This window comes from Phnomibacter sp. (assembly GCF_036803085.1).
Lineage (GTDB): Bacteria > Bacteroidota > Bacteroidia > Chitinophagales > Chitinophagaceae > Phnomibacter.
In genome coordinates this window covers 173015-230685 of record NZ_DAIRUZ010000003.1, presented here as the reverse complement: position 1 = coordinate 230685, position 57671 = coordinate 173015, and the positions used below count along the sequence as shown (strand labels likewise).

Genomic DNA, 57671 nt, shown 5'->3' with positions numbered 1-57671 from the left:
GGCTATTTTGCACATCAGCGATCGTACCCTGCAGCGATACCTCAAAGATGGCAAGCCGTTTACCGGTTTTCAGGCTGAGTTGCTGCATCAGCTCAAGCGCCTCACAGAAACGGGCCTGCAAATTTTTGACAGCACAGCATCTTTTACAGATTGGCTGCGCAAAACCAAGCAGGTGCTGGGTCAGGAGTTGAGTTTTCAATCTTTACAAACCATCACGGGCATTGGCTTGCTGCAGCAAGAGCTGGGCCGTATGGCCTACGGCGTATACATATGATGCTTGTTCACCGTATTGGTCACGTTGCTTTTATTGATGATACCGAAGGTATTGGTGCCAAAAAATTTGGGGGCCGCTGGAATCCTGTCGGGATAGCCTGTTTGTATTGTAGCGAACATTTGTCGCTGGCCGTGCTGGAAAAATTTGTGCATGCACAGGGCCGCAACGATATGCTGCAATTGGCCACCAGAAGTTTTGTTATTCCTGCTGCTGCTCAATTGTACAAAGTGGATACAGCCCGTTTGACCAAGGGGTGGGAAAATGATTTTACGTACACGCAATGGTTGGGCCAGCAAATACTGGAAGACACTGCCTATGCAGGGTTCATTGTACCATCGGTGATAGTGCCGGGCGAACACAATGTGGTACTCAATCCGCTATCACCGCTTTTTAAGAAAGTGGAACCTCAGCCATCGGCATTGTTTGCCATGGATAGCCGGTTGCTGGCGCATGTGTAATGATTACTGCAAAAGAAAAGCGATGCTTGAAGGGCATCGCTTTTTCATTTAGTTTTCTTCAATGATTTGTTTGCTGTCAGTAGGTGGTTCTTTGGGGGCATCACCTTTCAGATACGTGGGCAGGTTGAGGCCGGCCATGTTGAACAGGTCGTTGAGTGGTGGCACGGTTTTCATCATACCCGATACAAAATTAGCCGTGGATGACTGACCGTTTTCGCTGCTGTTGCCACTGTCCCAAACCGTTATTTTATCAATCTTAATGTTCTTCACGGCTTCTACCTGTGTTTTTACCAGTTCAGGCAGTTTTTCAATGAGCAACAACTGGAAGGCTTTTGTAGGATCGCCACCGGCGGCTTGCACCACCTGGTTGTAACCATCGGCCTGCTTGGTCAAAATTTCCAGCAAACCTTTTGCCTCGGCTTCCATTTTGGCAAAAATGGCATCGGCTTCGCCTTTCGCTTTTTCACGAATGCGTTCGGCTTCGGCTTGTGCTTCTATAATGGCACGTTGCTTGGCAATTTCTGCAGGAATAACAATGTTGGCAATTTGCGTAGATCGTTCTCTTTCCGAACGGGCCAATTCTGCTTTTTGTTCAGCCAGGTATGCTTCTTCCAAAGCCTTGGCTTGCTGTACTTTTTCGGCAGTGATGGCAATGCGCAAAGACTCCGCTTCTTTTTCGCGGCGCAATGCTTCGGAGTTGGCGATGGCTATCTTGGCTTCGTTTTCACCTTTGATGGCAACAGCGTTTGCTTCCGAAGTTTTTACCCGGGTATCTCTGGCCGCTTCGGCTTTACCAATGGCTTCATCTTTTACTGCAGAAGCAATACTGATTTCTTTATCCTTTTGGGTGATGGCAATTTTTACATCACGGTCACGATGCGTTTCTGCTATCTGTGTATCTCTTTCACGGTCGGCCATAGCTTTACCGGTTTCGCCAATCTTCTCTTGTTCGGCCACGCTGATTTTTGCTTCGTTGATGGCTTTGGCTGCAGCTTCTTTACCCAAGGCTTCAATGTAGCCCGATTCGTCTTTGATATCGGTTACGTTTACGTTGATCAGTTTCAAGCCAATTTTCTTGAGTTCGGTATCAACGTTTTTAGAAATGTTGTCGAGAAACTTGTCGCGGTCGCTGTTGATTTCTTCAATGGTCATGGTAGCAATCACCAGGCGCAACTGACCAAACAAAATATCTTTCGACAGCTCCTGAATTTGCTCAGGACTGAGGCCCAGCAAGCGTTCTGCGGCATTGTTCATGCTATCGGGCTCGGTAGAAATAGCAATGGTAAAACGACAAGGCACATCCACCCGGATGTTTTGCCGGCTGAGTGCATTGGTCAAATTGGCTTCAATAGAAATGGGTTTCAGATCGAGGTAGGCATAGTCTTGAATGACAGGCCAAATGAAAGCGCCGCCACCGTGTATACACTTGGCAGAGCTGCCGCCGGTGCGGCCATATACCACGAGAATTTTATCACTCGGGCAACGTTTGTAACGGGAGATAATGGCAGAGATGGTGATGAATGCAACTACTACGAGTATTGCAATCATGTAAACTGGTGTCATAGGTATGTGCGGTTTATAATTTCGTAACTACAAGCAGGTTATCGCCCATGATATCGGTGACTTTAACCATGGCGCCGGTGTCAATTTTTTCGCCCTGCGTAATGGCGTCGAGTTCGTGTACCGAACCATTGACGCTGATTTGTACTTTTCCCTTGCCCATGTTTTGTGCAGGAATGCTGAGGTATACTTCGCCGGTTTTACCCAGCACTTTTTGGATGTTGAACGAATTGTCTTCGGCCAGTTTTTGTACCTGCCGAATGATGACGAAAAACAGCAAAACAAACACAATGCCCACGGCTGCCGCTACTGCCACCAGCAAAGATTTGTTGCTAAAGCTTTGATAACCCGTTACGCCCATCCAGCCAAAGCCCAACAAAAAGTTGGTGAGGTTTCGCAGACTGAAGAGTTGAAATGGCGCATCGCCACCATCGAGGCTGCCGTCAAAATCGGCAGAAAGGCCATCGCTGGCATCGGTGCCGGTAAACGTCATGATGGTTTGCACCAAAAAGACAAGGCTGGCTAAAATAGCCACTACCCAAAATACTTTGAGCATCAGCTCCATGTTGCTAAAATCCATAGAACCAAATATACACAAAATAGCCGTTTGGCAGAAAGGAGTTGCGTAGCATAACTCCGTTTACGATAATGTAATAGAGACAACTATTTTGCCAGAAATGCAGCAACTTGGTGCGCCGCTTGCTGGCGGGCATCAGCCAACACATCGTTTACAATCACGGTATCAAACTTGTGACGAAAACTCATTTCGTATTCGGCTTTGCTGAGGCGGGTATGCAGGCTTTCCGGTGTTTCCGTGCCGCGGCTTTCGAGGCGCTGCCGCAGCGCATCTACCGAAGGTGCCTGAATGAACATACTGAAACACAGACCGGGATATTGCTGTTGCACATGAATGGCGCCTTTTACATCAATATCGAGCACCGGTGTTTTGCCTTCACTCCATATGCGGGTCATTTCCGATTTAAGGGTGCCGTAGTATTTGCCTTCGTACACCATTTCCCATTCCAGAAATTCGTTGGCCTGTATTTTTTGTTTGAAGTCGGCTTCGCTGATGAAGTAGTAGTCTTTGCCATGCACTTCTGCACCACGGGGCTGACGGGTAGCCGCACTAATGCTAAAGGTGAGCGTTGGAAACTGCTCCAAAAGGTACTGCGTAATGCTGGTTTTGCCCGCACCACTGGGTGCTGTAATGATGATGATTTTTCCCTGACTACTCATGATGGCGCAAATATAGCGGGGGAGCAGGTTTGGAGTTGACGAGTTTACAAGTTCACGTGTTCACAAGTTCCATTGTTCTAGAGTTTACCAATTTAAAATCGGCACTGAGTATACACACTCGTCAACCGATCAACTTCTCAACCAGTCAACTATCCCATCAAAACTTATTCCCCAAAAAATACGGCAATGCAGCCCGCCAGGTGGGCCAGTCGTGTTTCCATTCGGGGCCCCAAATGTTGAGGTCGTAGGTAATGCCTTTGTTGTACAGCACATCGGCAAACTCACGGGCTGCCCAAGGTGCTTCGTACGGGCCTTCGCCGCTGAAAAGATGGATGTGGTGGCTCTTGCGAATCTGATCGAAATACCAGGGATCGTTGAGGTTGGGTAGGTAATGGGCCGGGCTATTGAAGTACACCTGCTCGTCGTAGTAGCCGTCGGTGTATTCCATCAGGTTGTACACGCCACTCATGGCAATAACACCGCTGAATAAATCAGGGCGTTTCAAAAACAGGTTCATGCTGTGCAGCGAACCAAAAGAAGCGCCGCAAACAATGATGGGTGTATCGGGCGAAGTATGCGTTTTGATAAACGGCACCACTTCATTAAAAATGTATTCATTCCACTGGTTGTGGCGGATGGCTTTGTGTGCCCCTTCCATGCTCTTGTTCATCCAGCTTTGTTTGTTCATGCTGTTTACGCTGAACACTTTCACCTTGCCACTGTCAACAAAAGGTGCCAAATCATCGGTGAGCTGAAAACGTTCGTACTCCAAAAAATCGGCGCCGGCCGTGGGCACCAGCAGCAGGGCAAAGCCATAATGTCCGTACGTTACAATGGGCATGTCTTCGCCAAGGGCAGGGCTGTACCAGCTGGTTATTTCTCTTTGCATAAATGTATTAAAAGTGATATTGTAAAAAGATTGAAAGTGTATCAATCATCAGGCACTAGTTTTCTTTTTCAGTTCTTTCCACACTTCTCTGAAACATTGTGCGGCGTAGCTGCTGGGCGCAAACCACGCCACCGGTGCCAGCTTGCTGCCCATTTTTTCTACTGTGCTCAGGTAGGGCACGTAGTTGCGCAAAAACTGCTTGTGCTTGTAGTATTTGCCAATCACTTCGTTGTGCAGGTTTTTACGAATGTCGACCATGCTGAAGAAGGCAATGAGCCTGCTGGCATCGAGCTGGTTTTCTTCGAAAAACTGCTGCGCCATTTCGTAGGTACGAATGCTGAGCGTGGTAGGAATGGTGGGCAACACCACATAGTCGGCCGCCGCAAAAATGGCTTCGCTGAGAGGGCCAATGCCCGGCGGACAATCAATAAACAGGTAATCAAATTCGCCCTGCAGAGAACCTACAAGGCTCTTGAATTTTTTCTTGGATTGCTTGGTGCTGTCTACCAGCACATCGAGGTGGCGGTTGCCAAAATCGGCTGGCAGCATCCACAGATTTTCAAACTCGGTGGCTTGAATGCTGGCATCCAACTGGCTTTCGCCGGTCAGCAGTTTTTTGATGCCGCCTTTGAGCTTTGCTTCTACACTAAAATAAAAGGAGGCGGAACCCTGCGGGTCGAGATCCCAAATGAGTACTTTTTTTCCTTCTTCGGCGGCCAGATAAGCCAGATTGACACAGCCGGCTGTTTTTCCTACACCGCCTTTAATGTTGTACAAAGCAATGGTTGTCATATCCCCGATTTTTTTTCTAATGTAAACATTTCGGGGCAATCGGGGATTTTGGCCCTACCATTTGTAGCCGAGGCGCAGCACCATGCGGTTGAGCTGGTAGCGGTTGGTGGTGCGGTCCATATCGGTGGGGTTGCTGGTCATGGTCGCTTCGGTTTCGTACCACTCGGTGGTGGTTTTGCGGCTCCAGCTGAGGCCGAGGGTAAAACCATGCTGCTTTTTCGACAAAAAGGCAATGCCCGTGCCCAGCTCGGCATAGTAGCCGTTTTGATAATGGTTGATGATGGGCGAAGGCATAATGCTACTACGGAATGAGCTCCATGTCCACCACCAGTTGTTTTGAGGTTCTGATTTGTCGGTTACAATGTTGAGGCCACCGCTGGCCAAGGCAAAGAGCTTGAGCTTTCGCTGACCAAAATACCGCCGCCCCTGCAGCACTACCGGTACCGATCTGAATTTGTAATCATCTACGCCGGCACCTAGGCCTACCGACCATAATTTTTTGCTCATGGTAAACTGGGTACGCCAGTCGTAAGAAGGCTCTGCAGTTCCGGCTACAAAACCGGCTTCGGCAATGCCGCCGGGCTTCCAGCCTTTGAACTGTGCCAGCATGTAGAGTGGAATGAGGTTGAGGCAAAACAGCAATAAAAACAAACGCTTTTTCATATCGGATAAAATGTAACGGTAACAAACAGGGGTTATTTGCCAATGGCCATGGAAGAGAGCAGTGTGGGCTTGCTTGGTGTACGATAATCTATGAGGTGCAGTCCGTCTTTGGCTGATACAAGTGCAATACCATCGAGTGCTATCACATCGTAGGTAATGAGGTTTTTGAGTTGCCCCAATTGGTATACGTTGTTGGGTTGCGTGGCATCCATTACTTTCAGGCCATCTGCGCCGTCACAAATCAGCAGCAGGTTACCATCTTTGGCCAAGCCATGCGGGTTAAACAATGAAAATGATTTTACCAGAGAAGGTGCCATTACGTTTTCTACATTCACCACATCCAACTGATTGATAAAGCCGCCGCACTGCGTACCGTTGCGGAGTGTAACGTATGCGTATTTGCCATCAGTTACCACAGGGTCGCATACACGGGCATGGGTAAATGTGCCCTGCTTCACGGGGTTGTCTTTATTGCTGATGTCTACAATGTGCATGCCTGTAGAAGCACCCAAAAACAATTTGTTTTGAAAGGGATAAATGGTTTCAATATCCCATGCATTTAGCGCTACTTCTTTGATGTAAGATGGCGTTTCCGGAATGGCGGTATTGAATATTTTGAGGTCGTCGTAACTAACGGTGTACAGCCGGTCGTTGCTTAGTGCAAAGCGGGCCATGCTGCCACCTACGCCATTGCTTACAGAGCGGCCACCACTGCTGTTGCTTACACTGGCAAAGGTCATAAAGTCGGCAGCCTTCATGCCCCAGCCCAGGTTGTCAACGTTTTGAACGGTGGTATCTACCCGCAGCCAGTCTACAATCACCCGGCTGCTATCGGCTACAAAACTGCCATAGTAACGGTGCGGAAAAACACCTTCCAATAGCTTGGTGATTTTGGTATTCAATGGGTCGCTGATATCAATAGCTACGAGGTCTACATCCAGATCGGCGTAAAGGGTGTTGCCTCTCACGGCCAAATCCACGCAACCGGGAATGGCCACGAAACTTACGAGTTTGGGTTTGGTCACGTCCTTTATATCTATGATGTGAACGCCCTTGTCGAGTTCGTTGAGAAATACATAGCCATCTTTGTAAAACAACTTGCCGGGGTTTTGGATGGAACGGGGTGTACTGCTTTTGACTTCACTACGAACGGCAGCTTTTGTTTTATACACAGGCCGGTAGTACACGTAGGTACTCGATACTTTGTCTTTTACACAACCTGTAAGCAGCAGCACAGCAGCCATTCCAGCCAGCAATATTTCTCTCAGCATCATGGTAGTGGTTTTTGTATAAGTATGAAACGGCATTGTGATGAAGCGTTGCATGGTTATAAATTTTTTTTGAACCAAGAAGACGCAAGGGATTCAATCAATTTGCAGTTAGCAGTTAGCAGGACTTGTGTTTGCTTTTTTGAACCACCAACAAAGGATGCACAAAGGAACTTTATCAATTAACCAATTAACTAATCAACCAATCAACTTCCCCCTACTTCCGTAGCCACAGCATGTTGTACTGCAGCTGAATGTTGAGCAGACCACGATTGTCGGTTTTGAAGACGGACCGCAAGGGCAGTTGCACCGCCGGCACCATTTGATGAATGAATCTTTTGCTCTGCCATTGGTACACCAGTCCCAGCCGTAGCTGTGGTTGCCAACCATAGGCTTTGCTGGTCACGTCGTTTGTATTGCTGGTGCTGGCAAAATTTTGCGATAGTGTGGCCACGCTTTGTTTTTCCCGCAGTTGCAGCAGCCACTGATGGTTGAGCCCGCCTTGCAGCCAAATACCTTCTTGTTTGCCCAACAATTTCCACTCCAGCAGCATGGGTACTTGCAGGGTAAGCATACGGTATTGTTGGTCGCTGGTGGCGGTAAGTGCCCGGTTGTACAAGCTACCGGTAGGTAAAATACTGTCGGCAAAAACGGAAGTACTCACCTGCCAGCTTTGCAGCCCTGCACCAAGGCCGGTGCTGAAAGCCCAGCGCTTGCCCATGGGTTTGCGTAGCACCCATCCGGCACTAAAATATTGTCCGTTTTTTTCGGTGCGGCTGCTCACATACCGCACATTGCCGGGGTTGTTGCTACTGAAATCTGCCGCTGCTTTTGCAGTGCCAAAAAAGCTGGCGGTTTGGCTCAGGCGGGTGCTGCCCAAAGCAGCCCACCAACCTGTTTGCCATTTGCGGGGTGTGTTGTTGCGTGGTTTGGGTGTAAAAAATTTTTCATTCACCCATGGCCATGGGGCATGGCTCTCGGGAAGCAGCTTCATGGTTGTGCTATGAATGCTTTCTGTCAATCGATGTTCGGCTTCTTCATCTGCTTGTTCGGTTACAACATTGCTTTTGGGCGATGCGGTATCTGCGGGAATGCTGCTGATTCGTGCAACATCCTGCGGTGTAGTTTTTTCAGCTGCTGTTATAAAAGCCGACTTGAAATTCAATTTTTTCCCCTCTGCAGTTGCAGTGTTTGCCTCTACATCAATACCTGATGGTTGTTTTTCTTTGATTGCCTGTCCGGTTGGAAGCTGTCTCTTCAAAATCAATCCATTTCTATTTTGATTGCCTCCTTTCCGCTCTTTATTATTGCCTATTGCTTCCTTCGTTATTGCCTTTCTATCATTGCCCATTATTTCATTGCTTGCACCCTCCTCATTCTTGCCTATTGCCTTCTCTGATTTCGCCTTTCCATCATTGCCTGTATTATCATTGCCCGTTACTTCATTGCCTACTACCTTCTCTGTTATTGCCTTTTCATTATTGCCTCGCTTTTCATTGCCCATTGCCCTAACCATCGGTTCTCTTCCTTCTCTTGCTGCGCCGCTGGGTTCTTTGGCCAGGTAAATGGCCCCGCTAATGAGCAAAGCCGCCAGTGGCAACCACCACCAAATGATGCGGCGGCGTTTGGCCGGGTGTAGGGCAGCATGTATCTGCTGCCAGTCGCTGGCGGGTGGTTGTATGCGCAGCGCATCCAGCTGTTGCTGCATGTGTTCCTCAAAGGTGTTATCGGCTGGCATAGCTCTGTTTTTTTGGGGTGATAGAATCGTTGATCATGCCGGCCAGCTGTCGGCGGGCCCGTAGGTACTGGCTGCGGCTGGTGCCCTCGCTAATGCCCAGCAGTTGTGCTATTTCCACATGGCTGTAGCCCTCAATGGCATGCAGGTTGAAAATGGTTTGATAGCCGGCGGGCAGTTGGCGAATGAGATCGGCCAGTTGCCTGGCCTCCAGTTTGTGTACCGGTGTGTGCACGGTATCGCTGGCAAAATCTTCTGCAATGGCTTCTTCCTGCACCCACTGCATGTGGCGGCGGTCGCGGAGCCAGTTCAGGGCCGTGTTCACCATAATGCGGCGAATCCATGCCCCGAGGTCACCATCGCCTTTCCATTGCTGCAGGTTGGTAAATACCTTGATGAAACCCTCCTGCAACACATCGCTGGCTTCATCGGCCTGGCGGGTATAGCGATAGCACACCCCCATCATTTGGGGCGCATAGGTATCGTACAGCTGCTTTTGAGCAGCAGCACGGTTGCGCAGGCAGTCGGCCACCAGTTGTGCAGTAGGGGTGAGGTGCATGATGTGCTGGGTTGACACCAGGGCGGCAAAGGTCGTTGCATGGAAGGGAAAAAAGTCGGAAAGACCGAAAGTCGGGAGACGGGAGACCGAAAGTCGGGAAGACCGGAAGACGGAAAGAACTAAGTCAAATTACAGATATCAGCACACTAAAAAATATCATCCACTTTCCGCACATAGCGTCGGTTACACAGGGGGAGGCGTGGGCTAGGCCATCCCGATAACTATCGGGAGCCCGGAGGGTTTGTGTTGGCCTTGATTTTTTTGTTTCTTTTTGCATCAAGGCAAATAGAAAAATATAGTCGCAGGAAGAGTGAATGGGTTTTTCTAAAAGCTGCAAAAGTCAGGTAGGACACGGCTATTTATGTGTCTTTGGCTTGTCTTCAATTTTACGCTCATGACATAGATTGCCGCCAATTTGTACGGCATTCCTTATTTTGCCGCCACAGGAAATATGAAACTGCTCAGCCCGGCCATATCCCGACTGGCACGATTGCGCCAAAATGCGATTCAACACTGGATGGACGATCCCGTGGGGGCGCAGCGTGATGTGCTGCAACACCTCGTGACCGACGGGCAGTATACCGAGTTTGGCAAACGCTACAAACTCAGCACCACCTTCCGTATCCGCGACTTTAAAGCGGCCGTGCCCATTCACGAATACGACGACCTGAAACCCTACATCGAACGCATGATGGCGGGTGAAGACAATGTGCTCTGGAACACGCCGGTAGAGTGGTTTGCCAAAAGCAGCGGCACCACCAGCGACCGCAGCAAGTTCATTCCTGTGAGTCAGGAAAGCCTCGATACCAATCATTTTCAGTGCAATAAAGACGTACTCTGGCAGTACTATTTTCACTATCCCGAAAGCGACCTGCTCACCGGCAAAGGACTGGTGATTGGTGGCAGTCATCAGATTGCTTCCGTCAACGAAAACATACATTACGGCGATCTGAGTGCCGTGCTGCTGCAAAATGCTCCCGTGTGGAGCCAGTGGATTAAAACCCCGGAGCTTAGCATAGCCCTCATGGACGAATGGGAAACGAAAATTGAACAGCTGGCACAAAGCACCATCGTTGAAAATGTAACCAGTGTGAGTGGTGTACCCACCTGGACGCTGGTACTCTTCAAACGCATTTTAGCAATAACGGGGAAAAGCCGCATGCTCGATGTGTGGCCCAACCTTGAACTATATCTGCATGGCGGCGTATCGTTTACGCCTTATCGTCAGCAGTTTGAGCAACTCATTGGCGGCCCCATCCGCTACCTCGAAGTGTACAATGCCAGCGAAGGTTTTTTTGCGGCGCAAAGTCATGAAGACGAAGACGGCATGCTGCTCTATCTGGACCATGGCATTTTTTATGAGTTCATGCCCATTGAAGAATACGGCAAAGACAACCCGCAAACCGTGGGGCTGAAAGATGTGGAAGTGGGCAAAAATTATGCACCGGTCATTACCACCACCGGTGGCCTCTGGCGCTACCTCATTGGCGATACTATTCAGTTTACTTCTACATTTCCATTCAGGGTAAAAGTGAGTGGCCGCCTTAAGCATTTCATCAATGCTTTTGGTGAAGAAGTCATCATTGAAAACACCGATCAGGCCATTGCTGCTGCCTGTGCTGCAACCGGTGCAGTTGTTACTGATTACACCGCTGCACCACTCTATTTTAGTGCCGATAGCAATGGTGCACATGAATGGGCCGTAGAGTTTGCACAATCTCCCGCCGATACCGAGCAATTTGCCAATGTGCTGGACGATGCCCTGCGCCACATCAACAGCGATTACGATGCGAAGCGGCATAAAAACATTGCCCTGCGCCGGTTGGTATTGCATGCTGTACCTGCAGGTACTTTTGCTGCATGGCTGCGCAGCAAAGGCAAGCTTGGTGGCCAACACAAAGTGCCAAGGCTGAGTAATGACAGGAACACGCTGGAGGAGATTCTCATTATTTTTAACCAGCATGAAAAATAAAACATCCACACACATTTGTAAGGCTTGCAACAATTCCTTTACAGGAAAATACTGTAACCAATGCGGCGAAAAGTTTTTTGATGAACACAGTAAATCAGTATCGCATCTTGGCGAAGAAGCCTTTCATTTTCTTACACACTTCGAAGGCAGTTTTTTCACAACATTAAAAACAGTCTTCTTCAAACCGGGCAAGCTTTCGATTGATTATTGCAACGGCATTCGAAAAAAGTATTTCAAGCCAGTCCCCTTTTTTTTATTCATCGTAGTGCTGTATTTGTTGTTTCCTCGTTTTCAGGGGCTTAACATGCGGCTGGATACTTATGTAAGTAAAGATTACAATTATCATCATCTGGCACTTGCTGTAGCTAAAAAAAAGTTGATTCAATACAACGGAGATTATGCTGCCATGGCCGTTGCCTATGATACTAAGTCGGCCAAGCTGGCCAAGCCGTTAATTTTTATCATGATTCCTGTAACTGGCTTACTGCTTTTCGGATTTTTCTATAAAAAGCGTGGCTACTATTTCGATCATCTCATTTATGCCACCGAGTTTAATGCACTTTATATTGGTTTTTCTTACCTGATAATGCCACTATTAATGGTTGCGATAAGCAGCGCTTACCCTTCAACCGTTTCATTTTTTGCCGACGATGGACCTGGCTGGCTGCTTTCCAATTGTATCATGTGTGTTTATCTGGTTGTAGCCTTTCGGCGGTTTTATAGTTTGAAATGGATGGTGGCCTTGCCTTTGGCATTGCTCTTCTTTGCATGCTACCTGCTTCTGCTAGGATATTTTTATAAAATGGTATTGTATTATTGCGTGATGTTCTTAATCTGATAAATCAACCTACTCGTATGAAACTACTCGACAATAAAGTGGCCATTGTAACCGGCGCCGCCCGGGGCATTGGCGAAGGCATCGCCATCAAATTTGCAGAACAAGGTGCACATGTTGCCTTTACCTACGTAAGCGACAGCAGTGCCGAAAAAGCCGCAGCCCTCGAAGCAAAGCTGCAGGCCATGGGTGTAAAAGCAAAAGCCTACCAAAGTAATGCCGGCGATTTTGCTGCCTGCGAAAAACTGGTGAATGATGTGCTGGCTGAATTTGGCACCGTTGATATTTTGGTGAACAATGCCGGCATTAGCAAAGACAACCTGCTGATGCGCATGACGCCAGAGCAGTGGGAGCAGGTGATTCAGACCAACCTGAATAGCGTGTTTTACATGACCAAGCAAGTGATTAAGCCGATGATGAAAGCCCGCAGTGGCAGCATCATCAACATGAGCAGTGTGATTGGTGAAATGGGCAATGCCGGACAAGGCAGCTATGCCGCTTCAAAAGCCGGCGTGATTGGTTTTACCAAAAGCGTAGCCAAAGAACTGGGCAGCCGAAACATTCGTTGCAATGCCATTGCCCCGGGCTTTGTAGAAACCGATATGACCAGCTACCTCAAAGAAGGAGAAGCTGCTGACAAATACAAAGCCGGTATTCCTCTGGGCCGCTTTGGTACGGCAGAAGACATTGCCAATGTAACGGTGTTTCTGGCCAGCGACATGGGCAGCTATGTAACCGGTCAGGTGATTAGTGCCTGCGGCGGATTGAACATTTAGCGACGACGTTTTTTTAATATATCCATCAGCATATCAGGCACCCGAACCTTGGTGAATGATATGCTGATTTTTTTACCCCCAAGCAAAACAACTATGAAGCGAAAGATGATGCGGATGACAAGCCTGTGGAGCATGCTGCTGTGCCTGCTGGCAACAACAGCAATGGCACAAAACAGTGGTAGTACTGTTGTGCATACGTTCAGTAAAAAAACGATTATAACCGATCCTTCCAAAGGAGAGAACAACTATAAAACATGGGGCGTATTTCCCAAAGCATCAGCTGCTGTACGCCGCATGACCTTACAGCTCACACTGGGTTCTCCTGACGAAATGCCCACAGCCCATTGGGATTATTGTGATGTTATCAGCATTCGCAGAAAAGGCGGTGTGCATGGCGAAGACAAACACATAGAAATAGGCAGAATGCTTACTCCCTATGGCAGCATCTTTGGCAAGGGCTGGCAATGGATGTGGGAAGTTGATGTGACCGATTTTCAGCACTTACTTCGGGATAGTGTAGAGATTGAATACCTGCACACGGGCTATGAGCCCAATACTGTTGGCTGGGCATTGACGCTGGATGTAGCCGTGCAATTTGGGCCTTCTATTGCACCACTGCTGGGTATGCAACCCTTGTGGAATGGCAAGTTTAAATATGGTGATAGCACAGCGCCATTTGCTGCTGCTGTAATGCCTGTACGTTATACTGCTCCGGCACAAACTGCTTTCAGCCGTGTACGCATTCAGCATACCGGGCATGGGGCCGACAAACCCCGCAACTGCAGTGAGTTTTGTAGCCGCTGGCGGCAAATTTTGCACGATGGAAAACTGGCAGACAAACGTGACATGTGGAAGGAGTGCAGCGATAATGCCTTGTACCCGCAAGGCGGTACCTGGATATATGACCGTGCCTACTGGTGTCCCGGCGATTTGCAACGTCCTGACGTGATTGATATGCCTGCTAAAGCAGGAACACATCAGGTGGACTTACAAATGGAACCGTACACAGCTACGGGCAATGTGCAAGCGTATGAGCACATTGGTTCATACCTGTTTTATTATGGCCAGCCTACGCATCAGCAAGATGTATTGCTGGAAGACATTGTAGCACCATCCAACAAGCAGGCATTTACCCGCTACAATCCTGCTATCAACAATGCTACCATCATTGTACGCAATGTGGGTAGCCAGGCATTGAAGTCTTTGACCATTGTATATGGTACGGTTGGCGCTGCCCAAAAAACCTATCAGTGGAAAGGCTTGCTGCCGTTTAACCAAACAGTGATGATAGCATTGCCTGGCGCAGTGGATATGTTGGCGAAGGATAACCAGTTTACAGTTATGCTGAGCCAGCCCAATGGCAAAGCCGATGCATGGCCTGCCGATAACAGCCTTACCACTACCTACAAAGCACCCATTACATTACCCAATGTGTTTGTATTGAAATACAAAACGAACAACCGGCCTGCTGATAATTTTATTGCACTGCACAATGCTGCCGGAGAAAAGCAGTTTGAAAAACTGCCAACCAGCACGGTAGCCAATACAGAGCACAACGATACCATTTCGCTGGCAGCTGGTTATCATCGGTTGCAATTGACAGATACCTCGGGCAATGGATTGCAGTTTTGGGCACAGCCGCAACAGGGCGATGGTTTCCTGCGGTTGTACGATACCACTGGTCGTTTGCTGTACGTGTTTGAAAGCGATTGTGGTGCCGGCGAAGCGTTGAGCTTTTATGCATCGCCCCAATACAAGCCCGATACGGTAAATATTCAGGCCGCATTTTCTATGTTCCCCCGCCGCACCAAAGACAATATTCAACTGGACATAGAACTCAGTACTTCCGCTAAAGTTGAGGTGAAGATTACCGTAGATGGCATTTTGCATCAACTGCATGAATACCGCTCCATTCGCAATGGCAAGTTTACGTACAGCCTGCTTTCATTGCCACAAGGAAGGTTTGTAGTAGACGTGTATGTAAACGATGTACGCAAGTTTACCGGCCGTGTCAACCGGGATTGAGTTATTTAACGACAACAAAAAAGCGCCAGCAATTGCCGGCGCTTTTTTGTTGATGTATCAGCGAATGCTTATTTCGATCTTACTGCAAAATCTCTCAGGTAACTACAACGGGTGTAGGCGAATTGGTAAAACTTCGTGCTGCCAAATTCCTTTTTGAAATTGGCAAACATGGCATTGTTCGCAAACTTTCGTAGAAACACTTTCATGTTGGCTTCGTACGCATCATAGTTATTCCAGTCGTAGTCGGGCCGGGCTATCTGGCGCTGGGCACATTTGGCTGCCAGGAAATATGCCGCTGCTTTAAACTCTTTGTCGGGGCTGAGTTCGTAAGCCTTCAGGTAATAATTTTTCGCAGTGTGTACGGCATAATATTCCTTCTCCCAGGCGGCATCATATTTTCCGCTGTTCCAATTACTATTAGGACGGTTGTATGCCATCAGCATCCAGCTATTGCCATAGTAGCTCATGTTGTACAAGCCATTGGCTAACTGATAATACAGTTTACTCTTAACAGCATTGCTGCTGGCAGTGTCAATGGCTTGTTGCAGACGCAGCATTTTTTCTGCAAAAGCCAGTTTGCTCATGGGCTTGGCCAATGGTTTTTCGTATCGCTGCCAATCGTTCAGGTAATCATGAAATGGGTTGACATTGAGCAATGTCGTTTTATACGTTTTGTAGTTATACTGTTCGCTGGTAAGCAAGCTGGGTTTATGTTGTTTTTTGAGCCAGTCAATGGCTTTGGCAAAATCAAACTCCCGCAAATACGTAGTGCCCAGCATATCCGTTACTGCATCTTTTGTAACTGAGTTATTGCTCATTAAAAATGCATCGTAGGCCGTAGCAGGTGTATTGTTGAGATAATCGTACAAAGCAATGATATCGGGTGTGTTGAGTTTGTTTTGCAAAAACTCGATGGCATTGGCAGTGTAACCGTAATAGGTGTAGCCGCTGCTATCGGGCTTCAACGCTTTGTCTGCAAGGCCGTATGCCAGCACGGTTTTGTATAAGTCTCCTTGCTGATAATAAGCCGGCGCAATCACCTGCGCCATCAGGTTGCGGTAAAACATACCGAACTCAGCACTTTGTTCTGCCTGCTGTTGTAACCATTTTAATTGTGGCAGCAATGCGTTTTCGTTACTGCTATTCATTGCTTGCAAAGAAGCCGTTTGAATCAACAGGCCTACCATTTGTTGTTGGTCTTTCACTGCATTGCTGGCAGGCATTGCTTTGGCTTTGGCCAGCCAGTTGTTGGCAGCAGTTACATCTTTGCGCATATAGTGCAAATACGCTGTTGCAGTGGCAAATGCACTTTGATGATTGGTTGGAGGATTACTACCCATTTTTTCTAGCAAAGCAATCAGGTCTTGCACATGTGTATCGCTGAGTGCCGCAGTGTCCTTTTCGTTCCAGCTGTAGTAAAATGCTTTGCTGCCGGGTTGCTTGTCGAGCATGGGAGTGAGAAAGCGTTCTTCCACTTTGTTGATTTCACGCAGCACCAACAGGGGTAGTAGTTCACACTGCGGGTCTAGCTGGTATACTTTTTCAATTACGGGCAAATGATAATCGTATCCCCACAAGCCAAACATGGCAGCCATCATGGCTTGCTCTTTGGGAGTGCGGGCAACGCTGCAATAGCTATTCAGCAAACTGATGTTGCACTGATCTGTTGCCCACAAAAAACCGAGGAACACGGCTTTGCGGTGCTTGGGTGCTGTTTGTGCAAATGTTTTGCTGAACGCATACGCCGCTTCTTTGCCCTTACCAGTTTTAAACTGTGCACCGGCACTGTAACTAAGCGCCATGGTTTTTACCGCAGTTGTATTGTTATCGTCAAAACCTTCGGCATACCAACGGGTACAATCATTGAAACGATTGTTGTAAAACGCCAATTTGCAACGTAAAAAAGCATACTTGTTTTTCAGGAATGCATCTGTTGTTTTTTGCCAGGCGGCAGTTGCCTGATTGATGTATTGATTGATGCCTGCACTGTCTCTTTTTGGTCCATCACTCCATGGGTCGGGCGATACACATATCGGCTCTACCGCTTTTGCCAACAACAGGTATTGTACTGCTTCCGTTTTCTTTTGCTGCAGTAGTTGCATGGCCATGCTGTTGCGTTTGAGTGCCGGTGCAATAGTGGCCGCTGGTTGACGCATAGCAGCTTGCAATTGCTTCACTTCGTTTACACTGCGGTTGTACACAAAATCAACCACATCTTTTTTGCTGGCACCGGGTACATAGGTTTGCCATTCTGCTATCAATGCATCATTGATAAAAGCAGTGGAATCTTCGGTGTAATCCCAATCGTCGTAGAACGTGAGCAGATTGGTGTAGAAGTACGGTTTACTGGGGCCGATGTCTACCAAAGCTTTGCTGTAAAAGCTGGTGAAGTAATCATAGGGGTCCATCATGGGGCCACAGCCAATGATGTTTTGCGGAAAACTAATGAGGCCGCTAATGAAGGAAGCGAGTATAAAAACTTTCAAGCGTGGGTATTGCATATTGCTGAAGCGATTTGGCATCTAAATGATAGAGAATAATATTGCGGTTGTCGGGTTTCAGTTGCGATTGCAGGTGGCTGATGACTTGCTCAATACTTTCCTGAGGAGAGCTTTCGTAGCGTAACCAATCCCCTTGTTTAAAGGTATAGCCATTGATGGTTGTATCGCGGCTGCAGCGCCATTTTTTTTCAGCATCTAAGGGCAGTTGTAACGCATGGGCATGTATGAGCCCTTTGTATTGGTTGCCTTCAAACCACACCCACCAACTGAATATAGGCAGGGCAATATCCAATGGCAATGGGTACTCATTTAAACGGCTGGTGTATTGTTTCAGCGTAGCCGGATCGATAATGGAATTTTGCGTAGCGGGTTGTTGCAGGTTGCCCATGTTGTAGCACATCAGCAGGCCACGGTCGGCGGGTGGTATGCCGGCTTCCTGCGTGTATTTTACCTGATGCAAACGAATGGTGACGGACAATCTTTTTCCCTGAAAGAAACTGGTTTTGCGGAGCTGTTTCAGCAGCAAAAAATACCGGTCTTTGGTGCTGGCGGTCCAGTCACAATCCAGCTGAATTTCTGCAGGCATTGGCAGCTTATTGTTTTCCGTAATGCTGCTGATGAGTTTGGGAATATTCCTGCCCAAATTGTCAATGTCTTTTGGGGTGGCTTTTTGCAATGTTTCATTGGTGATGAATACCACGGGCACATATTGCTGCTGCGTTGGAAAAGCTGCTGCAAAATTTATTTTGGCCACTGGAAGCGGTTGATGCGTCGGCTCGTCCCAAGCCACATCAAACAGTTTGATGTACAGCTTTTCCGTCCGCAATCGTTGCAGCGCATTGCGTTCAGTGCTGTCCAATGCAAACCGACTTTTCCAATAATAAAACCCACGATGCACGGTAGGTGCGTCGTGGGTGCTGCATGAAAGCACGGTCAATGCTATGGCTATCAAAAAGAAATATCGCTGTATCACAAAGGCTAAGTAAATCAGCAATCAGATATCATACTTCAGAAATTTTATGCTGGTTCTACCCAAGCCTCATTTTCTTTCAGCAAATCAATCAACTCATCTACAGCTACTTCGCTGTCTACATTGCGTTTCACTACTTCTTTGCCTTTGTACAAGGTAATCTTGCCGGGGCCGCTGCCTACATAGCCAAAATCGGCATCGGCCATTTCGCCGGGGCCATTTACAATGCAACCCATAATGGCAATTTTCACGCCTTTCAAATGGTTGGTACGGCTGCGAATTTTGGCGGTGGTTTCCTGCAAATCAAACAGCGTACGGCCACAGCTCGGGCAGCTGATGTATTCTGTTTTGCTGATGCGGGTACGGGTGGCCTGCAGTATACCAAAAGCCGTGTTGTTGATGAATTGTTCGGCCGTGGCATTGCTGAGATAATTGCGGCCGCTGGCATTCATGGCTGCAGCGTTTTGATAGCTGGCGCTACTCATGCCCAGGCATAGGCCATCACCAAAACCTTCAAGCAACAATGCTCCGGTTTCGGTAGCGTAGTGTATCAAATGTTCGTCGGCGGTTTGCCAGTTGCTGTCGGTAATAAGCACCACGGGGTTTTTAATGTCACGGGCCTGTAGTTCCATCATCATGCGGCGCACCGCCTGCATGGCGTTGCTGCGTTGGCTGCTCAGGCAAAGCACCACCGTAGGGTCGTTGGCCACTTCATCCAGGTAGGTAAAATCGTTTACCTCGGTATCATCGTTGAAGCAATCAATCATCACAAAATTCAGCTGGTCACTTTCCAGCTCAGCATCTACAAAACCGTGGATGTCGAAGATGGGGAAGACAGCCCCCTCATGTCTCCCGGTGGGGGAAGCAACGTGATTGGCAAACGTGGCCGGATACACAATCACTTTCAATGTGCCGGGCAGTGCAAAGGCTGGTATTTGATGGCCGGTAAAAATGTAATCGGCCGCCATATCGCCAATGCTCCACTTATCAGTAATGGCATCGTAGGTATAGCCAATGCTAATGAGTGCTTCTGGCGTAATGTTGTCGAGCTTACTCAGGTCGGCAATCACCACGGGCACTTGCTTGCCACCAATATTGCCTACTTCAAATGTGGGGCGGCGTTTGTACTCGAAAGGGGAGTAGCGCAGTCCGGAAGTCTGCAAGTCCGGAAGTCCGCTTTCCGACTTTCCGTCTTTCGGACTTTCTGACTGATATCTCTTCACTAAGTCACGACACACCGGTATCTCAAACTCCGGATCTTCTGTCAACGACACCCGAATGGTATCGCCAATGCCATCTTCCAGCAGGGTGCCAATGCCAATGGCGCTTTTAATGCGACCGTCTTCGCCATCGCCGGCTTCGGTTACACCCAGGTGCAGCGGATAGCATTCGCCAAATTCTTCCTGCATGTGCTGTATCAGCAAGCGGTAGGCCTGCACCATTACCTGCGGGTTGCTGGCCTTCATGCTCAGCACAATGTTGTGGTAGTCGAGGCTGCGGGCAATGCGCAAAAATTCCATGGCACTTTCCACCATACCAATCGGTGTATCGCCATAGCGGCTCATGATGCGGTCGCTCAGGCTGCCGTGGTTGGTGCCAATGCGCATGGCCGTGCCGTGCTCCTTGCATATTTCTATCAGTGGTGTAAACCGTTCGCGGATGCGTTCAATTTCTTCCAGGTATTCGGCATCGGTGTATTCAATCTGCTCAAACTTCTTCTTGTCTACATAGTTGCCTGGGTTCACCCGCACTTTTTCTACAATGCGGGCCGCAATTTCTGCGGCATTGGGGGTGAAATGGATATCAGCCACCAGCGGCGTGTTGTAGCCGCGTTTGCGCAGTTCGTCTTTGATGTTTTGCAGGTTTTCGGCTTCCTTTTTCGAAGGCGCCGTAATGCGGACCAGCTCGGCACCGGCTTCAATGCAGCGGATGGCCTGCGCTACCGTAGCTTCGGTATCCATGGTATCGGTGGTGGTCATGGTTTGCACCCGTATGGGGTGGCTATTGCCGAGTAGCAATCCGCCAATGTTTACTTCCCGGGTTTTCAGTCGTTGGTAGCTGGTGAGGCTTTCGGTATATAGTTGCATGTGAAGTATTAGTGAATTGGTGAATAGGTCAATAAGTGAATTGGTGAATAGGTGAGTGTGGGTTGTTGTTTTTTGGGGATTCAGCAGCTTCAAATAACTCAACTGTGTTGTGTCTCCCGATAGCTATCGGGACACTGCAGCTGCATTGCAGGTGGCATCTGCCTCCTGTGCGGCCTCTCGCCGGCGGGGCAAATGTCCGCTAATTTTCTTAATGGTTACATGGAATCACCATAACAAGGTTTTTAACCAGCGGTTTAATCTTAGTGCGGAAACTACATACTTTCCTCCAATCAATGATGCTAAAGCAGTATTCATCGTAGGGTGCCAAGTTGCTTTGTAAACCCTGAAGCAAAAACTATAAATAGCTAAATATTTGGGAGGATAGTAAAATCACCATCCGCTTCAATACATTAGCAGACCGATAAAAAGTACTACCCAAATGTTCGAACAAACCTTTAAAAATATTGACGATATATTGCACAAAGACGCTGGTTGCGGCAGTGAATTGGACTATGTGGAGCAAACCTCTTGGATTTTGTTCCTCAAATACTTGGACGACTTGGAGAAAGACCGTGCCACAGCAGCCGAACTGACAGGCAAGACTTATACGCCTATCATTGATAAAGATTACCAATGGACAGTTTGGGCAATGCCGAAAGGCAAAGACGGAAAACTCGACCACCACAAAGCCCTGACGGGTGACGACCTCACTGACTTTGTAAACAACCAACTCTTTCCTTACCTCAAAAAGTTTAAGCTGAGTGCCGAAAGTGCCGATACCATTGAGTACAAGATTGGCGAGATTTTCAGCGAACTGAAAAACCGCATACAAAGTGGCTACAACTTGCGTGAAGTGATTAACCGCATTGACGAATTGCGTTTCCGCACCCACGCAGAGAAGCACGAAATGAGCCACTTGTATGAAGACAAAATAAAAAATATGGGCAACGCAGGGCGAAACGGTGGCGAATATTACACACCCCGACCGCTCATTACAACTATTGTAAAAGTGGTTGCCCCAAAAATTGGCGACAAAATTTATGACGGTGCAGTAGGCAGTGCAGGCTTCCTTTGCGAAGCGTTTGACTATTTGCGAAACAGTAAATCACTTTCTACCAAAGAAACCGAGATACTGCAAAAACGCACCTTTTACGGCAAAGAGAAAAAATCATTGGCGTATATCATTGGCATTATGAATATGATTTTGCACGGTGTGGAAGCTCCCAACATTATACACACCAACACGCTTGCCGAAAACCTTGCCGACATACAAGAAAAAGACCGCTATGATGTGGTGCTTGCCAATCCGCCTTTTGGTGGAAAGGAACGAGCCGAAGTGCAACAAAACTTCCCCATTAAAACAGGCGAAACCGCTTCCCTTTTTTTGCAGCACTTTATTAAAATACTGAAAGCAGGCGGCAAAGCAGGTGTGGTAATTAAAAACACTTTTTTGAGCAATACCGACAATGCCACGGTTGCCATACGCAAAACCTTGTTGGAAAACTGCAACCTGCACACCGTGTTGGATTTGCCCGGTGGCACTTTTACCGGTGCAGGGGTAAAAACTGTTGTATTGTTTTTTGAAAAAGGTAAATCCACGCAAAAGGTTTGGTTTTACCAATTGAACCTTGACCGCAATTTAGGCAAAACCAACCCACTCAACGAAAACGACTTGGCAGAATTTGTTGAACTGCAAAAGACCTTTGCCGATAGCGAAAACTCCTGGACGGTAAATTTAAAAGACATTGACCAAAGCACATTTGATTTAAGCGTAAAGAACCCGAACAAAAAAGAAGAAGTAACGCTACGCCAACCGCAAGTCATTTTGGAAGAAATGAAAGCATTGGATGAAGAAAGTGCCGAAATCCTTAACTCAATTTTGGAACTGATATGAAGCAAGGTTGGGAAATAAAGAAGTTGGGAGAAATTGGTAAGGTATCAATGTGTAAAAGAATATTTAAAGAAGATACTACACCTGAAGGAGATATCCCATTTTACAAAATTGGAACTTTCGGAAAAACACCTGATGCATTTATCAGCAAGGAACGATACAATGAGTTTCGTAGTAAATTCTCATTCCCCAAAAAAGGCGACATTCTTATCTCTGCATCAGGGACAATAGGTAGAAGAGTAAGATATGATGGACAGCCAGCGTATTTTCAAGACTCTAATATTGTCTGGATTGACAACAATGAAAAACTTGTTCTAAATGATTACCTCTACCGCTTTTATGAAATATGTAATTGGGGAGCATCAAAAGGAGCAACAATTTCAAGACTTTACAATGATAATCTTAAACAAATTGAAATTCCTTTTCCAAAATCAATTCAAGAACAACATCGCATTGTTTCCATATTAGATGAAGCCTTTGCCACCATAGAAAAGGCAAAAGCCAATGCCGAACAAAACCTCAAAAACGCCAAAGAACTTTTTGAAAGCTATTTAAAGGGGGTGTTTGAGAATAAAGGAGATAATTGGGCTGAAAAAACTTTGAAGGAAGTTTGTGCAAAAATTACAGATGGAACTCATCAAACACCTAAATATTTTGATGATGGGATTATATTTCTTTCATCTAAAAATGTAACCAGTGGCAAAATAGATTGGGAAAACATCAAATACATTGATGCAAAGCAACATATTGAAATGCACAAACGAGTAGCTCCAAGAATTGGGGATATTCTATTAGCAAAAAATGGCACAACAGGTGTAGCGGCAATGGTTGATAGAGATGTTGTGTTTGATATTTATGTTAGTCTCGCTCATATCAGAGTTTTAGATGAAATTATTCCTGATTTTATGTTGTATTTCATAAATTCTCCTATCGCAAAAAAACAATTTAATAAGCGACTTAAAGGGTCAGGCGTTCCAAATCTACATTTAGAAGAAATTAGGGAAGTAATAATACCATTTCCCAAATCAAAAGAAGCCCAACAAACCATCGTCCGCCAATTAGATGCCCTGCGAGCCGAAACACAAAAGTTAGAAGCGGTGTATCAAAAGAAAATAGCTGATTTGGAAGAACTGAAAAAATCCATCTTGCAAAAGGCGTTTGCGGGAGAATTGAGAACTGAAAAAGCATTAGCGATATGAGTAAAGATTTAACAAATTCCAGTATTGACAGAAAAAACATTCTGAATAATAATATTGCCATACAAGAAGTGTATGAGCAAGTGGGTTTTTATGGTATTAAACACGATGGTAAATACCGATTTACAAAGCAGCAAGTAGCCCAATATTATGAAGTTGATATTCGAACCATTGATCGGCTTTTAGAAAATCATAAGACTGAATTAGAGCAAAGCGGTTATGAGTTATATACCGGACAAAAACTTAAATCATACAAAGAGCAAGTAGTTGATTTTGTGAAACTTGCAAAAGAAAAAGGGGATGTTCACGACATTAATGTCGTGAACATCCTTCAACTCTCTGAAAATGAATTAGATAGCCTATCAAAATCCCCCCAATTATCCATTTTTACATACAAGGCGTTTTTGAATGTAGGCATGTTGCTAACTGGTTCTGAAAAAGCTCAAAAGCTTCGGTCCGCAATTTTAGATATTGTAATTGATGTGCTTAACAAAAAGTTAGGGGGTAAAACAAAGTACATCAACCAACGAGAAGAAGAATTTTTGCCAAGTGCAATTCGTGAGTATAACTATCGTCAAGAATTTACAAATGCCTTAGATTTTTACATAGTAGAAAACAAATTCAAGTATGGTCAATTAACCGATAAAATTTATAAAAGCATTTTTAAAGAGAATGCCAAAGAGTATAGACAGATTTTAAAACTCAACTCAAAAGAAAGTGTAAGAAGCACCATGTATTCAGAAGTGTTGGACTTGATAGCAGGTTATGAAAATGGATATGCTAATTCACTTAAAACTGAATTTGAAAAATCAGGAAGAAAATTAAGTCTTTCTGAGGCTCATACATTATTTACTACTTATGAAAAACTGACTGAAGCTACATTGATTCCACTACGTGAAAAGGCACGAAGTCTAATGGCAAGCCGTGATTTGGCTTTCAGAGAGGCACTGCACGAAAAACTGAAAGACTACATCAATGAAGTAAGCACAGAGGATTATGATAAGTTTTTGGGCGAACGAAGTATGGATTTGGAAAAGAGACTGGAAGATAATAAAGATGTTTTCAAACGATTAAAAGACCGATAAAGATGGAGTACAATTATTTTACATCGGAGTACTCCATCAAAATTCACGACAAAATTATTGAAATTTCGGGTGGCATTGAGGGAGTAAAAGTTTATGGAAATTTAGATAGCCCACTTACTCATATTCAAAACGATGACTACTATCCAACTTTTGAAAAAAAGCTAACGCATCTTGTTTTCTCATTCAATAAATTTCATGCCTTTAATGATGGGAACAAAAGAACATCCATAGCAATGGGGGCTTTCTTTTTAGAAGTAAATGGGCTTGATGTGTTTGTCGATAAATTTATTATTGAAATGGAGAATATTGCAGTAACCATTGCCGATAATCTAATCGAAAAAGAATTATTGAAAGAAATAATAACATCAATTATTAATGACGAGGATTACAGCGAAGAATTGAAACTAAAAATTATCAATGCGCTAAGCCAAGTAAAACCAGAAACCGAGCCATTAAACATAGGAGTTGAATTTTATAAAGATTTATTTTAATTATGAACGAAGCAGAAACAAGAGCAGAACTCATAGACCCAAAGCTAAAGGCTTGTGGTTGGGGCGTTGTGGAAGGCTCTAAAGTCCTTCGTGAATACAACATAACGGCAGGTAAAATTCAAACAGGCGGTGGCAGGGGCAAAAGAGAAATTGCCGATTATGTGTTGGTTTACAAAGGCATCAAGTTGGCAGTAGAAGAAGCCAAAAGTGACGAATTGGAAGTGAGTGAAGGCGTAATGCAAGCCAAAAAGTATGCAGACAAACTAAAATTAGAAACCACCTACAGTAGCAATGGTAAAGCCATTTACCAAATCTGCATGAAATCAGGCGAAGAAGGTTTGGTAACAGATTTTCTAAGCCCCGAAGAACTCTGGAATAAAACATTCCCGAAAAACACTGACACTGAGCTTGCCGAAGTGTGGCGAGAAAAATTTGCCAATATTCCATTTGAAGACAAAAGCGGAAGTTGGCAGTTAAGATACTATCAGGAAATAGCTGTACAACGCACCGTTGAAGCCATTGCACAAAACAAAGAAAGAATTTTGCTGACCCTTGCCACAGGAACAGGAAAAACGGCAATCGCTTTTCAAATTGCGTGGAAACTATACCAAACCCGTTGGAACTTACAACGAGACGGCAACCGCAGACCGAGAATTTTATTTTTAGCCGACAGAAACATTTTAGCAGACCAAGCCTACAATTCGTTTTCGGCATTTCCCGAAGATGCTTTGGTGCGGATAAAGCCCAATGAAATAAAGAAAAGCGGAAAAGTGCCCACCAACGGCACCATTTTCTTTACCATTTTTCAAACCTTTATGAGTGGCACTGATGCAGCAGGAAAACCTGCACCCTACTTTGGCGAATATCCAGCTGACTATTTTGATTTTATCATCATTGACGAGTGCCACCGAGGTGGAGCCAATGACGAAAGCAATTGGCGAAGAATTTTGGAATATTTCAGTCCGGCAGTGCAATTGGGTTTAACCGCCACGCCCAAACGAAAAGACAATGTGGACACATACAAATACTTTGGTGAACCTGTTTACATCTATTCGCTGAAAGAAGGCATCAATGACGGCTTTTTAACGCCATTCAAAGTAAAACGCATCAAAACTACGTTGGATGATTACCGCTACACTTCAGACGACACGATTGTTGAAGGAGAAATTGAAGAAGGTAAATTGTATGAAGAAAAAGACTTTAACCGCACTATTGAAATTGTAGAACGGGAAGCCAAGCGGGTAAATATATTTTTAGATGAAGCTAACCAAAACGAGAAAGCAATAATCTTTTGTGCCAACCAAGGGCACGCAGCATTGATAAGAGATTTGGTAAACCAAAACGCCAAAAACAAAGACCCTTTTTATTGTGTTCGTGTTACCGCCAATGACGGTGAAGAAGGCGAAAGACTGTTACGAGAATTTCAAGACAACGAAAAAACAATTCCAACCATTTTAACTACTTCGCAAAAACTCTCCACAGGAGTTGATGCACGTAACATTCGCAATATCGTTTTGCTTCGCCCAGTAAATTCAATGATTGAGTTTAAACAAATTGTAGGCCGTGGCACACGATTGTTTGACGGTAAAGAGTTTTTTACTATTTACGATTTTGTGGATGCCTACAAACACTTTTCAGATCCGGAATGGGACGGTGAGCCATTAGAACCAGTAATTACAAGCGGGGTCCCTCCCATACCCAAACTTCCCACTGAACCTCAAGAGCCAAACGAGCCAGGGGAACCCAAACCTTTCAAACAAAAAATAAAAGTAAAACTGGCAAAAGGGAAAGACCGTCAAATTCAATTCACTTCGCAAACATCATTCTGGAGTGCAGATGGACGTCCAATATCAGCTGAAGAATTTCTAAGCAATCTATTTGGTGAATTACCCAAGTTATTCAAAGACGAAGAAGAATTGCGGAAACTTTGGAGTAATCCCATTACCCGAAAAGTTTTGTTGGAGAATTTAGAATCTGCGGGTTTCCCGAAAGACGATTTACTGACCTTGCAAAAGTTGGTAGATATGGAAAATAGTGACCTGTATGATGTTTTGGAATACGTATTCAATGGCGATTACATCGCAATGACAAGAGAGGATAGAGCAAAAGCAGCAGAAGCAACAATATTTGCTTTGCTCAACGACAAGCAGAAAGAGTTTATCACTTTCGTTTTGAGTAAGTACATTGAGACAGGAGTGGATGAACTCGATCAGGAAAAACTACCCATCTTACTTACTAACAAGTATCAATCATTAGAAGACGCTAAAGAAATTTTGGGAGACGTGGCAAATATCAGCCGTTTGTTCATTGAGTTTCAAGAACATCTCTATAAGCAGAAAGCTGCATAATTTAAAAATATTTGTTCTTACCAACTCTTCCTCCCAGGCAACTTCGCCGATTTCTTTTGCTGCTGCATTTGCTGGCGAATGCGTTTTTCTTCTTGCTGTAGCGCCTTCAACTGATCATCGGCTTTTTGCTGTTGCTTCTTGTTGTCGGGGTTTGGCTGCGGTTGCTGTTGCTGCTGTTGTTTTTTCAGTTCATCCAGCGCTATGTTCAGGTTGCGGCTTATTTCTGCATCATCGGGTTGGTATTTCAGCGCCTGCTTAAATGAGCCCACGGCTTCTTTCAGTTGCTTGTGATGTGCTTGCGCCAATCCGGCGTTGTTGTGCAGCATGGCTTTGGCACGGGCATCGCTGCCGGCCTTTTGCAGCATGGCTTGATATTGGCTGGCTGCTTTTTCGTAATCGCCTTTTTTGTAGGCAATATTGCCCAAATGCATGCCTGCCATCCAGGCATTGGGGTTGGCTTTCAGCACTTCGGCATACAGCGCAGCGGCTTCATCCAGCTTGCCCTGCTGGTATAGCGCATCGGCCTGTTGGAGTTGGCTGTTGGTATTGGTTTGTGCTGAAGTGGCAATGGGTAGTATCAACACCAAAAAACAAGCAGCTACGGCGGCTATTTTTTTCTTGCTTCTTTTTTCGGTGAGGGCAGTGGCTACAATAATCAGCAACAAGGCCAACGCTATCAGCCAGTGGCTGTAGCTGTAATAATTCACCAGGTAGCTGTTGAGCATGGGCGATTTGGGCAGCTCCCGCAATATGGCCAGCACCGCATTGGCATGTTCTTGTGTAGTGGCTGGTGGCAGGTAACGGCCACCAGTTTGTGCAGCCAGTTGCTGCAGTATTTTTTCGTTCAGTTTGCTTACCACGGGTTCGCCATTCTCATCCCGTACGGGCAGGCCCGTGCCATCTTTCAGCACAATGCCATTGGGCGTTCCAATGCCCACAGTTATGAGCATCACGCCTGCTTTTTGCAGGGCTTCGGCGGCAGCCATGGCATCGCCTTCCAGCTCTTCGCCATCTGTGAGCAGCACCACCGCTTTGTGTGCCGGGTCGGCTATGGGCAGGCTTTCGGCGGCGGTTTGCAGGGCCAGTTGCAGATCGGTGCCTTCGAGCGGTACGGCCTTGCCATCGAGCCCGCTGATGAGCAATCGGGCGGCTTGTAAATCGGTGGTGAGGGGCAGTTGCAACCAGGCTTCGCCGGCAAAAGCTACTACTGCCACTTTGCTGCCTTGCAGGGTATCGGTAAGCTTGGTAGCAATGAGGCGTGCCTGCTCCAGCCGGCTGGGGCTGGCATCGGCAGATAGCATGCTGTTGCTTACATCAATAGCCAGCACCACTTCCATGCCTTCTACCTGTGCGCCGCCCTTTTCAAGGGGTTGTTGCAGGCTCAGCATACCCAGTGCCAGCAGGGTTACAGCTACCAGCATCAGCAATTGCTGCAGCCGCCATTTACGCGGCGAATAAGTTGCGGTAATGGCCGCCAGCAGCGGTTGATCGGCTAGTTTGGTGAGTGTCTTTTTTTTCCAACGGGCATAGGCCCACCAACCCAGCGCCATGGGTACCAATGCCAGCAACCACCATCCGTTTTGCGGATGGGCAAGGCTGTATGCGGCTTGGTGTAATATCATGTGGGTGCTGTTGGAAAAGATAGCTGCAAAACGCAGCTGCGGGTAGATTATTTCCTGCCTTCAAAAAATCCTTTCTCTTTCAAAATGCTTTTCACAATATTGAGGCGAATGGTTTTGAAATCCACCTTCGGATCGGGGCTTTCTACATTGAGCACAAAAAAGTAGGGGTGCTTGTTTTCTTCAATCCATCCAACCAGCCATCCGAGTTGGTTGCCTTTTTCGGTAGTGCCCCAGCCGGTTTTGTAGGCCAGCGTGTATTTGTCGGTCTTTTCCCGAATCATGAGGTCTTTTACAATTTCCTGCTCCCGGTTTTGAAAAGGCAGCTGCTTAAAGTACAGGCGCTTTACCAGACCCAGCTCTTCATCGGGTGTTATTTTCAATGAATTGTCGAGCCAGAAACGATCGATGGTGGCGCCAATTTTTTTATTGCCATAGCCCACGCTGTCCAGCATCTTTTGCATGGTGTCGCGGCCAATGCGGCGGGCCATTTCCTGATAAAAACCCACATTGCTCACGGCAAAAGCTTCCCGCATGTTCATGTCTTTGTTCCAGTCGGTCATGGTATCGCCGCTTGGGCTGGTGCGTACCACGCCATCCCAGGGTACTACCACGGTATCGCTGAAAATACGGCCGGTACCCAAGGCTACCAGCGAGTTGAAAATTTTAAACGTAGAAGCCGGTGTGTAAGCACTATCGCGGTAGCGAGGCATGTTGTAAATGGTAAACTGGCCCTGCCCGTTGTCGAACATGCCGAAGCAGCCCTCCACCTTGGCCGAGTCGAAATACTTTTTCAGCTCATTCTCCTGCGTAATATTATTGGTACTGCAAGCAGTCATCCACAAACTGGCCACTATTGCCATGGCCGGAAATACACGTTTCATCATATCGTTGCAAATGTCTGCCTAAGAACGGTGCAAGGCAAAGATTTGTTGGAAAATGAAAATATCGGGTAAATGATTTTGAAGACCAACCGATATTTATATCTTTGTGGCATGTGGAAAGAACAGGTAACCGATATTTTGAGAGCAGACATGCCGCTGCAAAGGCTCGATGAAAAGAAGGCCGGCATTGTGGCTGTCCGGCCCATTCCTCATGCCGCCATGCTGCGGATTCAGGAGGCACTTTCCATAGAGTGGACCTACAATAGCAACAGCATTGAAGGCAACACCCTCAGCCTGGCCGAAACCCGTGCCGTGCTGCAAGATGGCATTACCATTAAGGGCAAAAGTCTGCGGGAGCATTTTGAAGCGGTGAACCATCAGGAAGCTATTGAGCTGATTGAGGTATTGGCACAGCCGGGAGCGGTCATTCAAGAAAGCATGGTGCTGGATGTGCATGCGCTGGTGCTCGATAAAATTGAAAAAGATTTTGCCGGTCGCTACCGCAATGCAGGGGTAAGAATTACCGGTGCCAATTTCATTCCACCGAATGCAGTGAAAGTACCCGATTTGATGGCGGAGCTGATGGATTGGGTGCAAGAAAACCCGCTGGGCATGCACCCGCTGCAACTGGCTACGGCTTTTCATCACCGCTTTGTGCATATCCATCCGTTTTTTGATGGGAATGGCCGAACGGTACGGTTGCTGTTTAACCTGCTGCTGATGCGGGAAGGCTATCCGCCGGCCATTATTTTGCGCAACGACCGGCGTAAATATTATGATGCCCTCAACCAGGCCAACGATGGCCGTTATGAAAAGCTGTGCCTGCTGATGAGTCAGGCGTTGGAGCGGTCGTTGGATATATACCTGAGCAACATTACTGATACTGCTGAGGCGTATAAGCCCATCAACAATGTGCTGGAAGATGAAGGGCTGCCGTACGGGCAGGAGTACATCAGCCTGCTGGCCCGGCAGGGCAAAATTGCAGCTTACAAAGAGGGCAGGGTTTGGTACACCAGTGCCGAGGCGATTGAGCAATATTTAAACAAAAGAAAACGCAAGCACAAGCAACAATCCTGATGTGGTGCTATAAAAAAGCCCGACCATTTGGCCGGGCTTTTTTTATGAAATAGCGTTGATTATCGGGCTACGTTCACCGCACGTTTTTCACGAATCACAGTTACTTTGATTTGACCGGGATAGGTCATTTCTGTTTGAATTTTCTGTGCAATTTCAAAGCTGAGTTTGTCGCTTTCGGCGTCGGTTACTTTTTCGGCTTCTACTATTACCCGCAGCTCACGACCGGCCTGAATGGCGTAGGCTTTTTCTACACCGCCATAGCCAAGGGCCAGGTTTTCGAGGTCTTTGATGCGCTGCAAATATTGCTGCATGATTTCGCGGCGGGCACCGGGGCGTGCACCACTGATGGCATCGCAAGCCTGAATGATGGGGGAAATCACGTAGGCCATTTCCATTTCATCGTGGTGGGCGCCAATGGCGTTCACCACGCTGGGGTGTTCACCATATTTTTCGGCCAGCTTGGCACCCAGCAGGGCGTGGCTCAGTTCAGTTTCTTCATCGGGCACTTTACCAATATCGTGCAGCAAACCGGCACGTTTGGCCAGCTTGGGGTTGAGGCCCAATTCGGCAGCCATAATACCGCAAAGGTTGGCGGTTTCGCGGCTGTGCATCAGCAGGTTTTGACCGTAAGAAGAACGGAAACGCATCCGGCCTACCATGCGTACCAGCTCTTTGTGCAGGCCGTGTATGCCCAATTCAATTACGGTACGTTCACCAATTTCCATTACCTGCTCTTCAATTTGCTTGCGGGTTTTTTCTACCACTTCTTCAATACGGGCAGGGTGAATACGGCCATCTGTAACAAGACGCTGCAAGCTGAGGCGGGCAATTTCGCGGCGCAGCGGATCGAAACTGCTGAGAATGATGGCTTCGGGGGTATCGTCTACAATCAGATCGACACCTGTGGCAGCTTCGATCGCCCGGATGTTTCGGCCTTCGCGGCCAATGATTTGACCTTTGATTTCGTCTGTTTCAAGGTTGAAAACCGTTACGGCGTTTTCAATGGCTTGCTCGGCAGCCGTACGCTGTATGGTTTGGATGATGATTTTACGGGCTTCTTTGGTAGCCTTTTGTTTGGCATCATCAATTATTTCTTGCTGAATAACAAGGGCACGGGTTTGTGCTTCCTGCTTCAGGCTTTCGATGAGTTGGGCACGGGCTTCATCTGCAGTAAGGGTGGCAATCTTTTCGAGGCGACGCACATGTTCCTCCTGATTGCGGTCCAGCTCTGCTTTTTTCTGGCTTACTACTTCCAGCTGACGGGTGAGGTTTTCTTTGATGGCCTCATTTTCCTTCATCTGCTTGTCGAGGTTGCCGCTTTTTGAATTCAGGCTTTGCTCCTGGCTACGGATGCGGCTTTCTGCTTCGGCTACTTTTTTGTTGCGTTCCAGAATTTCTTTGTCGTGCTCGGCTTTGAGTTGAACAAACTTTTCTTTGGCTTCCAGCAGTTTTTCTTTTTTCAGGGCTTCGGCAGAGGTTTGTGCATCGACCAGCATTTTTTTCGCCTCAATTTCTGCTTCTTCCAGTTTCTTTTTGGTGTTTCCTGCAAAGAGGAATTTGCCCGCCACCAAGCCTACAATGAGACAGATGACACCAATTATAATTGCTATAGGATCCATTGTGTTAGATGTTTTAATCCGACGACAGGCGCAGCGGGTTGCCGGCATGCCAATCGTTGTTGTTGAATAGAATGCGTCTGTTAGCGGGCGAAAATACGGAAAACGGGCCGAGCTTACCGCAAGGTTTTGCTAATGCCATAGCTGAAATGGTGAAAGCCCCGAATGCGGGGGCTTTTTGGTTGTAAATAATTGCAAATCAACGCAGCAGGCGTTTAAAAAGGGACTGCCAAAACTGGCGGGATGTACGCCCCGCATTGGCCTGCCAGTGTACTGATTCCTGTTCTATTTCGGCTTTGGCCAAGGATGCAAACCGCTCATGCATTTGTGAGATGCTGGCGGCTTCGGTGGCTTGCCGTAGTTGCAGATCATGGTCGGCGGCGGCTTTTTTGGCCGTCAAATCCTTGCGAATCTGGTCGATATCAAACTGCTCGGTTTCCATCGCAGCCACTGCATAAGGGCCGGCAGGCATCAGGCTTTTCACAATCACCGGCATCAGTTCTATGAGCATGAGCAGGGCCATTATAAGATAATAACGAAACGCTACGGCATCGTTTTGGGCCACCAGGTGTTGCATAGCCTCGATACGGGTGAGAAAACCGTGGTTGAGCAATTGAGCAAATGCCGCCTCGTCTTTGCGAATGGTTGTTTCAATTTTGGCCAGCTCACGGCGAAGGCTATCCATGGTAGGTTGGTGTTGGGCCTGCCACTGGTTGTATGCCGAGGTTCTTTCAGCATACGCTTGTTGCTTGGCTTTGGCAATAACACTGATGCCTTTGGTGCCGGAGCCTCCCGTACCATCGGCTTCGGCCAGATAGGCTTGCTGAGCCTGCAGCAGCTCAGTGTAACGGGCTTGGGCTTGTGTTTCGAATTGTACCAGTTGTTGAGTAATGGCTGTTTTTTGCCCAGCATAAATACTATCCAGTTGTTGCCGCTTTTGTTGTACCCGCACTCCGTTGTCAATCGATGCTTGTGTTTTTACTTCCTGATCGAATAAATACAAAACGGCTGGTTGGGCCATAAACAAACCAATGACTAACGCCAGTAACAAACGCAACAACAGGGGCAGCCATTGTTTCTTAAACGGGTTCATGGTTTTGATGAGTGCCCGGTCGATGTTTACAATAACAAAGCCCATAAAAATGCCGAGCGGCAGAAACGACCAGGCTGGAGCAGTGGTGGTGCTGAAAAAATATGTCCAGGCCATAACGGCAAATACACCCGTACAGCCTACCGTTAGGCCAATAATACGAAACCGGTTTCTATCGACCGTGTATTGCTGCAAGAGCGTTGGTTCAACAGCAGCCAGCCACCACAGTGTTTTATCAATGGTTGAAATGGAGGGAGGATTGTTGCCTTCCGTTGATGCGTCGTGTTGTTGCATAGTCATGTTGTCCAATAGCTTGATAGTTGATGAAATCAGGCGTCATTGGTTCTCGGTTGGCATATCAAAGAACGCTGACAGCAGTAATTTTATTGGTTGCATAAATGCTCAATGCGATATTTTAATGATAGCAGGCATACTAATTGCATAAATGGTTAGATAATTAGAAAATAACGCTATATTTGGGATGCGTGATGAATTGTTCGAACTAAATAAAAGTGGCAGAACAATATTGTAAACTCTTAACATCCTCCATCAATTGAAAAAGTTTAAATCGTTACCCGGCGAAGAATGGGTAGACCTCAAGCTCAAGGAGCGACTCGGCAGAAGAAAATATGCTGTTTCGAGTTTTGGTCGAGTGGCCAGCTATGTAAAAGGATTGGAAGAAGACGGCAAGTTTTTGTCGTTGTATGCACCCAGTTTCCGATTACAGAAAGTAAACATTTTATTTAAAGATGGGAAGCGTGGCTTTCCGGTGCATAAATTGGTAGCCGAGTGTTTTTTAACACCGCCAACCAAAGACCATTACTATGTGCTGCACCTGGATAAAGACTTGCACAACAACAAAGTATCGAATTTGCGCTACGCAACCATCGATGAAGCAACACGTCATTTCAGTGGTAAAGACATAACTATGAGTCAACAAATCAAATTCGCCGCAGGCGAAGAGTACAAACCCGTAAAAATTACCGGTTTGAAAAAGAAATATGCCATCACCAACACTGGTCGGTTGATTAGCTATTCCAAAAAAATTGAAGACGGCAGTGAGCTGTCGCTCAACATTCACCCACAGGGCTATCGCATTTGGCGCTTCCGGGTAAATGGCGAGTCTACCCACTACCTCATTCATCGTTTGGTGGCTGAGTATTTCCTCAAAAAGCCAGGTAAGAACTACGATTATGTAGTGCATATCGACCATTCAAAAACAAACAACAACGTAAAGAACCTGAAATGGGTTACTTATGAAGAACAACGTGCACACTCTGCACAAAGTGATGCTTCTAAAGCCAATGCCATTCGTTTGTCTCAATGGTCACGCATTACTGGTAAGGGTAAAAAACTAACTGAGGCCAAAGTACGGGCTATTAAAAAGCAGTTGGAAGACCCTAAGAAGAAAGTAAAAATGAAGCAACTGGCAGATCAGTTTGAAATAACCCCCATGCAGTTGTACCGCATAAAGAGCGGCGAAAACTGGGGCTGGGTAAAGGCAGACAAATCTAAAGAAGGGCCAATGCCAACTGCTTTGGTAAAAGCCGTAGCTGCTGCGCCTAAAAAAGCTGCTCCCAAAGCTGCCAAGAAAGCTGCCCCTAAAGCCGCTAAAAAAGCTGCTCCTGCACCCAAGAAAGCTGCAGTTGCCCCCAAAAAAGCCGCTGCAAAAGCTGCCCCAAAAAAGGCTGCTAAGAAGGTTGCTAAGAAAAAGTAACGGGTAGACTTATCCACTACTGATATTCTGAATGCCGTTTGAACGGAAATTGCTTTCTGTTCAAACGGCCTTTTCATGTCAGCAACCAACCGTTCCTCTTTCGATATTTATAAAGCCAGCGCTGGTAGCGGCAAAACTTTTTCGCTTACCCTGCACTATTTGCAGTTGGTACTGCAGCAGCCGCATCTTTACAAGCGGATACTGGCTGTAACCTTCACCAACAAGGCTACCGCAGAAATGAAGGAACGCATTCTGCATGTGCTCCGTTGGCTGGCAACTGGCCATGACAAGGCCAAGTCCTATGAGCAAGCATTGCTGACACAACTGCCCGAAATGAATGCAGCTGCAATAGCTGCTCAGGCTACCAAAGTGTACCAGCTCATTTTACACGATTACTCTCGTTTTTCCATCACCACGATTGACGCATTTGTGCAACGCATCATCCGCTCCTTTGCATGGGAGTTGGGTATTGATGGTGGGTTCAAATTGCAACTGAGTCAAGATTTAGTAAAAGAAGATCTGGCAGAGCGTTTGTACCTGCGATTGGATGATGACAAAGACCTGCAAAACTGGGTAATTGATTTTGCCAAAGAAAGATTGGAAGATGGACGGCGTTGGGATTTTCGGCAAGACATGCTGCGATTGGCTAATGAACTCTTCAAAGAAAAATTCAAAAGCTTTGAAGAAGCCATGGAACAGTTTGATGATGCAGCAGTGCAAGCTGCATTTGCAGGGCTGAACAAACAAGTGCAGACCACTATTCATGGCATTGAAAAGAAGTGGGCAGATGCAGGCAAAGCTATTGTTGATGCAGTTGCTCAAGCCGGATTAGACAGGGAAGATTTTCATTATGGTAAAGCTGGCTTCATCAATTATTTTTTTAAGGCAGCAGAAGGACAAGTAACAGCTCCGAATTCGAGGGTGCAGGAAATTGCCGATGCCCCTGATAAGATGGCCCCCAAAAAAGCCGACGCATCTACCCGCCAACGTATAGCTGAATTACAGCCGGTTATCGAACGTCGACTGTATCAACTCATGACTTGGTATGACGATGATATTGTGCCTTACAGTACCGCAAAAGCCATTCGGCAAAATCTGGGCATGCTGCGGTTGATGCGGGTGTTTGCAGAAGAATTGGCGGCCTATCGCAAAGACAATAATGCATTGCTCATCAGCGATACACACCACCTGCTGCGGGAGCTCACAAAAGATACAAACGCATCTTTTATTTATGAAAAAACGGGCCATCGTTATCAGCATTACCTCATCGATGAGTTTCAGGATACCAGTAGTTTTCAGTGGGATAATTTTTTGCCCTTGCTTACCGAAACTTTGGCGCAGGGCAATTACAACCTGATAGTGGGGGATGTAAAACAAGCCATTTACCGCTGGCGCAATGGTGACTGGCGGTTGCTGCTCAGCACCGTGCAGCAACAGCTGCAAGCCTTCAGGCCACAGGTAAAAACCTTGCAGGATAACTATCGGAGCACCTCTCAAATTATCCATTTCAACAACTTGTTGTTTCATGTGGCGCCGCAGTTGCTGCAAGCAAGTTTGTCAGCAGAAATAACAGCTGCACCTGCTGCTACCCGGCAATTACTTTCTGCCAAAGGCTACGATAGCATTTTTAATGATGCCTATGCTGACAGCTTTCAGCAAATACCAGCATCGGCCGCCGACAATGGTTATGTATCCATGCAGTATGTAGTGCTGCAAGAAGACATGAACTACACCGATGAAGTATTGCCACTGTTGTACAATCAAATACAAGAACTGCTGAAAGAAGGATACCGGCCTTCAGATTTGAGCATCCTTACCAGAACCAATAGCGAAGCAAGAACGATTGTGGAATTTCTGGTGGCCATGCAGGATGCGAATGCTATTCCATTTGGTGTCATTTCAGGTGATGCCCTGATGCTGAAAAACAATCAGGCCATACAAATGCTGCTCTGTACCTTGCGCTGGTTGAATAATCCGAAGCATACCATTGCATTGGCTCAGCTACGACAGCTAATCTATTTGCAAAATGGTGCAGCCACCAACCGGCTGGAAGTATTTGCCAGCAATGGCGATAATGCTGTATTGCCATATGAGTTACAACATAACGCATCTGCATTGAAGCAGTTGCCTTTGCTCGAACTCATCAATCAACTCATCATTTTATTTGAATTGTCAACAGTGCCTAAGCATGCTGCTTATCTACTGGCATTTACTGATAAAGTGCAGGAATGGCTTCGCTATGGCGATGCCGGCCTGCAAGAATTTTTACTGTATTGGGATGAAGACGGACACAAGTCTTCCTTGCCAGCCACAGCTACTGAAAATGCGGTAGAAGTAGTAACGATTCACAAATCGAAAGGGCTGGCCTACAATATTGTGCTCATGCCTTTTTTGGATTGGGATATTTTACCAAAGGGTGGCCCCATGGCCCCAACCTTGTGGACGGACAATAGCCAAACGGATTTCAACAGCATCAGCATGGTGCCGGTGCAATACAAAAAGGAACTGGCACTGAGTGCCTTTGCTGAAGCCTATTACGAAGAATTGGTACTGACGGCCATGGATAATCTCAATGTGTTGTACGTGGCATTTACACGTGCTAAACAACGCTTATACGGATGGGCGCCAGCGAAAGAAAAAGCGACCAAATCGAAAGAAAGTTTTCCTTACAAACATGTAGGCGAATTGATGCATGCTGTGGCAGAAAGCCAAACACCATTACCCACTGTTCATTATCTGGACATTCGTAATGGATGGAGCAAGGATGTACAGCAATGGACGGTGGGTAAAATAGTTGCAGTAAAAGAAAAGAAGGAGCCGGCAACGCCGACACAACAAGACCCACTCTTGTTTACCAACTGGCGAAATGTATTATCCGTTCGTAGTGCAGGAATTGATGTGAAAGATGGCGATGAGCAAAGCCTGCCCCGAAAGCAAGGCGTATTACTGCATGAGTTGCTGAGTAAATTATCTCATCCCCAAGAGCTGCCCGATGCATTACAACGTTTGCGCCGCGAAGGTTGGGTAGATGATTATCAGCAAGTAAAACTCGAACAAACTTTGACCGATCTGCTCAACATGGATGCGTTGCAACCTTGGCACAGCGGACAGTACAAGCGATTGGCCGAACGCAATATGCTGACTGCCGACCGACAACTGCGCCGCCCAGATTTGGTGTTGTACAATCAGGATAGCTGCCTGGTGTATGATTTTAAATTTACTGCAGCCGATGATCAAAAAGAAAAGCATCAGCAGCAAGTACAGGCATACATGGAGCAATTATCGGCCATGGGTTTTAAGCAGGTGAGTGGTTTTGTGATTTATGGTTTGGAAAAGAAATCGGTGAACGTAAATGCAAGAGCGTAACATGAGTATGCAACCTTTTTTACAGATAGTAGCCACGCAATTGCTGGAGCGTTTCAAAGGCCAATTGCATGAGCTGGCAGTGGTATTTCCCAACCGTCGGCAGGCAGTATTTTTCTCCAGCTATTTACAGCAACTGGCAGCGCCGCCTTGCTTTTTGCCTGAGCTGCTTACCATCGAAGAGTTGGTAGCAAAGTCGGGCAGCATGCAAGTAGCCGACAACCTAACACAGGGTTTTGCTTTGTACGAAGCCTATCTACAAATAGCCAAAGAAAAAGGCGATACAGATATTCCGCCTTTTGATGTCTTCTTTTCCATTGGCGAAACCATCCTCAAAGATTTTCGGGAGATAGACAGCTATCTGGTGAACGTGGAAGACATCTGCCAGATTTTATATGATATCGAAAGCATTGACAAACGATTCGATCAACTCACAGAAGAGCAGCGGGCCTTTTTGAAATCTTTTTGGAAGGGCACCATTGACAAAGGAAATATTCAGGAAAAATTTCTCCGCTTGTGGGAGCGGCTGCCTGCTATTTATATTGTATTTCAGCAATTGCTTTCCGATAGTCACTACACTACCATGGGTAGGTTGTACCGTCAGATGGCTACAGATGCCGACACGTTGCAACAATTGTCAACACATTGGGCGCATGTGGCATTTGTGGGGTTCAATGCGTTCAACAAAGCCGAGGAAACTTTCATCAAAGCATGGAACGACGCAGGCTATGCCAGCTGCTGGTTTGATGCCGATACCTGGTATGTGCAGCAAGCACATCAGGAAGCCGGCGATTTTTTGCGCCGCAATTTTGAAGTAGTGGGCTTGCGCAATGAGCTGCACTTGCTCAGCAGTATTGCAGAGCGAAGCCTGCCCATACTGGTGACGGCCACCGAAGGGCAAATGGCACAGGCCAAACAAATTGAGCATTGGTGGCAACACATTTCGCAACAACAACATGACAACAAACGCATTGGTATTTTACTGGCCGATGAAAGTTTGCTCATACCAGTGTTGCAATCGTTGCCGGCGAGTATGCAGCAGGTCAATATTACCATGGGCTATCCGCTACAGCAAAGCCATGTCTACAGTGTGCTGAAATTATTTTTTGATGTGCAGCAGGAAATGCTGCAGCATCAATACAAAAGCGTTCATCATACCATTGCTCGCCGCTGGCTCGAGCATCCGCTCTGCGATGCTGGCAGAGAAGACCTTGCCAAACTGCAGGAAAAAATATTGAGGGAAAACCTGATTCGGGTACCTGTTGCTGCATTAGCATCATTATCTAAAGCGAGTGCTTTATTGTTTGGCCGTATGATGGCCGATATGGAAGCCTTTCAGCGACTGCGGGAGATGATGGAGTTGTTGATACAGTTGCCAGTAGCGAAGACCGATCACATGACGAAAGGATTGTGTACCACTGTTTGGAAAACCCTGCAACAGTTGGAGCCATTGTTTGCAGCCTTGCGGCCCCAACCCGATTTGTATTTCATGGGCAGCTTGCTCATGAAACAACTTGGTAGCCTGAGCGTACCTTTTGAAGGCGAACCGCTGCAAGGGGTACAGCTCATGGGTTTGCTGGAAAGCCGTGGCCTCGATTTTGACGAACTCATTGTGCTCGGTGCCAATGAAGGAAGCCTGCCCCGCATTAAACCACCCGATTCTTTTTTGCCCGACAATGTGCGACGTGCTTTTGGCCTGCCGGTGCCCGAGCATCAGGATTCCATTTTTGCGTATGTGTTTTATCGGTTGCTGCATCGTACTCAACAGCTGCAGCTGGTGTACAATGCATTAGTAACGGACAACAGCACGGGAGAAGTGAGCCGCTTTGTGCAGCAGTTGGAATTTGAATCGAAAATTCCGGTGCATCACTCCAAAGTAAGTTATCAGGTGGCGCCAGATGCGTGGCCCGAAATAACGGTAGCAAAAGATGATGCTGTGATGCGGCTACTCTCTATATACCACATGCAAGAGTCGCCTAAAACCATCTCGCCATCGGCTATTAATACGTACCTCAATTGCCGGCTGCAATTTTTCTTTAAACACCTGGCCCGTATTGAAGCGCCGGAAGAATTGGAAGAAGCCGTAGAAGCATCTGCAGTGGGTAGCGTGGTGCACAAACTCATGGAGCTGCTCTACACCGAATGCGGCTCAACATTCAACAACGCCATTAGCAAAGAAGCGGTGCACTGGATGCAAGAGCACAAGGAACGATTGGTAAACGAAGCGTTTCGGTTGGCATGGCGGCGCAAAGAAATCAAAGGCACGTTTGAGATTACGGGAGAGCTGCATATTGTGCGGGCCATTGTGTTGCAGTATGTCGATTTGTTGTTGCGGGTGGATGAGGATTATGCTCCATTTACTTTGAAAAGTTTAGAAGTAAAACTCGCTGAATCTTTTACTGTACCCATTAAAGGCAGCATGAAAAGAGTAGTGCTGAGTGGTTACGTTGACCGTGTGGATGAAAAAGATGGCGTAGTGCGGATGGTAGATTACAAAACAGGTAGCGATAACCCATCGTTTCATTCGCTGGAAGCCCTTTTTGAACGTGATGGCAACAAACAAAACAAAGCTGCTGCGCAGACGCTGCTCTACAGTTGGATGTTTCGGCAGAAGTTTCCTGCCCAACGCAATTTTGAACCTGCACTCATTGCAGTGCGGCATTTACAGCATAACAGCAATCAGGTGCAGCTGATACACAAAGCGGCAGATGAAGTGGTGTCGTATCAAAACATTCACACGGTACTCGATGCTTTTGAAACGCAGGTACGTACCGTGTTGGAAGAACTGTTCGACCCTGCCGTAGCCTTTGATCAAACACCCGATGCCAGCCATTGCCAGTATTGCGATTTTGTCGGCATCTGCGGCAGGGCATAGCCCCGGATTTCAATCCGTGGAAAAGGATTTCAACCCCGGGGGGAAATAAAAGACAACAAAAAACCAAAGCTTTCGGCTTTGGTCATCCAGTGTCGGCTTCAGGTACCAAGATGCCCGGATACTTCAACGGTGCATCTTGTCCTTACTGCCTATTTATAAAAATCCAGCAGGTGGCGCTTCATGCTCTTCAAGTTCACTTTGCCTTGCACCTGGCCAGATGTTTGTTGATCGTTTGTTGAACAATCTTCAGATTGGGCGCCGCTACGGTTGCTGAGCATTCCGTAGGTAATCAGGGCTACCACCAACATGATGGTGAGCAGTATTCCCGATTTGGCAGTTACAGTTTTCATAGCAGGGGGTGGTGTGTTTGCAGTATGAGACGAAGATAAATCGCAAACGTTACAGGTTTGCCTAAATTTATTTCCCGCAGCTATTTTTAACGAAACTTAACCTGCCAAAGGCCATTCACGCAACACACGGTACCAACAAGTTTAAGGGTTCAGGGGGTGCGGTAGGTGGGCGTGAATGGTTGACGCTGCGAAGCTATCGGTATCAAACCGCTGTTGCATGCACCATTGAACAAACGGTGTCTTTCATTGATTAAAAGGCGGTTTTCACTTTACAAAAGCAGGCCGTGGCAAACTATGTCGCTCCGCATTACCTTCGCTTCGCTTAAAAATTGCCTGAAACATGAACGAAAAATTTGTTGCCCGTATAAAAGCCGAATTGGCCGAAATAGAATCAGCCGGCCTTTTCAAAAGAGAACGCATTATTACCAGTGAGCAAGGTCCTGAGATAACCGTGAACGGCAAGCAAGTGCTCAACTTTTGTGCCAACAACTACCTTGGTCTCAGCAGCCATCCCAAAGTCATCGAAGCGGCTCACAAAGCCATTGATACCCATGGTTATGGCATGAGCTCCGTGCGTTTCATTTGCGGTACGCAGGACATTCACAAAGAGCTGGAGCAGAAGCTTGCTCAATTCCTCGGTACGGAAGACACTATTTTATACGCCGCAGCTTTCGATGCCAATGGTGGCGTCTTCGAGCCCCTGTTCAATGAGCAGGATGCCATCATCAGCGATGCGCTGAACCATGCCAGCATTATCGATGGCGTTCGATTGTGCAAGGCGCAGCGCTACCGCTACGAGCACAACAATATGGCCGACCTCGAAGCCAAGCTCAAAGAAAGCCAACATCTGCGCAGCCGCATCATTGTTACCGACGGTAGCTTCAGCATGGATGGCACCATTGCGCAGCTCGATAAAATTTGCGACCTCGCCGATCAGTACGATGCCATTGTAATGATTGATGAATGCCACAGCAGCGGCTTCCTCGGCAAAACCGGCCGTGGCACCCACGAATACCGTGGGGTGATGGGGCGCATCGATATCATTACCGGCACACTCGGCAAAGCCCTCGGCGGCGCCAGCGGCGGCTTCACCAGCGGCCGCAAAGAAATCATTGAAATGCTGCGCCAGCGCAGCCGGCCCTACCTGTTCAGCAATACCGTAGCCCCGAGCATTGTGGGTGCCAGCATTGCCGTGCTCGACATGCTCACCGAAACCACCGAGCTCCGCGACAAACTCGAGTACAACACCAAATACTTCCGCAGCAAAATGACCGAAGCCGGCTTCGACATCAAGCCCGGCGACCACCCCATTGTACCGGTAATGCTGTACGATGCCGTGCTGGCACAAAACTTTGCAGCCCGCATCCTCGACGAAGGCATTTACGTCATCGGCTTCTTCTTCCCCGTGGTGCCCAAGGGCCAGGCCCGCATACGGGTGCAAATGTGTGCTGCTCACACCCAAGAGCACCTCGACCGGGCCATTGCCGCCTTTACCAAAGTAGGCAAGGAGTTGGGAGTGATTCAGTAATTGTTATTAGTAATTTGGAATAAGGAATTAGGGAGGCTCGTTCAACTTGAACGGGCCTTTTCTGTACCACCTTTAGGAGGCAAAGGGTAAGGCAAGGCGGGGGCTGTCAGCAGCAGTGCAAATCCCAGCTTCAGTTCGCTCCCCTTTGGGCTCACTTCGTTCGGTGCTGCGCACCCAGCCCGCCGGGCAGCGCAGCCCTTCAGCAGTCGCACTTCGCTAAGCCATCCACCCCTTTCGCTGATTGGTTGAGGTCAACTTGCGCATGGCAGATGAATTTTCCGAGGTAAATCCCTCAGTAATGAAACAGGTATGGTTGTTTGTTTTTTGCATGGCTGCAACAGCCGGCATGGCACAAAACGTAGGCATTGGCACCAGCAGCCCACAAAAAAAACTGCATGTGGTAAGTGCAGATAGCATTGCCCTGCAAATAGAAGGGGCTGATTTGAGCAGCAGCACGGCTGCCGTAGGCATTTCCCTCAGGCCTACCAACAATGTGAGTTTTGAATGGATGGCACTCAGAGGCAGAGATGATGCTTTTGTAATAAATTCAGCTCGTCTGTATCTCAATCGTAAATACAATAATGACATACGTACGGTAATGTTTGTAGACGAACTTGGACAAGTGGGCATTGGCGGTACAGAAGCCAATCTGGCTAATCCGGTGCTGGCAAAACTGAATATTCTTCAAAATGGGTTCTCAGGAAATGGCATTTATCTGGAAGCGCCATACCCTTACAACGGACTGCTTATCAGGGGCCTTTCTTCAAGCCTTTACCCTAATCCTTCAGCACAAAGTATTTCTGCCATCCGGTTTGATTATAATCAATCACCCAACAGCAGAATCACAATGGAAAATACGTTTCAACCCACTACTCCGCGAATGAATATCGAAATATATAACCCCGCCACGTACGATTATGAAAAGGCGTTCACGATATCCACTACTTATGCAAGTGTGACTAAAACCCTGTATGTTGATAAGAGCCTTACTGTGACCGGGCCCATATATGCCAATGGTTCTATATTCGCCGGTGTAACAAGGCCTTTTGTAGATGTGGACATGCCCACCAATTATATTGCAGAAATATTTTGTGCCTGCCCCAATGGTTTGAAAGCCATTGGCGGTGGAGGCGGCCACAGAGATTACAATACGGCTGCACAAGACATCAAAATCAATTACTCCGGCCCCGACCCAGGCAATGACAGCCGATGGAAAGTGATAGCTACCAATACCAACACCACTCAATTGCGGGCCGTAAGGGTGTACGCCATTTGCGCCGCAATACAGTAAATGAATAAATCACCTTTTATGCGATTAACACTATTGCTGTTGTGTGCAATTGGCGTAGCAATAACGAATGCGCAGCCCGCCAAAAAACTGCCCATCATCGACATGCATTTACATGCATTAGCTGCCAATGATCAGGGCCCGGCACCCTTGAATGTCGGTGCGCCTTTTGCACACTGGGGCTGTCACGATCCGAAGCAGCCCTACATGCAAACCATCATGCAAGTGTTCAAGAATGGCGATTGGACCAGCCATCCGCTTACTTCTCCCCTTACAGATTCTGCATTGATGGTGCAAACCATTGCCGTGCTTAACCAATACAATGTGTATGGTGTAACCAGCGGCGAGCCACACATGGTGCGGCGTTGGAAAGCTGCAGCGCCAAAGCGCATCATCAATGCCGTGATGTGGAATTACTACGATGTGCAAATGGTTGGGCTGTCGGTTGATTCGTTGCAACAGTTGTTTCAATCCGGTGAGTTCAAAGTGTTTGGCGAGTTGGGCCTTCAGTACGAAGGCATTTCTTTTAGTGACAGTCTGGTGGAGCCATTTTTAGCCATGGCAGAAAAACTGGATATACCCGTGGGCGTACATGTGGGTCCTGGCCCGCCCGGCGTTATTTACATGGGTGCAAATAATTACAGAGCCAGATTGCACAGCGCTACACAACTGGAAGAAGCGTTGGTGCGGCATCCCAACCTTCGGGTGTATGCCATGCATGCCGGCTGGCCCATGCTCGATGATATGCTGGCTACTTTATACGTACATCCGCAACTACATGTTGATTTGGGCATTATTGCTTTTGCCATGCCTAAAAAAGAGTTTTATTTCTACTTGGAAAGATTAGTGAATGCAGGTTTTGAAAAGCGCATCCTGTTTGGCAGCGACAATATGGTATGGCCACAGAGCATTGGCGTTGCTATCGATAATATCAACAATGCGCCTTTTCTTTCGCCATCACAAAAAAGAGATATCCTGTTCAACAACGCAGCCCGTTTTTTACGCTTGTCCAAAGAACAAATTCAACAGATGCATGAGTAAAGCGTTGGATGCAGGCGGCTTCGGATTATATTAGGCACTTGGATATTCATTTGGCATCATTGGGACGATATCTTTTTTTACTCTTGCTGGCAGCAATGTTGCAGCAAGTGGCGGCGCAGCCTTTTCCATGGCCGGTATTTACCAGCTATACCCAAAGCAGCGGGTTGCCATCGGCTACCGTACAGGGTTTGGCAAGAGATGAGAGGGGCTACTTGTGGGCTGCTACACCTGCTGGTTTGGCTCGCTTTAATGGCCGTCGTTTTGAACCCATTTTACTTACAGACAGCAGCGGCCGTCCGGTAGAGCAAGAAATAAAAAACATCGTACTGGATCATCAGCAACGGCTCTGGGTATTGCTACCCAATGAGCTGGGTTGGGTCAATCATCGTACACTTCGGTACACCCGTGTTAGCAGTTGTGTGTACAGGGCTATCAGTAAAGATGCAAAAGGGAACGTACATGCATTTACGCAAGACAGTGTATTTGTTTTTACCAATAATGCAAAGCAGGCAAAACGAACGGGCATAGCCATGGATGGCATGAAGCCTTTTGATAAAATCCGCCATCTGTATTGGTCGGCCAATACACTGATGGTGGTAGATCGCCAATGGCATTTTCAACAAATCTTGACCATTGCACAAGACAGTCAACCGGAGCCAGTTACCATTCGGGATATATTGGTGTATACGCCTGATAAAGTTTTTATAGCCAGCTATGGCAAAGGCGTTTTGTACTTCAATCCGCAAACCAGACACTTGCAAACGCTGCCGGGTTTTACCGGACGAAGCACTTGTAAAAGCCTGACGTTGTGGAAAGACATTCACGGCAAACAATGGCTGCTGGCAGCGGCAGACAGGCAGTGGTGGATGGTAGATCCGCAAACCCTTGCTTACCGCATATTGACCTATCACCCCGGCGATGTACATGGGTTTCCTTTTGCCAACCAGAGTTTGCTGGTGTATACCGATGCGCAGGGCATTGTTTGGACAGGCAATGAAGATGGCATTGCCGCTATCGAGCCATTTCGACAACAGATGCACAGGTTGAATTTTAGCAGTGCAGTACGATGGGGTGGCCAACCTGTATTTGATGGCTTGGCTATGAGCCTGTCAATTGTACCCAGTGGCTTTCGCATAGGTGGTTGGTACAGCAAGGGCTGGCATTGGTTTGATGCCGCATGGGCGCATCAGCAATCGGTGCAGCAATTGCATGGTTCACATCAACTGTTGTGGCAAGGAGTATACGGCCAGTATTGGCAACAGCCTGATAGTTGGTGGTTGTCATCCGATAGTGGCTTGCTGTGCAAAAGCAATGGACAAACAACGGTGTATTTTCCACCGGGTGCCAAGCATGCAGATGATTTTATTTTGCGCAATATCAGTCGGTATAATGATTCACTATTGAATGTTTGTGGCAGAAAGGGCATTTTCATATTTAATACAGCATCTCAACAGTTTCAGCAAAGCTATTGGGCAAATGGCAGTGGCGAAAGTGGACTGCCTGACGCCAATGTTGTGGCCAGTTACTTGTCGTCATCGGGCCATCTCTACGCCAGTACCAGTAAGGGTTGGTTTAGAAAAGAAAGAAACAGCAACCGGTTTCAGCTACTGCTAAATACAGCAACCGGTGCTGCCACCAATGGTTTTGCTGGCATGGCCGAATCGCCAAGTGGAGAAGTGTACGTGGGGTCAAAAAATGGCATCTATGTTGTACAAGAAGGTACCGATGCAGTGAAAGCCTTATCGGATGTGCCTGCTACCAACATTTTCAAATTGCAGTTTGATAAAAACGGCCAGTTATGGGCAACCACAGCCACTGGTATATGGTGCCGCTTAGCTGCAGGCGATTGGTGGCAGCTGAACACCGCCAATAGCGCTGTGCCCAATGACTATTTGGATGGCTATTTTGAAAAAGATAGTTTGGGTAACCTGTATGCAGGTGCCAATAAGTGGCATGTTGATTTCAATCCTTCAGCCCTGATTGCCGCCAGGCCCATCCCCATCATTGATGTGGATGCAGCCATGGTGAATGGTGAAATCTTTTTACCTGAAGCACAAATGCTGTCGCTGCCGGCTGGCACAACTACCTTTACGTTATTGGTCAACAACCTCAATTTCGATGGCTCGCCAGGCAGTGAATTGTGGTATCGCTTGCAGCATGAATCTGATACGGGCTGGCACAGAGTGGGTGAGGGAAAAATATTGTTTGCCAACCTGGGCCCCGGTCGTTACACACTCGATATTCGTGGCCCCATCGATCTGGTTACAATCCCATACAGTTGTACTGTTGAGATTGCCGCTTTCTGGTATCAAGAGTGGTGGTTTTATGCATGCTGTGTAATATTGGCAGCCTTGTTGTTGTGGTGGTTGGTTCGGAGGCAAATGCGCCAGCAACGTATGGCAGCCTTGCACGAAAAGCAATTGAAAGAAGCGCAGATGCAGGCATTGCGTACGCAAATGAATCCACACTTTATTTTTAATAGTTTGAATAGCATCAACAGTTTTATACTCGATCAAAAAACTGATGAAGCCAGTGAGTACCTGACTACGTTTAGCAAACTGCTCCGCAATACGTTAGAACTAACCCGAAACAATACAGTTAAACTGGACCGGGAGTTGGCTGCATTACAACTGTATATTGACTTGGAAAAAACGAGAGTGCCGCACTTTGATTATCACATTAGCATTGGCGCAGCTGTACAGCCCGACATGATAGAAGTGCCTCCGCTGGTATTGCAGCCCTTTGTAGAAAATGCGATTTGGCATGGATTAGGCAACAAAAAGGAAACTGGACATTTACACATCAATGTTCAGCTGTATGACTCCAATGTTGTATTAATAACCATTGCAGATGATGGCATTGGAAGAGCAGCCACACAGCAAATACAGAAATCACATACCTCGCTGGGCATCGAGATTACAGTACATCGATTGAAGATGCTGAACGCAGCAAACGAAGTGCTGTATGAAGATTTGTACAACAACGGGCAAGCTGCAGGCACCATGGTAAAACTCTGTTTACACCTACACTAAAACTGCTACATGATTAACGCAGCTATTATTGACGACGAATTTCATGGTATCAATGCTTTGTCACATTTGCTGCAAAAGCATTGTCCTGAAATAAACCTGTTGTTTTCCACACAACAACCTGAAGACGCTGTTCATTTACTACAGTTACATGAACCCGACTTGGTGTTTTTGGACATAGATATGCCCAGGCTGAATGGCATTGCTTTATTGCAGCACCTGAGCAGCATCCCCTTCAAAGTTATTTTTACCACGGCCTACGATCAGTATGCCATTCAGGCCATCCGCATGAATGCTTTGGATTATCTGCTCAAGCCCATTGACAAAAAAGAATTGCGCAATGCTGTGGATCAGTACCTGCAGTTTCAGCAGCATACCAGTCCTGTGCAAGTGGCTTCGTTGCAGCGCATGCAGCAAGGGCACACTATTGATACGCTGGCTGTAACCACCGGCCAGGGCCTGAGTTTTGTGAAGCTGGAAGAAATAGTAGTGCTGGAAGCAATTAGTTGCTACACCCAAATTGTACTGCAGGATGGGAAGAAATTATTAGTGAGTAAAACACTGGCTTTATTTGAGGAAACCCTGCAGCATCAGCCACAGTTTTTTAGGGCACACAAATCGTACATGGTGAACGTAAAGGCCGTGGTTCAATACATTCGAGGTGAAGGTGGCGAATTGCTGTTACGCAATGGAATGCGCATAGCACTGAGCAGGCAAAAAAAGCAGGAGTTTCTGGCACTGTTTACTAAAATTTAGGACGTTGATGCCAGTCGATGAGAAAGAGTAAAAACTTCCTCGTTATTTTGATAGAAACAGTGCTATGTAAGTTTGATGCAGCGCAATACCTTCCTTGTTTGTATAAATAAGTCATTACTATGATCATTCATCACGTTTTCTTTTGGCTCAAAGAGCCCGATAATGCTGCCCATATTGCCCAGTTGAAAAATGGATTACATACGCTTGCCGCCATTCCTCAAGTCAAACAATTACTGGTGGGCGGGCCAGCTTCAACCGAAAAGCGATCCGTAGTAGACAATAGCTATCAGGTATCAGAACTCATGTATTTCAACAGTCTCGAAGACCAGGCTGCTTATCAGGAGCATCCTATCCATCAGGCATTTGTGCAAGCGTGCAGCCAATTGTGGAGCAATGTGCTGGTGTACGATATGGCTGTCGATCAATAGCCGTTTACTCAATCATGCTGTAAATCCACTATTTTGGTGAGTGCTATCAGCTATTTTTCTCTTTAGTTCGCCACTCATTGTAAACTGCCCCTCCTTTATGAAAAAAAATATCCTCCTTGCCTTTGTATTGCTTACAACTGCGCAGGCATTTGCACAAACAAAAACGGATAGTACTCAACAACAACAAGCATACATGAATATGTACCGCCGGTCGCTGGAGTACGACGATATGAGCAGTGCCGCCTATGCCCTCACCGGCTACCTGATGCATGGTGGTGCGGCGCAGTTTAAAGACACACTGGCCGTTGTCTATTATCGCTTAGGTAATCTCAATGGCGCTTATAAAATGGCCAATGAAATCAATCAGGCTAACCCCAAAGACATCACGGCACTCACTTTGCTGGCCGACATTACCGGCCGTGCCGGTGATACTAAGGCCAGCCTCGATTGGTACGAAAAACTGTGTGCCCTTTCGCCGGAGCCGTACAACTTTTATCAGCTGGCTACCCGCCAGTTTTTGCTGGAACGCATTGGTGAGTGCAAAGCCTCGTTGAATAAAGTGGTTGCCGATTCGGCCAAAGCCCGACAAGAAAAAGTATCACTGGAAATAAGCGCCGGCAATAATGAGGCGGTGCCTGTATTGGCTGCAGCGTACAACATGCTCGGGGCGCTGGCTTTCAGAGAAAAGCAAAATGCTGAGGCAAAAAAGTTTTATGAACTGGCGGTGAAAGAGTTTCCTGAGTTTGTAATAGCCCGGCAAAACTTGCAAAGTATGCAGCCTGCAGCTCCAAAACCGGCAGCTGGTAAGCCTGCAGCTAAGCCAAAAAATCATTGATAATCAATGTTTTCGAACATTGCCATCAAAAAAAAGCGTTGAAATCCTTGATTTGTTTGGTTTTTATTTTGCAGAAAAGATGCTCACCCCTACCTTTGCCGTCCTAAAAAATGCGCCATGAACCAGGATGCAATCAAGTTTATACACGAACAACTGACTACCGCCAACGATCTTCCAAAGTTTAAGGCTGGAGATAATATTACCGTTAACTACAAGGTAGTTGAAGGTGCTAAAACACGTATCCAGAGCTTCAAAGGCGATGTGATTAAGCGTCAGGGCACTGGTGCTACTGCAAGCTTCACTGTTCGCAAGGTAAGCGACGGCGTAGGTGTAGAACGTACCTTCCCTGTAGTAAGTCCTCACATTGATAGTGTTGTGCTCAACAAAGTTGGTAAAGTGCGTCGTGCCCGTTTGTTCTACCTGCGTGAACGCAGCGGTAAGAGTGCACGTATCAAAGAAAAACGCTACACTGCAGAATAATCTGCAGCTCTACAATACGAAGAGGAACGCTATGCGTTCCTTTTTTTATGGCATTGGGTGCTAGAAATGCAAAACCTGTACTTTTAGCCACGCAACACTTACCTTTACAATCCAAAAAAATAGAATCATGTTGTCAACTTTGCTGTTAAGCATGCCCGGCGGAAGTGAGTGGATCCTTATTGTGCTGGCTGTACTCATCCTTTTTGGTGGCCGTAAGATCCCCGAGTTTATGCGTGGTTTGGGTCGCGGCATCCGTGAGTTCAACGATGCCAAATCAAACGTGAAAAAAGAAATTGAAGATGGCATGAATGAAAAAGAGAAAAAAGCTGAAGCTTAATTTTTTCATTCCTTTCCTTCCATAAAGTACAGTCAAAAAGCAGATGCTTGCTAGCCGTAGCAGCTTCTGCTTTTTGTATTATTCCCCCAGCGTATGTCGTTTCAGTTTTCAGGCATTAGCCAATACCATCAGCAATTACAGACCGGTACTGCTACTTGTGTAGCTACTGTGCAGCATTATTTACAGCAAATAGCCAATGCCAAACCGCTCAATGCCATCCTGCATGTTTTTGAGCAAGAGGCCATGGCGCAGGCCTCAGAACTGGATGCTGCTGTAGCTGCAGGTAAACCTCTACTGCCACTGCACGGCGTGGTGGTTACTATCAAAGATGTGCTCAATTACGAAGGTCAGCCTGTAACGGCTGGCTCTCACATGCTTGAAGGGTATAAGGCAGTGTATTCTGCCACTGCCGTCAAACGGTTGTTGGATGCTGGCGCCATCATTATTGGTTCTACCAATTGCGATGAATTTGCCATGGGCAGTACCAATGAAAACTGTGCTCATGGAGTGGTGCGGAATGCTGCCGATCCTAACAGGGTACCCGGTGGTTCATCGGGCGGTGCTGCGGTTGCCGTGCAGGCAGGCTTGTGTATGATAGCCATTGGCAGCGATACGGGCGGTTCGGTAAGGCAGCCAGCCGATTATTGCGGTGTAGTGGGCCTCAAGCCCAGTTATGGCCGCATTAGCCGCTATGGCCTCATTGCATACGCCAGTTCTTTTGATTGTGTAGGGGTGTTGGGCACGAATGTAGCCGATGTAGCCACAGTATACGATGTACTGGCTGGCCCCGATGGATTGGACAGTACGGCTATGCAGGATGAACCAACTCCTGCTGCTACGCAATTAGCAACACCACAAAAGCCATTGCGATTTGCCTGGCTGCAGCCCACTTTGGGCGAAACGAGCCCTGATGCCGAAATACAAACCGCAATCCGCAACACTTTTGCGCAGCTGGAAGCAGCAGGACATACCGTGACCGCCGTGCCGTTTGATTTGATGGAATACATTGTGCCTACCTATTATGTACTTACCACGGCGGAAGCCAGTAGCAACCTGGGCCGTTTTGATGGCATTCGCTACGGGCATGCCGCCAACGGCAATGCGGATGATTTAACAGCCTTTTACAAGCAGAACAGAAGTGAAGGTTTTGGTACCGAAGTGAAGCGCCGCATTATGCTCGGCACTTTTGTACTGAGTGCCGGTTATTTCGATGCCTATTTTACCAAGGCCCAGCAGGTACGTGCCAAAATTGTGGCTGAAACATCGCTGATTTTCAGTGAGTTTGATGCCATACTGATGCCAGTAAGCCCAACAACAGCACCATTATTGGGAGAGCTCAATCAAGATCCGGTGAGCATGTATCTGGCAGATATTTATACAGTTTTCGCTAATCTGGCGGGCATTCCGGGCCTGGCTTTGCCGCTCTACAAACACAGCAATGGCATGCCCTTTGGCCTGCAAGTGTTGTGCAACCGGGGCGAAGAAGTACTTTTGCACCGCATTGGCGCTTACCTTGAAGCCAGCTTCAAAGTCAACTAAGCCATTGTTCAAACCATTTTCGCATGCAGCAGCGTCGTTCATATTTCAGCACTTTGTTTTTCAGCATAGCCATGCTGATGACAGTTGCTGCTACTGCCACTGACCCTAAAGTGAAGCCTGCGGAAAAGAAAGACACAACTGCAGGAAAGGGTTTGGAAGAAAAGGGATTTCGCAATTTGTTTGTGAACACACCCGGCACAAATGGTGTAGCGGCTGCACCTCAGCTCAATCCGCAGGTGCTGCCTTTTGTAGAAGATTACCTGAAAAAGCACGAAAAGCATTTGCAATCAATGAAGGGTTGGGTTGGTCCCTACTTTTCCATGATGGATGCCATTTTGCAGAGCTATGGTTTGCCAAAAGAACTGAAATACCTGGCCGTTATAGAAAGTAATTTGCAGTCGTATGCGCAAAGCTGGGCAGGTGCTGTTGGGCCTTGGCAGTTTATGCCAGAAACTGGTCGTAGAATGGGCTTGCGCATTACTTACCGTTACGACGAACGCACCGACTATTACAAAAGTACTCATGCCGCAGCCAAATACCTGCGGGAACTACACGGCCAATTAGGCGATTGGCTGCTGGTGATTGCTGCCTACAATGGTGGCCCCGGCAATGTACAATCTGCCATTCGTAAAAGTGGCAGCCGCGATTTCTGGAAGTTGCAGTTTTACCTGCCACAAGAAAGTCGCAACCACGTTAAGAAATTCATCAGCACACATTACATTATGGAGGGTGCTGCGGGGCAAACGACCAGCACCAAAGAAGAGTGGGCCAACCATCAAACCAAGATGGTAGATCAGATTGCACAAATGCAAACCCAGTTAGACCCTGCCGTACTCAACAGTACGGCCACAACAGAAGTGCAGGGTCGTTACAACTCTGTGGTGGTGGCCAATGCATTGGCCATGGACATCAACACTTTCAATGCATTGAACCCGGGCTTTGATGCCATAGTAAATACAGAAAAGGGTTACACGCTGCGCATCCCAACCGACAAGATGGAATTTTTCAAAACCAACCGGTTTAATATTCTTTACCAATCGGTGGTGGCTACCATGCAGCAAGCTACCAATAGGAGCACACAGTACCCAGCAACAGAAACTAAGCCTGCGGCCAAAAAATCATTGAATTAAGCGTTCCTTATTGTGTCTGAAGTTTACTCAGCACTTGCTCAATAGCGGCCGACTTCCACTGGCATTCTTCATATTCTTTTTCCGGCACACTGTAATGGGTGATTCCGCTACCTACATGGTAGTGTAGCTGCTTTGCAGCTTGCTCATACACGATACTGCGAATCACTACATTGAAATCGAAATCGCCGTTGGGTTGAATGTAGCCCACAGAGCCAGAGAAAATGCCTCGCTGCCCTTGCTCATATTTATCGATGAGCGACACCACACTCGGCTTGGGCGCACCGGTCATGCTGCCCATTGGAAAGGTGGCTTGTAAAATCTGTGCAAAGCTTGTACCAGGGCGAAGTTCTCCTTCAATGGTGCTGATCATTTGATGCACCTGCGGGTAGGTGTAAATACCAAACAGCTCAGCCACTTGTACAGAGCCGCTGTTGCAAATCTGCGACAGGTCGTTGCGTACCAAATCAACCACCATCACGTTTTCGCTGCGGTCTTTTTCACTTTGCTGTAATTGCTGTTTCAATGTTTCGTCTGTATCGGTATTGTATTTATGCCGGCTGGCTGTGCCTTTAATGGGCTGGCTGTACAAGTGGTTGCCACGTTTCATGAGGAAACGTTCAGGGCTGGCACAAGCCAAATAGTTGCTGTCAATTTTGTAATAGCACGAAAATGGATTGGGCGATACTTCGCACAACGACAGATACAATGCTACAGGATCAACCACAGCATCGGGTACTAAAAACTGCTGACAAAAATTAATCTCATAACAATCGCCACGCAAAATGTGCTGCTGCAACGTAGCAATGGCTTGCAGGTATTGTGCCTGCGAGAGAACAGGTGTCATTTGCCCAATGCGCATGCAGCTTTGGGTAGAAGCATTCCCTACATACTGCGATTTGATGACTTTGAAAATTTCATCGGCCAAGCGAACATCATCAGCATAAATACAAACTGAGTTGTCGTTGCATTGCAGTACTATTTCTGGTACAAACAAGCATGCATCAGCAAAACCATCGGGATCGGGATGTGGATGCTGCGATTGTTGCTGCATCAATTCGTAAGTGAGGCCGTAACCAAGATGGCCGAAAATCCATTGGCCGCGGTGCTCTTGTGTAAACGCATCTATTTGCGCCAATGCTTTACCAGCTTGTGTTTGCAGCATGGCTTTGGCTCCCACAGCCAGCAGACACTCCTGCTGCTGCCATGGCGATGCGTATTGATGATTGTCTAAAAAGCAACAACTGCTGAACTGGTTGGCCCAGCTCAACAGTTGTTGCTTAAATACGCTAAGGTTATGAATGGGGTAAACCTTACCTGCTTGCATGTTTTTGTATGCGACTCAATTAGAAGTCGTCTTCGTCGTCAAAGCTATCGCCGCCGTCGCCAAACAGGTCGTCGAACTCATTGAGGTCTTCGTCCAGTTTGAAGTCGTCTTCTTCATCCTCGCCTTTTTTGCCGCCTTTTTTAGCGCCAGATTTTGGCAAATCAAATTCTTCGAAGTCAGGGTCCCAGCTTTCTTCTTCGTCTTCTTCACCCTTTTCCCAATCGTCCTCGTCGTCTTCTACGTCTTCATCGTCTTCGTCTTCATCTTTGGCTTTTTTGCCACCTTTTTTCTTGGGGGCATCATCCTCGTCTTCATCTAAATCGTCGTCGTCATCATCTGCCTTTTTACCAGCGATAATGTTGCCCAACAGCTCATCTATTTCGTCTGCGGGTGTCAGGATATCTTGTTCCAATGTTGCTTTTCTAATAGCCATGTTGCGAAGGATTAGAAATGTAAAATTTGGGAGTGAAATTTATTTAGCCAAAAAAATGACGGAACTTTTTTTCAATGATTCAATCAAACTTTTTTGGACCGTTTTTCAATGTAAAACTATAAGGGTACAATTTGGTCTCGACCTGGGCCATTGCTTACCCATTTTACCGGCGCACCAATTTTTTCGTTGATGAACTGAGTATAAGTACGCATGGTTTCGGGTAAATCGTTTTCTGTTTTGCACACGGTAGTGTCGGTATTCCAACCGGGGAATGATTGTAGCACCGGTTCGATATTGGCCTTGCAAAGATCGAATGGAATCTGGCCAGTTTCTACGCCATTTACATTGTATGCTGTGCACACTTGCAATGGAGTGAACTTGTCCAGCACGTCGGCTTTGGTCATTACCACTTTGGTTACCCCGTTGATCATGCAGGCGTAGTTGAGGGCTACCAAATCAATCCAGCCGCAGCGGCGAGGCCGACCTGTAGTGGCGCCAAATTCATTGCCTGCTTTGCGCAGTTCTTCGCCGGTTGCGTCGTGCAGTTCGGTAGGGAAAGGACCGCCGCCCACACGGGTGCAATAGGCCTTTGTAATACCGATTACATCACGCACCAATTGAGGCGCTACACCCAAGCCACTCATAACACCGGCAGTAATGGTATTGCTGCTGGTTACAAACGGGAATGTGCCAAAATCGATATCGAGCATGCTGCCTTGGGCACCTTCTGCCAGTACTTTTTTACCAGCCCGTATTTTTTCGTTGAGGAAGTATTCGCCATCTACAATATTGAGGCTGCGCAAAAACTCTACTGCTTCAAAAAACTCTTCTTCCCAAGCGGTAATGTCTTCGTTGAAATTATGGTTATCGAGCAGGCGCTGATGCTTTAGGCGCAGCTTGATGTAATTGGTGGTAAAGTTCTTGTCGAGCAGGTCGCCAACACGCAGGCCATTACGTCCTGTTTTATCCATGTAAGCGGGGCCAATGCCTTTGAGGGTAGAGCCAATTTTGCCATCACCTTTTTGCATTTCGCTGGCTTTGTCCAAAGCACGGTGCGTAGGCAAAATGAGGTGGGTACGCTTAGAAATAAACATGTTTTTGCGAACGTCGGCACCAAATTTGGCTACCGATTCGCATTCTCTTTTCAGGGTTACTGCATCGAGCACCACACCGCTGCCAATAAGGTTGGTGGTGTGGTTGTGAAATACACCGGAGGGTATTTGGTGCAGCACAATTTTTTGGCCGTCTACATACAATGTGTGGCCTGCATTTGGGCCGCCCTGAAAGCGGGCAATAATATCGTAGTTAGGAGCAAAGTAGT

46 protein-coding genes (2 of these 46 running past the window's edge) are annotated in these 57671 nt (G+C 47.0%); 26 read left to right on the top strand and 20 right to left on the bottom strand.

The features are described from left to right. Both parS and V7Q13_RS07990 read left to right on the top strand, forming a co-directional pair. Positions 1-274: the 3' portion of a type II RES/Xre toxin-antitoxin system antitoxin gene (gene parS, locus V7Q13_RS07995; protein WP_333800158.1), read on the top strand. The gene continues 161 nt to the left of window position 1, outside the view; only the last 274 of its 435 coding nucleotides appear in the window; the start codon falls outside the window, past its left edge; it ends in the stop codon at positions 272-274. Continuing rightward, positions 271-732: an RES family NAD+ phosphorylase gene (locus V7Q13_RS07990; RefSeq protein WP_333800157.1), complete on the top strand. Its 462-nt coding sequence runs from the start codon at positions 271-273 to the stop codon at positions 730-732. The genes parS and V7Q13_RS07990 overlap by 4 nt, the downstream gene beginning before the upstream one ends. A gap of 48 nt (positions 733-780) precedes the next feature. On the opposite strand, the gene V7Q13_RS07985 is transcribed toward V7Q13_RS07990, so the two are convergent. From V7Q13_RS07985 to V7Q13_RS07945, 9 genes are all read right to left on the bottom strand, one after another. After that, positions 781-2280, bottom strand: a complete 1500-nt coding sequence (locus V7Q13_RS07985) for a flotillin family protein (protein WP_333800156.1) — start codon at positions 2278-2280, stop codon at positions 781-783. A gap of 28 nt (positions 2281-2308) precedes the next feature. After that, the gene (locus tag V7Q13_RS07980; RefSeq protein WP_333800155.1) at positions 2309-2872 is read right to left on the bottom strand and encodes an NfeD family protein; all 564 of its coding nucleotides are present in this window, start codon (positions 2870-2872) and stop codon (positions 2309-2311) included. A gap of 83 nt (positions 2873-2955) precedes the next feature. Continuing rightward, positions 2956-3528 (bottom strand): guanylate kinase, encoded by a 573-nt coding sequence (gene gmk, locus V7Q13_RS07975; protein ID WP_333800154.1) that lies wholly within the window; start codon positions 3526-3528, stop codon positions 2956-2958. Between the two features lie 157 nt (positions 3529-3685). Further along, on the bottom strand, positions 3686-4417 hold the full coding sequence (locus V7Q13_RS07970) for an esterase family protein (RefSeq protein WP_333800153.1): 732 nt from the start codon (positions 4415-4417) through the stop codon (positions 3686-3688). A 48-nt stretch (positions 4418-4465) separates the two neighbouring features. After that, a complete protein-coding gene (locus tag V7Q13_RS07965) occupies positions 4466-5209 on the bottom strand; it encodes a ParA family protein (RefSeq protein WP_333800152.1) in 744 nt (247 codons plus the stop codon). 54 nt (positions 5210-5263) lie between these two features. Beyond that, complete coding sequence (locus V7Q13_RS07960) at positions 5264-5872, bottom strand: hypothetical protein (RefSeq protein WP_333800151.1); 609 nt, start codon at positions 5870-5872, stop codon at positions 5264-5266. Positions 5873-5904: 32 nt separating this feature from the next. Next, positions 5905-7197, bottom strand: a complete 1293-nt coding sequence (locus V7Q13_RS07955) for an LVIVD repeat-containing protein (RefSeq protein WP_333800150.1) — start codon at positions 7195-7197, stop codon at positions 5905-5907. Between the two features lie 160 nt (positions 7198-7357). Continuing rightward, positions 7358-8878 (bottom strand): outer membrane beta-barrel protein, encoded by a 1521-nt coding sequence (locus tag V7Q13_RS07950; RefSeq protein ID WP_333800149.1) that lies wholly within the window; start codon positions 8876-8878, stop codon positions 7358-7360. Beyond that, on the bottom strand, positions 8865-9434 hold the full coding sequence (locus V7Q13_RS07945) for an RNA polymerase sigma factor (RefSeq protein WP_333800148.1): 570 nt from the start codon (positions 9432-9434) through the stop codon (positions 8865-8867). Before V7Q13_RS07945 ends, V7Q13_RS07950 begins: the two co-directional genes overlap by 14 nt. Positions 9435-9885: 451 nt before the next feature. On the opposite strand from V7Q13_RS07945, the gene V7Q13_RS07940 reads away from it, so the two are divergent. The 4 genes from V7Q13_RS07940 (at position 9886) to V7Q13_RS07925 (ending at position 15042) form a co-directional block, all read left to right on the top strand. Continuing rightward, a complete protein-coding gene (locus tag V7Q13_RS07940; RefSeq protein WP_333800147.1) occupies positions 9886-11406 on the top strand; it encodes a GH3 auxin-responsive promoter family protein in 1521 nt (506 codons plus the stop codon). Then, positions 11396-12244 (top strand): DUF3667 domain-containing protein, encoded by an 849-nt coding sequence (locus V7Q13_RS07935; RefSeq protein ID WP_333800146.1) that lies wholly within the window; start codon positions 11396-11398, stop codon positions 12242-12244. The genes V7Q13_RS07940 and V7Q13_RS07935 overlap by 11 nt, the downstream gene beginning before the upstream one ends. A gap of 17 nt (positions 12245-12261) precedes the next feature. Beyond that, positions 12262-13017 carry a 3-oxoacyl-[acyl-carrier-protein] reductase gene (gene fabG, locus V7Q13_RS07930; RefSeq protein ID WP_333800145.1) on the top strand — a complete coding sequence of 252 codons (756 nt, stop codon included), beginning with the start codon at positions 12262-12264 and terminating at the stop codon, positions 13015-13017. A gap of 93 nt (positions 13018-13110) precedes the next feature. Further along, positions 13111-15042, top strand: coding sequence for a peptide-N-glycosidase F-related protein (locus V7Q13_RS07925; protein WP_333800144.1), 1932 nt, complete (start codon positions 13111-13113; stop codon positions 15040-15042). Positions 15043-15110: 68 nt separating this feature from the next. Here V7Q13_RS07925 and V7Q13_RS07920 read toward each other — a convergent pair whose 3' ends face one another. The 3 genes from V7Q13_RS07920 to ispG are packed head-to-tail and all read right to left on the bottom strand — an operon-like array spanning position 15111 to position 20600. Continuing rightward, complete coding sequence (locus V7Q13_RS07920) at positions 15111-17543, bottom strand: hypothetical protein (RefSeq protein WP_333800143.1); 2433 nt, start codon at positions 17541-17543, stop codon at positions 15111-15113. Beyond that, the gene (locus tag V7Q13_RS07915; RefSeq protein ID WP_333800142.1) at positions 17497-18516 is read right to left on the bottom strand and encodes a hypothetical protein; all 1020 of its coding nucleotides are present in this window, start codon (positions 18514-18516) and stop codon (positions 17497-17499) included. Before V7Q13_RS07915 ends, V7Q13_RS07920 begins: the two co-directional genes overlap by 47 nt. Before the next feature lie 44 nt (positions 18517-18560). Then, positions 18561-20600 (bottom strand): (E)-4-hydroxy-3-methylbut-2-enyl-diphosphate synthase, encoded by a 2040-nt coding sequence (gene ispG, locus V7Q13_RS07910; RefSeq protein ID WP_333800141.1) that lies wholly within the window; start codon positions 20598-20600, stop codon positions 18561-18563. A 439-nt stretch (positions 20601-21039) separates the two neighbouring features. Between ispG and V7Q13_RS07905 the strand changes: the two genes are divergently transcribed. From V7Q13_RS07905 to hsdR, 5 genes are read left to right on the top strand one after another with little or no spacing between them, the layout of a single operon-like run. Further along, a complete protein-coding gene (locus tag V7Q13_RS07905; protein WP_333800140.1) occupies positions 21040-22494 on the top strand; it encodes a class I SAM-dependent DNA methyltransferase in 1455 nt (484 codons plus the stop codon). Further along, positions 22491-23690 carry a restriction endonuclease subunit S gene (locus V7Q13_RS07900; RefSeq protein ID WP_333800139.1) on the top strand — a complete coding sequence of 400 codons (1200 nt, stop codon included), beginning with the start codon at positions 22491-22493 and terminating at the stop codon, positions 23688-23690. Before V7Q13_RS07905 ends, V7Q13_RS07900 begins: the two co-directional genes overlap by 4 nt. Then, complete coding sequence (locus tag V7Q13_RS07895) at positions 23687-24772, top strand: DNA-binding protein (RefSeq protein WP_333800138.1); 1086 nt, start codon at positions 23687-23689, stop codon at positions 24770-24772. The genes V7Q13_RS07900 and V7Q13_RS07895 overlap by 4 nt, the downstream gene beginning before the upstream one ends. 2 nt (positions 24773-24774) lie before the next feature. Continuing rightward, positions 24775-25263: a type II toxin-antitoxin system death-on-curing family toxin gene (locus tag V7Q13_RS07890; protein ID WP_333800137.1), complete on the top strand. Its 489-nt coding sequence runs from the start codon at positions 24775-24777 to the stop codon at positions 25261-25263. 2 nt (positions 25264-25265) lie between these two features. Then, complete coding sequence (gene hsdR, locus V7Q13_RS07885) at positions 25266-27611, top strand: EcoAI/FtnUII family type I restriction enzme subunit R (protein ID WP_333800136.1); 2346 nt, start codon at positions 25266-25268, stop codon at positions 27609-27611. Between the two features lie 17 nt (positions 27612-27628). Here hsdR and V7Q13_RS07880 read toward each other — a convergent pair whose 3' ends face one another. Together V7Q13_RS07880 and V7Q13_RS07875 are read right to left on the bottom strand one after the other, a co-directional pair. Further along, complete coding sequence (locus tag V7Q13_RS07880) at positions 27629-29233, bottom strand: VWA domain-containing protein (protein ID WP_333800135.1); 1605 nt, start codon at positions 29231-29233, stop codon at positions 27629-27631. A gap of 47 nt (positions 29234-29280) precedes the next feature. Next, positions 29281-30117, bottom strand: coding sequence for a penicillin-binding transpeptidase domain-containing protein (locus tag V7Q13_RS07875; RefSeq protein WP_333800134.1), 837 nt, complete (start codon positions 30115-30117; stop codon positions 29281-29283). A 108-nt stretch (positions 30118-30225) separates the two neighbouring features. Between V7Q13_RS07875 and V7Q13_RS07870 the strand changes: the two genes are divergently transcribed. Continuing rightward, the gene (locus V7Q13_RS07870; protein ID WP_333800133.1) at positions 30226-31191 is read left to right on the top strand and encodes a Fic family protein; all 966 of its coding nucleotides are present in this window, start codon (positions 30226-30228) and stop codon (positions 31189-31191) included. A 59-nt stretch (positions 31192-31250) separates the two neighbouring features. Here V7Q13_RS07870 and rny read toward each other — a convergent pair whose 3' ends face one another. Both rny and V7Q13_RS07860 read right to left on the bottom strand, forming a co-directional pair. After that, positions 31251-32810, bottom strand: coding sequence for a ribonuclease Y (gene rny / locus V7Q13_RS07865; protein WP_333800132.1), 1560 nt, complete (start codon positions 32808-32810; stop codon positions 31251-31253). 196 nt (positions 32811-33006) lie between these two features. Next, positions 33007-34197: a DUF4407 domain-containing protein gene (locus V7Q13_RS07860; protein WP_333800131.1), complete on the bottom strand. Its 1191-nt coding sequence runs from the start codon at positions 34195-34197 to the stop codon at positions 33007-33009. A 253-nt stretch (positions 34198-34450) separates the two neighbouring features. Here V7Q13_RS07860 and V7Q13_RS07855 point away from each other — a divergent pair, with 253 nt between their 5' ends. The 3 genes from V7Q13_RS07855 (at position 34451) to V7Q13_RS07845 (ending at position 41852) form a co-directional block, all read left to right on the top strand. Beyond that, positions 34451-35614, top strand: a complete 1164-nt coding sequence (locus tag V7Q13_RS07855) for an NUMOD4 domain-containing protein (RefSeq protein WP_333800130.1) — start codon at positions 34451-34453, stop codon at positions 35612-35614. Positions 35615-35689: 75 nt separating this feature from the next. After that, on the top strand, positions 35690-38980 hold the full coding sequence (locus V7Q13_RS07850; RefSeq protein WP_333800129.1) for a UvrD-helicase domain-containing protein: 3291 nt from the start codon (positions 35690-35692) through the stop codon (positions 38978-38980). Between the two features lies 1 nt (position 38981). Then, complete coding sequence (locus V7Q13_RS07845; RefSeq protein ID WP_333800128.1) at positions 38982-41852, top strand: PD-(D/E)XK nuclease family protein; 2871 nt, start codon at positions 38982-38984, stop codon at positions 41850-41852. Positions 41853-42001: 149 nt separating this feature from the next. On the opposite strand, the gene V7Q13_RS07840 is transcribed toward V7Q13_RS07845, so the two are convergent. Beyond that, complete coding sequence (locus tag V7Q13_RS07840; RefSeq protein WP_157479860.1) at positions 42002-42202, bottom strand: hypothetical protein; 201 nt, start codon at positions 42200-42202, stop codon at positions 42002-42004. 340 nt (positions 42203-42542) lie between these two features. On the opposite strand from V7Q13_RS07840, the gene kbl reads away from it, so the two are divergent. The 11 genes from kbl (at position 42543) to V7Q13_RS07785 (ending at position 54593) form a co-directional block, all read left to right on the top strand. Further along, on the top strand, positions 42543-43730 hold the full coding sequence (gene kbl, locus V7Q13_RS07835) for a glycine C-acetyltransferase (protein WP_333800127.1): 1188 nt from the start codon (positions 42543-42545) through the stop codon (positions 43728-43730). A 298-nt stretch (positions 43731-44028) separates the two neighbouring features. Further along, on the top strand, positions 44029-45021 hold the full coding sequence (locus tag V7Q13_RS07830; RefSeq protein WP_333800126.1) for a hypothetical protein: 993 nt from the start codon (positions 44029-44031) through the stop codon (positions 45019-45021). Between the two features lie 18 nt (positions 45022-45039). Then, positions 45040-46059: an amidohydrolase family protein gene (locus V7Q13_RS07825; RefSeq protein ID WP_333800125.1), complete on the top strand. Its 1020-nt coding sequence runs from the start codon at positions 45040-45042 to the stop codon at positions 46057-46059. A gap of 38 nt (positions 46060-46097) precedes the next feature. Beyond that, a complete protein-coding gene (locus V7Q13_RS07820; RefSeq protein ID WP_333800124.1) occupies positions 46098-49091 on the top strand; it encodes a sensor histidine kinase in 2994 nt (997 codons plus the stop codon). A gap of 9 nt (positions 49092-49100) precedes the next feature. After that, positions 49101-49844 carry a LytR/AlgR family response regulator transcription factor gene (locus V7Q13_RS07815; protein WP_333800123.1) on the top strand — a complete coding sequence of 248 codons (744 nt, stop codon included), beginning with the start codon at positions 49101-49103 and terminating at the stop codon, positions 49842-49844. Between the two features lie 119 nt (positions 49845-49963). Continuing rightward, positions 49964-50272: a Dabb family protein gene (locus V7Q13_RS07810; protein ID WP_333800122.1), complete on the top strand. Its 309-nt coding sequence runs from the start codon at positions 49964-49966 to the stop codon at positions 50270-50272. Positions 50273-50369: 97 nt separating this feature from the next. Then, positions 50370-51107, top strand: coding sequence for a tetratricopeptide repeat protein (locus tag V7Q13_RS07805; protein ID WP_333800121.1), 738 nt, complete (start codon positions 50370-50372; stop codon positions 51105-51107). Between the two features lie 117 nt (positions 51108-51224). Beyond that, positions 51225-51587, top strand: a complete 363-nt coding sequence (rplS, locus tag V7Q13_RS07800; RefSeq protein ID WP_333800120.1) for a 50S ribosomal protein L19 — start codon at positions 51225-51227, stop codon at positions 51585-51587. Between the two features lie 127 nt (positions 51588-51714). Then, positions 51715-51924, top strand: coding sequence for a Sec-independent protein translocase subunit TatA/TatB (locus tag V7Q13_RS07795; protein WP_157479848.1), 210 nt, complete (start codon positions 51715-51717; stop codon positions 51922-51924). Between the two features lie 93 nt (positions 51925-52017). After that, positions 52018-53463 (top strand): Asp-tRNA(Asn)/Glu-tRNA(Gln) amidotransferase subunit GatA, encoded by a 1446-nt coding sequence (gatA, locus tag V7Q13_RS07790; protein ID WP_333800119.1) that lies wholly within the window; start codon positions 52018-52020, stop codon positions 53461-53463. Between the two features lie 23 nt (positions 53464-53486). Further along, complete coding sequence (locus V7Q13_RS07785; protein ID WP_333800118.1) at positions 53487-54593, top strand: lytic transglycosylase domain-containing protein; 1107 nt, start codon at positions 53487-53489, stop codon at positions 54591-54593. 7 nt (positions 54594-54600) lie between these two features. Here V7Q13_RS07785 and V7Q13_RS07780 read toward each other — a convergent pair whose 3' ends face one another. The 3 genes from V7Q13_RS07780 to V7Q13_RS07770 form a co-directional block, all read right to left on the bottom strand. Beyond that, on the bottom strand, positions 54601-55917 hold the full coding sequence (locus V7Q13_RS07780) for an anthranilate synthase component I family protein (RefSeq protein ID WP_333800117.1): 1317 nt from the start codon (positions 55915-55917) through the stop codon (positions 54601-54603). Positions 55918-55936: 19 nt separating this feature from the next. Beyond that, on the bottom strand, positions 55937-56350 hold the full coding sequence (locus V7Q13_RS07775) for a hypothetical protein (protein WP_333800116.1): 414 nt from the start codon (positions 56348-56350) through the stop codon (positions 55937-55939). Positions 56351-56466: 116 nt separating this feature from the next. Beyond that, positions 56467-57671, bottom strand: the 3' portion of a protein-coding gene (locus V7Q13_RS07770; protein ID WP_333800115.1) for an adenylosuccinate synthase. 58 nt of this gene lie beyond the right edge of the window; the window shows 1205 of its 1263 coding nt (coding positions 59-1263); its start codon lies off the right edge, out of view; its stop codon occupies positions 56467-56469.

Excerpts from the sequence above, each read along its gene's own strand:
- V7Q13_RS07860 (WP_333800131.1), bottom strand. The coding sequence starts at position 34,197 with ATGACTATGCAACAACACGACGCATCAACGGAAGGCAACAATCCTCCC.
- V7Q13_RS07850 (WP_333800129.1), top strand. The coding sequence starts at position 35,690 with ATGTCAGCAACCAACCGTTCCTCTTTCGATATTTATAAAGCCAGCGCT.
- V7Q13_RS07955 (WP_333800150.1), bottom strand. The coding sequence starts at position 7,197 with ATGCAACGCTTCATCACAATGCCGTTTCATACTTATACAAAAACCACT.
- V7Q13_RS07845 (WP_333800128.1), top strand. The coding sequence starts at position 38,982 with ATGAGTATGCAACCTTTTTTACAGATAGTAGCCACGCAATTGCTGGAG.
- V7Q13_RS07775 (WP_333800116.1), bottom strand. The coding sequence starts at position 56,350 with ATGGCTATTAGAAAAGCAACATTGGAACAAGATATCCTGACACCCGCA.
- V7Q13_RS07905 (WP_333800140.1), top strand. The coding sequence starts at position 21,040 with ATGTTCGAACAAACCTTTAAAAATATTGACGATATATTGCACAAAGAC.
- V7Q13_RS07985 (WP_333800156.1), bottom strand. The coding sequence starts at position 2,280 with ATGATTGCAATACTCGTAGTAGTTGCATTCATCACCATCTCTGCCATT.
- V7Q13_RS07950 (WP_333800149.1), bottom strand. The coding sequence starts at position 8,878 with ATGCCAGCCGATAACACCTTTGAGGAACACATGCAGCAACAGCTGGAT.
- V7Q13_RS07900 (WP_333800139.1), top strand. The coding sequence starts at position 22,491 with ATGAAGCAAGGTTGGGAAATAAAGAAGTTGGGAGAAATTGGTAAGGTA.
- V7Q13_RS07795 (WP_157479848.1), top strand. The coding sequence starts at position 51,715 with ATGTTGTCAACTTTGCTGTTAAGCATGCCCGGCGGAAGTGAGTGGATC.
- V7Q13_RS07935 (WP_333800146.1), top strand. The coding sequence starts at position 11,396 with ATGAAAAATAAAACATCCACACACATTTGTAAGGCTTGCAACAATTCC.
- V7Q13_RS07815 (WP_333800123.1), top strand. The coding sequence starts at position 49,101 with ATGATTAACGCAGCTATTATTGACGACGAATTTCATGGTATCAATGCT.
- fabG (WP_333800145.1), top strand. The coding sequence starts at position 12,262 with ATGAAACTACTCGACAATAAAGTGGCCATTGTAACCGGCGCCGCCCGG.
- ispG (WP_333800141.1), bottom strand. The coding sequence starts at position 20,600 with ATGCAACTATATACCGAAAGCCTCACCAGCTACCAACGACTGAAAACC.
- V7Q13_RS07825 (WP_333800125.1), top strand. The coding sequence starts at position 45,040 with ATGCGATTAACACTATTGCTGTTGTGTGCAATTGGCGTAGCAATAACG.
- gatA (WP_333800119.1), top strand. The coding sequence starts at position 52,018 with ATGTCGTTTCAGTTTTCAGGCATTAGCCAATACCATCAGCAATTACAG.
- rny (WP_333800132.1), bottom strand. The coding sequence starts at position 32,810 with ATGGATCCTATAGCAATTATAATTGGTGTCATCTGTCTCATTGTAGGC.
- V7Q13_RS07780 (WP_333800117.1), bottom strand. The coding sequence starts at position 55,917 with ATGCAAGCAGGTAAGGTTTACCCCATTCATAACCTTAGCGTATTTAAG.
- V7Q13_RS07925 (WP_333800144.1), top strand. The coding sequence starts at position 13,111 with ATGAAGCGAAAGATGATGCGGATGACAAGCCTGTGGAGCATGCTGCTG.
- rplS (WP_333800120.1), top strand. The coding sequence starts at position 51,225 with ATGAACCAGGATGCAATCAAGTTTATACACGAACAACTGACTACCGCC.
- V7Q13_RS07990 (WP_333800157.1), top strand. The coding sequence starts at position 271 with ATGATGCTTGTTCACCGTATTGGTCACGTTGCTTTTATTGATGATACC.
- V7Q13_RS07965 (WP_333800152.1), bottom strand. The coding sequence starts at position 5,209 with ATGACAACCATTGCTTTGTACAACATTAAAGGCGGTGTAGGAAAAACA.
- gmk (WP_333800154.1), bottom strand. The coding sequence starts at position 3,528 with ATGAGTAGTCAGGGAAAAATCATCATCATTACAGCACCCAGTGGTGCG.
- V7Q13_RS07840 (WP_157479860.1), bottom strand. The coding sequence starts at position 42,202 with ATGAAAACTGTAACTGCCAAATCGGGAATACTGCTCACCATCATGTTG.
- V7Q13_RS07890 (WP_333800137.1), top strand. The coding sequence starts at position 24,775 with ATGGAGTACAATTATTTTACATCGGAGTACTCCATCAAAATTCACGAC.
- hsdR (WP_333800136.1), top strand. The coding sequence starts at position 25,266 with ATGAACGAAGCAGAAACAAGAGCAGAACTCATAGACCCAAAGCTAAAG.
- V7Q13_RS07785 (WP_333800118.1), top strand. The coding sequence starts at position 53,487 with ATGCAGCAGCGTCGTTCATATTTCAGCACTTTGTTTTTCAGCATAGCC.
- V7Q13_RS07810 (WP_333800122.1), top strand. The coding sequence starts at position 49,964 with ATGATCATTCATCACGTTTTCTTTTGGCTCAAAGAGCCCGATAATGCT.
- V7Q13_RS07920 (WP_333800143.1), bottom strand. The coding sequence starts at position 17,543 with ATGCAATACCCACGCTTGAAAGTTTTTATACTCGCTTCCTTCATTAGC.
- V7Q13_RS07830 (WP_333800126.1), top strand. The coding sequence starts at position 44,029 with ATGAAACAGGTATGGTTGTTTGTTTTTTGCATGGCTGCAACAGCCGGC.
- V7Q13_RS07805 (WP_333800121.1), top strand. The coding sequence starts at position 50,370 with ATGAAAAAAAATATCCTCCTTGCCTTTGTATTGCTTACAACTGCGCAG.
- V7Q13_RS07945 (WP_333800148.1), bottom strand. The coding sequence starts at position 9,434 with ATGCACCTCACCCCTACTGCACAACTGGTGGCCGACTGCCTGCGCAAC.
- V7Q13_RS07970 (WP_333800153.1), bottom strand. The coding sequence starts at position 4,417 with ATGCAAAGAGAAATAACCAGCTGGTACAGCCCTGCCCTTGGCGAAGAC.
- V7Q13_RS07895 (WP_333800138.1), top strand. The coding sequence starts at position 23,687 with ATGAGTAAAGATTTAACAAATTCCAGTATTGACAGAAAAAACATTCTG.
- V7Q13_RS07870 (WP_333800133.1), top strand. The coding sequence starts at position 30,226 with ATGTGGAAAGAACAGGTAACCGATATTTTGAGAGCAGACATGCCGCTG.
- V7Q13_RS07940 (WP_333800147.1), top strand. The coding sequence starts at position 9,886 with ATGAAACTGCTCAGCCCGGCCATATCCCGACTGGCACGATTGCGCCAA.
- V7Q13_RS07880 (WP_333800135.1), bottom strand. The coding sequence starts at position 29,233 with ATGATATTACACCAAGCCGCATACAGCCTTGCCCATCCGCAAAACGGA.
- V7Q13_RS07980 (WP_333800155.1), bottom strand. The coding sequence starts at position 2,872 with ATGGATTTTAGCAACATGGAGCTGATGCTCAAAGTATTTTGGGTAGTG.
- V7Q13_RS07960 (WP_333800151.1), bottom strand. The coding sequence starts at position 5,872 with ATGAAAAAGCGTTTGTTTTTATTGCTGTTTTGCCTCAACCTCATTCCA.
- kbl (WP_333800127.1), top strand. The coding sequence starts at position 42,543 with ATGAACGAAAAATTTGTTGCCCGTATAAAAGCCGAATTGGCCGAAATA.
- V7Q13_RS07875 (WP_333800134.1), bottom strand. The coding sequence starts at position 30,117 with ATGATGAAACGTGTATTTCCGGCCATGGCAATAGTGGCCAGTTTGTGG.